General features: G+C 72.0%; 33 protein-coding genes, 1 tRNA gene, 1 rRNA gene and 1 pseudogene. 23 read left to right on the top strand and 13 right to left on the bottom strand.

Annotated features, from left to right (window positions below):
* From rrf to ABZ923_RS28375, 3 genes are all read left to right on the top strand, one after another.
* Positions 1 to 93 (top strand): 5S ribosomal RNA (gene rrf, locus ABZ923_RS28385); the annotation flags it as partial.
* Between the two features lie 114 nt (positions 94 to 207).
* Entirely contained in the window at positions 208 to 870 is a 663-nt protein-coding gene (locus ABZ923_RS28380; RefSeq protein WP_361476838.1) for a DegT/DnrJ/EryC1/StrS family aminotransferase, read from the top strand.
* An 84-nt stretch (positions 871 to 954) separates the two neighbouring features.
* Positions 955 to 1,027 (top strand) — tRNA-Thr (locus ABZ923_RS28375).
* A 47-nt stretch (positions 1,028 to 1,074) separates the two neighbouring features.
* Here ABZ923_RS28375 and ABZ923_RS28370 read toward each other — a convergent pair.
* Complete coding sequence (locus ABZ923_RS28370; protein ID WP_361476828.1) at positions 1,075 to 3,834, bottom strand: SpoIIE family protein phosphatase; 2,760 nt, start codon at positions 3,832 to 3,834, stop codon at positions 1,075 to 1,077.
* A 411-nt stretch (positions 3,835 to 4,245) separates the two neighbouring features.
* On the opposite strand from ABZ923_RS28370, the gene ABZ923_RS28365 reads away from it, so the two are divergent.
* From ABZ923_RS28365 to ABZ923_RS28320, 10 genes are all read left to right on the top strand, one after another.
* Entirely contained in the window at positions 4,246 to 9,708 is a 5,463-nt protein-coding gene (locus ABZ923_RS28365) for a HAMP domain-containing protein (RefSeq protein ID WP_361476826.1), read from the top strand.
* A 283-nt stretch (positions 9,709 to 9,991) separates the two neighbouring features.
* The gene (locus ABZ923_RS28360; RefSeq protein WP_361476824.1) at positions 9,992 to 10,672 is read left to right on the top strand and encodes a response regulator; all 681 of its coding nucleotides are present in this window, start codon (positions 9,992 to 9,994) and stop codon (positions 10,670 to 10,672) included.
* Positions 10,673 to 10,795: 123 nt separating this feature from the next.
* On the top strand, positions 10,796 to 13,534 hold the full coding sequence (locus tag ABZ923_RS28355) for a DNA translocase FtsK (protein ID WP_361476822.1): 2,739 nt from the start codon (positions 10,796 to 10,798) through the stop codon (positions 13,532 to 13,534).
* A 281-nt stretch (positions 13,535 to 13,815) separates the two neighbouring features.
* Positions 13,816 to 14,658 (top strand): helix-turn-helix domain-containing protein, encoded by an 843-nt coding sequence (locus ABZ923_RS28350; protein ID WP_361476820.1) that lies wholly within the window; start codon positions 13,816 to 13,818, stop codon positions 14,656 to 14,658.
* A 91-nt stretch (positions 14,659 to 14,749) separates the two neighbouring features.
* Positions 14,750 to 16,222, top strand: coding sequence for a 30S ribosomal protein S12 methylthiotransferase RimO (rimO, locus tag ABZ923_RS28345; protein WP_361476818.1), 1,473 nt, complete (start codon positions 14,750 to 14,752; stop codon positions 16,220 to 16,222).
* A complete protein-coding gene (pgsA, locus tag ABZ923_RS28340; RefSeq protein WP_361476816.1) occupies positions 16,219 to 16,989 on the top strand; it encodes a CDP-diacylglycerol--glycerol-3-phosphate 3-phosphatidyltransferase in 771 nt (256 codons plus the stop codon). The genes rimO and pgsA overlap by 4 nt, the downstream gene beginning before the upstream one ends.
* Positions 16,986 to 17,531, top strand: a complete 546-nt coding sequence (locus ABZ923_RS28335; RefSeq protein WP_361476814.1) for a CinA family protein — start codon at positions 16,986 to 16,988, stop codon at positions 17,529 to 17,531. Before pgsA ends, ABZ923_RS28335 begins: the two co-directional genes overlap by 4 nt.
* 109 nt (positions 17,532 to 17,640) lie before the next feature.
* Complete coding sequence (locus ABZ923_RS28330; protein ID WP_014675397.1) at positions 17,641 to 18,015, top strand: helix-turn-helix transcriptional regulator; 375 nt, start codon at positions 17,641 to 17,643, stop codon at positions 18,013 to 18,015.
* Between the two features lie 183 nt (positions 18,016 to 18,198).
* Complete coding sequence (locus ABZ923_RS28325) at positions 18,199 to 18,669, top strand: DNA starvation/stationary phase protection protein (RefSeq protein WP_361476836.1); 471 nt, start codon at positions 18,199 to 18,201, stop codon at positions 18,667 to 18,669.
* Between the two features lie 127 nt (positions 18,670 to 18,796).
* Complete coding sequence (locus tag ABZ923_RS28320) at positions 18,797 to 19,075, top strand: hypothetical protein (RefSeq protein WP_361476812.1); 279 nt, start codon at positions 18,797 to 18,799, stop codon at positions 19,073 to 19,075.
* On the opposite strand, the gene ABZ923_RS28315 is transcribed toward ABZ923_RS28320, so the two are convergent.
* From ABZ923_RS28315 to ABZ923_RS28305, 3 genes are all read right to left on the bottom strand, one after another.
* Complete coding sequence (locus tag ABZ923_RS28315; RefSeq protein ID WP_361476810.1) at positions 19,023 to 19,787, bottom strand: SDR family NAD(P)-dependent oxidoreductase; 765 nt, start codon at positions 19,785 to 19,787, stop codon at positions 19,023 to 19,025. The two genes, ABZ923_RS28320 and ABZ923_RS28315, sit on opposite strands and share 53 nt — an antisense overlap.
* Before the next feature lie 85 nt (positions 19,788 to 19,872).
* The gene (locus tag ABZ923_RS28310) at positions 19,873 to 20,718 is read right to left on the bottom strand and encodes a DNA-formamidopyrimidine glycosylase family protein (RefSeq protein WP_361476808.1); all 846 of its coding nucleotides are present in this window, start codon (positions 20,716 to 20,718) and stop codon (positions 19,873 to 19,875) included.
* Between the two features lie 303 nt (positions 20,719 to 21,021).
* Entirely contained in the window at positions 21,022 to 25,992 is a 4,971-nt protein-coding gene (locus ABZ923_RS28305; RefSeq protein WP_361476806.1) for an ATP-dependent helicase, read from the bottom strand.
* 143 nt (positions 25,993 to 26,135) lie between these two features.
* Between ABZ923_RS28305 and ABZ923_RS28300 the strand changes: the two are divergent.
* The 3 genes and pseudogenes from ABZ923_RS28300 to ABZ923_RS28290 form a co-directional block, all read left to right on the top strand.
* Positions 26,136 to 26,990: pseudogene (locus ABZ923_RS28300) on the top strand (AraC family transcriptional regulator); the annotation flags it as partial.
* A 47-nt stretch (positions 26,991 to 27,037) separates the two neighbouring features.
* Entirely contained in the window at positions 27,038 to 27,772 is a 735-nt protein-coding gene (locus ABZ923_RS28295) for an AzlC family ABC transporter permease (protein ID WP_361476834.1), read from the top strand.
* Entirely contained in the window at positions 27,769 to 28,077 is a 309-nt protein-coding gene (locus ABZ923_RS28290) for an AzlD domain-containing protein (RefSeq protein ID WP_030342831.1), read from the top strand. Before ABZ923_RS28295 ends, ABZ923_RS28290 begins: the two co-directional genes overlap by 4 nt.
* A 39-nt stretch (positions 28,078 to 28,116) precedes the next feature.
* On the opposite strand, the gene ABZ923_RS28285 is transcribed toward ABZ923_RS28290, so the two are convergent.
* A complete protein-coding gene (locus ABZ923_RS28285; protein ID WP_361476803.1) occupies positions 28,117 to 29,061 on the bottom strand; it encodes a hypothetical protein in 945 nt (314 codons plus the stop codon).
* Positions 29,062 to 29,140: 79 nt separating this feature from the next.
* Between ABZ923_RS28285 and ABZ923_RS28280 the strand changes: the two genes are divergently transcribed.
* From ABZ923_RS28280 to ABZ923_RS28260, 5 genes are all read left to right on the top strand, one after another.
* Positions 29,141 to 29,335, top strand: coding sequence for a DUF3046 domain-containing protein (locus tag ABZ923_RS28280; protein WP_358642578.1), 195 nt, complete (start codon positions 29,141 to 29,143; stop codon positions 29,333 to 29,335).
* A gap of 138 nt (positions 29,336 to 29,473) precedes the next feature.
* The gene (locus ABZ923_RS28275) at positions 29,474 to 30,724 is read left to right on the top strand and encodes an AI-2E family transporter (RefSeq protein ID WP_361476832.1); all 1,251 of its coding nucleotides are present in this window, start codon (positions 29,474 to 29,476) and stop codon (positions 30,722 to 30,724) included.
* 228 nt (positions 30,725 to 30,952) lie between these two features.
* Positions 30,953 to 32,077: a recombinase RecA gene (recA, locus tag ABZ923_RS28270; RefSeq protein ID WP_361476801.1), complete on the top strand. Its 1,125-nt coding sequence runs from the start codon at positions 30,953 to 30,955 to the stop codon at positions 32,075 to 32,077.
* A gap of 3 nt (positions 32,078 to 32,080) precedes the next feature.
* Complete coding sequence (gene recX, locus ABZ923_RS28265; protein ID WP_361476799.1) at positions 32,081 to 32,917, top strand: recombination regulator RecX; 837 nt, start codon at positions 32,081 to 32,083, stop codon at positions 32,915 to 32,917.
* Between the two features lie 218 nt (positions 32,918 to 33,135).
* Positions 33,136 to 35,664, top strand: coding sequence for an ABC transporter permease (locus tag ABZ923_RS28260; RefSeq protein ID WP_361476797.1), 2,529 nt, complete (start codon positions 33,136 to 33,138; stop codon positions 35,662 to 35,664).
* A gap of 85 nt (positions 35,665 to 35,749) precedes the next feature.
* On the opposite strand, the gene ABZ923_RS28255 is transcribed toward ABZ923_RS28260, so the two are convergent.
* From ABZ923_RS28255 to ABZ923_RS28220, 8 genes are all read right to left on the bottom strand, one after another.
* Entirely contained in the window at positions 35,750 to 36,184 is a 435-nt protein-coding gene (locus tag ABZ923_RS28255) for a rhodanese-like domain-containing protein (RefSeq protein WP_361476830.1), read from the bottom strand.
* Between the two features lie 32 nt (positions 36,185 to 36,216).
* Entirely contained in the window at positions 36,217 to 36,768 is a 552-nt protein-coding gene (locus tag ABZ923_RS28250) for a cysteine dioxygenase (RefSeq protein ID WP_361476795.1), read from the bottom strand.
* 64 nt (positions 36,769 to 36,832) lie between these two features.
* Positions 36,833 to 37,018, bottom strand: a complete 186-nt coding sequence (locus tag ABZ923_RS28245; RefSeq protein ID WP_361476793.1) for a putative leader peptide — start codon at positions 37,016 to 37,018, stop codon at positions 36,833 to 36,835.
* A gap of 217 nt (positions 37,019 to 37,235) precedes the next feature.
* Positions 37,236 to 38,882 (bottom strand): FAD-dependent monooxygenase, encoded by a 1,647-nt coding sequence (locus tag ABZ923_RS28240; protein WP_361476791.1) that lies wholly within the window; start codon positions 38,880 to 38,882, stop codon positions 37,236 to 37,238.
* Between the two features lie 176 nt (positions 38,883 to 39,058).
* On the bottom strand, positions 39,059 to 40,015 hold the full coding sequence (locus ABZ923_RS28235) for an amino acid ABC transporter permease (RefSeq protein ID WP_361476789.1): 957 nt from the start codon (positions 40,013 to 40,015) through the stop codon (positions 39,059 to 39,061).
* Positions 40,012 to 40,677, bottom strand: coding sequence for an amino acid ABC transporter permease (locus ABZ923_RS28230; protein WP_361476787.1), 666 nt, complete (start codon positions 40,675 to 40,677; stop codon positions 40,012 to 40,014). The genes ABZ923_RS28235 and ABZ923_RS28230 overlap by 4 nt, the downstream gene beginning before the upstream one ends.
* Before the next feature lie 74 nt (positions 40,678 to 40,751).
* On the bottom strand, positions 40,752 to 41,591 hold the full coding sequence (locus tag ABZ923_RS28225; RefSeq protein WP_361476785.1) for a glutamate ABC transporter substrate-binding protein: 840 nt from the start codon (positions 41,589 to 41,591) through the stop codon (positions 40,752 to 40,754).
* Between the two features lie 82 nt (positions 41,592 to 41,673).
* Positions 41,674 to 42,450 (bottom strand): amino acid ABC transporter ATP-binding protein, encoded by a 777-nt coding sequence (locus ABZ923_RS28220; protein ID WP_358642559.1) that lies wholly within the window; start codon positions 42,448 to 42,450, stop codon positions 41,674 to 41,676.
* A gap of 295 nt (positions 42,451 to 42,745) precedes the next feature.
* Here ABZ923_RS28220 and ABZ923_RS28215 point away from each other — a divergent pair, with 295 nt between their 5' ends.
* Both ABZ923_RS28215 and ABZ923_RS28210 read left to right on the top strand, forming a co-directional pair.
* Positions 42,746 to 43,432 (top strand): response regulator transcription factor, encoded by a 687-nt coding sequence (locus ABZ923_RS28215; RefSeq protein WP_361476782.1) that lies wholly within the window; start codon positions 42,746 to 42,748, stop codon positions 43,430 to 43,432.
* A gap of 9 nt (positions 43,433 to 43,441) precedes the next feature.
* Positions 43,442 to 44,872 (top strand): HAMP domain-containing sensor histidine kinase, encoded by a 1,431-nt coding sequence (locus ABZ923_RS28210; protein ID WP_361476780.1) that lies wholly within the window; start codon positions 43,442 to 43,444, stop codon positions 44,870 to 44,872.
* The last annotated feature ends 90 nt before the right edge of the window (positions 44,873 to 44,962 follow it).

The following is a 44,962-nucleotide window of genomic DNA, read 5'->3' as shown; positions in this document are numbered from 1 at the left end:
ACGCCCGGTTACATTCCGAACCCGGAAGCTAAGCCTCACAGCGCCGATGGTACTGCAGGGGGGACCCTGTGGGAGAGTAGGACGCCGCCGAACAAATTTTGAAAAGGTCGGATCCTGAACTTCGGTTCGGGGTCCGGCCTTTTTCTGTTGTGCGTAACGTGTCGTTCACGTTGCGAGCACAGCATCCCAGACATGGGAACTGCAGCAATGCTCAGGGCCGCCGGCGTCGGAGCCGGTGACGAGGTCGTGGTACCGGCCTTCGGGAACGTCGAGGTCGCCGAGGCCGTGACCCTGGCCGGTGCCCTCCCGGTGTTCGCCGACATAGACCCGGTGACCTACTGCCTGGACCCGGACGCGGTCGAAGCGGCGATAACTGGCCGTACCGCTGCGGTCGTTGCCGTACACCGCTTCGGACGGCGTGCCGACATCGGGCGGTTGCACGCGCTCGGGCAGCGGCACGGGATGCTGGTGCTGGAACAGGGCGAGTCCGAGGCGCCGTACGACGAGACAGCGCAGCGCAGGCAGCGGGCCGCCTATCTCGACGCCAAGTTGAAGGGCGTACGGACGCCGGACGGCGGCGCCGGGCACACCTATCAGCAGTACGTCGTGCGGGTGCCGGGGAACGGCCGGCCGGACCGCGACGCCTTCGCGCGGGCCCTGCGGGCCAGGGGAGTCGAGTGCCGGGTGCCGGTGAAGACGCCCGTGCACCGGCTGCCGGAGTTCCGCCGGTACGTGTCGTTGCCGGAGACCGAGACGGCCGCCGACGAGACGCTCGCGCTGCCCGTCGACGCCACGCTCACCAAGCGGGAGATGCACCGCGTCGTGTCCGCGTGCAACGCCCTGGGCGGCCTGCTCCAGCCCGCCTTCTGACCGGGCACCGAACGAATTTGGGAACTGGGGCCTGGTCGGGGTACAGTTTCTTCGTCGCTGCGAGGGAAACCTCGAAAACGACAGGCCCCTATAGCTCAGTCGGCAGAGCGTCTCCATGGTAAGGAGAAGGTCAACGGTTCGATTCCGTTTGGGGGCTCCGACAAAAAGGCCCCACCCTTTCGGGTGGGGCCTTTTCGTGCTTCCTCACGGCTCCTTGTGGATTCCCGGGACCCGCATCGCCAGAATCGCCATGTCGTCGGAGGGGGCGTCCGAGGCGAAGCGCTCGACCGCGCGCATGATGCGTGCCGCGACCGCGCCCGCCGTCAGACCCGTGCACGTCGTGAGGACGTCGGCGAGGCCGTCGTCGCCCAGCATGCGCGTGCCCTCCCGGCGTTCGGTGACGCCGTCCGTGACGCAGAGCAGGACGTCACCCGGGTCGAGGGTGACCGTCTCCTCGTACAGCTCCAGGTCCTCGATGACGCCCAGCAGCGGCTGCGGTTCGGCGGCCGCCGTCACCGTGCCGTCCTGGCGCAGGCGCAGCGGGAGCGGATGGCCGGCGCAGACGAATTTCAGTTCGGCGCTGCCGTCCTCCTGGGGGCGCAGCTCGCCGTAGAGCAGGGTCAGGAAGCGGCTGCGGTCGCCCTCGTCGAGGATCGCGGAGTTCAGGCGCTCCAGCACGGCCGGGCCGGACAGGCCCTCGCGGGCCAGTAGGCGCAAGGCGTGCCGGGCCAGGCCGGTGACCGCCGCCGCGTTGGGGCCCGTACCGCAGACGTCGCCGATGGCGAAGCCGTACGCGCCGTTGCCGATGGGGAAGAGGTCGTAGAAGTCGCCGCCGACCTCGTTGCCCTCGCCGGCCGCGCGGTAGATGACCTCGACCTCGACGCCGTCGATCTGCGGCAGGCCCGGCGGGAGCAGACTGCGCTGGAGGGACTGGCTGATGGCCGTGCGCTCCGAGTACAGCCGGGCGTTGTCCAGGGCGAGGGCGGCCCGGCGGCTCAGGTCCTCGGCGAGTTCCAGGATCTCCTGGCGGAAGTGCTCGTCGGTGGGCTTGCCGAGGGTCAGCATGCCGATGACGCGGTTGCGGGCGACGAGCGGCAGGACCACGGTCTCGCCGCCGACCGCGGAGGCCGTGGCGAGGGTCGGGCCGATGCCGGAGGAGACCCGGTGCGTGGGGCCGCCGGCCAGGCCCAGGCTGCGCATGGAGGTGCGCAGGGCCGCCTGGTGCGCGACCTCGCCGGGGGTGGTCCAGACGCGGGCGCCGGGCGTCGGTACCGGGTCCGGCGGGGGAACCTTCGACAGCAACGACTTGATGCCGTCGATGAGTTCCTCGTCCTCGTGCAGGACGTACGACAGGTACGGCTCGGAGGCCTGGTCGGCGATGGTGTACACCGCGCACCAGGTGGCCAGCGTGGGGACCGTCATCTGGGCCATCAGGGCCAGCGTCTGGTCCCGGTCCAGGGTGCCGGCCAGCAGGTCGGAGGCCTCGACCAGGAAGCTCAGGGAGCCGCGGCGCAGCCGTTCCAGTTCGCCGAGGCGGGCCGATTCGACGGCCAGGGCGATGCGGTCGGCGGCGAACTGCAGCCGCAGCGCCTCCTCGTTGGTGTAGCGGCCGGGCGCCTCGGCGGCGACGCCGAGGGAACCGGTGAGGCGGCCCTCGACCTTCAGCGGGACGGTGACGACCGAGCGCATGCCGGTGCCGGCGAGCAGGGGTACCGCCCCGGGGACGGCGGCGAGGTCGTCGTGAACGGCGGGCATGCGGGCGGAGCCGTAGCGGCCGGGGCCGGCCTCGACGGGCACGCGCGCGAAGCGCTGGCGGGCGGAGGGCAGGCCGGTGGAGGCGCGGACCTCCAGTTCCGTCTCGTCGTCGGTGGCGAGCAGCAGGAACGCGGAGTCGCCGTCGAGCATGTCGCGGGCGCGTTCCACCGTGCGCTGGAGCAGGCCGTCGAGGTCGTCCGGGGCGGGGGAGCCGATGAACACCTCGAAGGGGTCGGTGCTCTGCCCGTCGGCGGACTGGTTCTGGTCGGAGGCCGGGACCCGGGGCGGGGACTGCAGGACGGCGCGTTCGTGGTCGCGGACCAGCAGGCAGACGGTGGACGGCTCGCCGCCGGTGTCGCGGACCCTGAGGTGGGAGGCGTACACCTGGGCCACGCGGCCGTCGGCGCCGCGGATGCCGTAGGTGCCCTCCCAGCGGGAGAGCTGGAAGGCCTCGGCGATGCCGGTGCCGGTGCCCGGGGTGTGCGGCCAGGCGGCCAGCTCGGTGAGGGGTTTGCCGATGACGTCGGCCGCGGGGTAGCCGAACAGTTCCTCAGCGTCCTCGTTCCAGGCGCTGATGCTGCCCTTGCGGTCGACCTGGAGGACGGCGACGCGGACCCGGCCGTCGGCCAGCGGCAGGAGGTCGGCGGGCAGCGCGGGGCCGGCGGCGCGGGTGCCGACCGGGCGTTCGGGCAGGTTGAGCTGGAACCAGACGTTCTTGTGGGTGGGGGTGTAGTCCACGCCCCAGCGGGTGGCCAGGGCCGCGCAGAGCTGCAGGCCGCGGCCGCCCTCGCGGTCGGGGCTGCCCATGGTCGCGACGGAGCTCTGGAGCGGTACCTCGCGCTCCGGGTAGCGGTCGGAGACCTCGACGCGCACGCCGTCCTCGGTGCGCAGGCACAGCACCTCCGCGTGCGTGCCCGCGTGGACGACGGCGTTGGTCACCAGTTCGCTGGTGAGGACGACCGCGTCGTCGACGATGTCGGCGAAGCCCCAGCCCTGGAGGGTGTCGCGGACGAAGGACCGGGCGGTCGCGACCGATCGTCCGACGGGCTCGAAACTGGCAGCCGCGCGCGCGGTGATCACAGAACTCCTCGTCCGGTCGTCTACATGCAGGGCTGCGGGGCCGGCCGGCTCGCGCCGCTGCTGCGGCATCAGCTCGCCCGTCGGCTGTGGCTCCGGGGGCTGTCCCCCGGGGATCAGTCCGGTGGTCATGGTGTCCGGCCGCCCCTCCGCTGCCCGCTCGTACTCGTGCCACCGCCCAGGCCGGTCGGACCGGTGCGGCTGGACAGCCGCATGCAAGGTTACTTACCTTCGCCGTCCGAGCGGATGCCGGTCGCAGGTGTTTACGCCCCCCGGGTGTGCGGACGATGTGCGAAGCTGCCGAACTGTTATGGCCTGGTTCGGCCGGGGTGAAACACTGGGCAAGCTTCTGATGAAGGTCGGGTCGGGCTGCGTGTGTTCCGTGTACGGCGGGCAGCAGCCTCTGGTGTGGCCGGATCTTGTCTGGCAGATATACGCAGGAGTAACCGGTACGCGGAAGTAACCGGTATGCCGATGACCGGCACGCCGGGGCCGAAGCGGCCGAGCACAGCAGTAACGGTCTACCCCTCCGGGAGGGACACAGTGGAGTCTGGCGCGGCGACGCGGGGCACGAAGACGCGCGCGAAAGGCGGACCGTCCCTGGGCAGGAGCGGCGGTACCACCGCCGTGGACACGGCTGCCCTGAACCGGCTGCTGGCGGCTCTCGTGTCGATGCGGGACGGGAACTTCCGCAAGCGGCTCACGGTGTCCGGCGACGGTGTGATGTCGGAAATCGCGGCCGTCTTCAACGAGGTGGCCGACCGGAACCTGCATCTGACCGGTGAGCTGGCGCGGGTGCGGCGCATGGTGGGGCGTGAGGGAAAACTCACGGAACGGCTGGAGACGGGGGCCTGCGAGGGCTCCTGGGCGACGGCCATCGACCACTCCAACGCGCTGGTGGACGATCTGGTCTGGCCGGTCTCCGAGGTCAGCCGGGTGCTCACGGCGGTCGCCGAGGGTGATCTGTCGCCGCGGATGGAGCTGCGGACGCAGGCGGCGGACGACGGTACGGGCCATCCGCTGCGGGGTGAGTTCCTGAAGGTCGGCCGTACCGTCAACAACCTGGTCGACCAGTTGTCGACGTTCACGGACGAGGTCACGCGCGTGGCCAGCGAGGTCGGCACCGAGGGCAAGCTCGGCGGCCAGGCCCGGGTGCGCGGTATGTCCGGTTCGTGGAAGGACCTGACCGAGTCCGTCAACACGATGGCGGACCGGTTGACCGCCCAGGTGCGGGACATCGCGCTGGTGACGACGGCGGTCGCCAAGGGCGATCTGTCCCGCAAGGTGACCGTGCACGTCGCCGGCGAGATGCTGGAGCTGAAGAACACCGTCAACACGATGGTGGACCAGCTGTCGGCCTTCTCCTCCGAGGTCACGCGGGTGGCCCGGGAGGTGGGCACCGAGGGCATCCTGGGCGGCCGGGCGCAGGTGCCCGAGGTGGCCGGCGTGTGGAAGGAGCTGACCGACTCCGTCAACACGATGGCGGGCAACCTGACGGCGCAGGTGCGCGGGATCTCGCAGGTCACTACGGCGGTCGCCAACGGTGATCTGTCGCAGAAGGTGACCGTCCCCGCGCGCGGGGAGGTCGCGCAGCTCGCCGAGACCATCAACCAGATGACCGAGACGCTGCGGATCTTCGCGGACGAGGTCACGCGGGTGGCGAACGAGGTCGGCGCGGAGGGCAGGCTCGGCGGGCAGGCGAACGTGCCGGGCGCGGCGGGTACGTGGAAGGACCTGACGGACTCCGTCAACACGGTGTTCCGGAACCTGACCACGCAGGTGCGGGACATCGCGGCCGTGACGACCGCGGTGGCCAGCGGTGACCTGTCGCAGAAGGTCACGGTGGACGTGGCCGGCGAGATGCTGGAGCTGAAGAACACCGTCAACGGGATGGTGGACCAGCTGTCGGCGTTCGGTGCCGAGGTGACGCGGGTCGCGCGGGAGATCGGTGTCGAGGGTGAGCTGGGCGGCCAGGCGCAGGTGCCGGGGGCGGCCGGTACCTGGAAGGACTTGACGGACTCCGTCAACACCGCGTTCCGCAACCTGACCGGGCAGGTGCGCAACATCGCCCAGGTGACCACGGCGGTGGCCAACGGTGACCTGTCGCAGAAGGTCACCGTGGACGTGTCCGGTGAGATGCTCCAGCTGAAGAACACCGTGAACACGATGGTGGACCAGCTGTCGAGCTTCGCGGACCAGGTCACGCGGATGGCCCGGGACGTGGGTACGGAGGGCCGGCTGGGCGGTCAGGCCCGGGTGGACGGAGTCTCCGGCACGTGGAAGGAGTTGACGGACTCCGTCAACTTCATGGCCGGCAACCTGACCTCCCAGGTGCGGCAGATCGCCCAGGTGACGACGGCGGTGGCGCGCGGTGACCTGTCGCAGAAGATCGACGTCGACGCGCGCGGCGAGATCCTCGAGCTGAAGAACACGATCAACACCATGGTCGACCAGCTGTCCGCCTTCGCCGACCAGGTGACGCGGGTCGCGCGGGACGTGGGTACGGAGGGACGGCTCGGCGGGCAGGCGCAGGTGCCCGGGGTCGCCGGTGTGTGGCGGGACCTGACCGACTCCGTGAACGGCATGGCCGGCAACCTGACGGCCCAGGTGCGCAACATCGCGCAGGTCGCCACGGCCGTGGCGCGCGGTGACCTCTCCCAGAAGATCACCGTGGACGCGCGCGGGGAGATCCTGGAGCTGAAGAACACCCTGAACACGATGGTCGACCAGCTGTCGTCGTTCGCCCAGGAGGTCACGAGGGTGGCCCGTGAGGTGGGCACGGAGGGCATCCTCGGCGGTCAGGCCGAGGTGCAGGGTGTCTCCGGCACCTGGAAGGACCTCACGCAGTCCGTGAACTTCATGGCGAACAACCTGACCATCCAGGTGCGCAACATCGCCGAGGTGACGACGGCGGTCGCCAAGGGCGACCTGTCGAAGAAGATCACTGTGGACGCGAAGGGCGAGATCCTCGAGCTCGTCACGACGGTCAACACCATGGTCGATCAGCTGTCCAGCTTCGCCGAGCAGGTGCTGCGGGTGGCCCGTGAGGTGGGTACCGAGGGCATCCTGGGCGGTCAGGCGCACGTGTCGGGCGTCACCGGCATCTGGAAGGACCTGAGCAACAACGTCAACCTGATGGCCAACAACCTGACCATGCAGGTGCGGAACATCTCCCAGGTGGCCTCGGCGGTCGCCAACGGTGACCTGACGCGTCAGGTGACGATCGAGGCGCGCGGTGAGGTCGCGCAGCTCGCCGACACCATCAACATCATGGTGAAGACGCTCAGTTCGTTCGCCGACCAGGTGACCAAGGTGGCCCGCGAGGTGGGCACGGACGGCATCCTGGGCGGCCAGGCGCACGTGCCCGGTGTGGCCGGCACCTGGAAGGACCTCACCGAGTCCGTGAACCAGATGGCGTCCAACCTGACCGGTCAGGTGCGGAACATCGCCATGGTCACCACGGCCATCGCCAAGGGTGACCTGACCAAGAAGATCGACATTGACGCCCGCGGTGAGATCCTGGAGCTGAAGACGACGATCAACACGATGGTCGATCAGCTGTCGAGCTTCGCCGAAGAGGTCACGCGCGTGGCCCGCGAGGTGGGTACGGAAGGCCAGCTGGGCGGTCAGGCACGCGTGCGGGACGTCGACGGCACCTGGCGCGACCTGACCGAGTCGGTGAACGAGATGGCCGGGAACCTGACCCGGCAGGTGCGGGCCATCGCGCGCGTGGCGACCGCGGTGACGCGCGGCGACCTGAACCTGAAGATCGACGTGGACGCGTCCGGCGAGATCCAGGAGCTGCAGGACTACATCAACAAGATGATCGCCAACCTGCGCGACACCACGATCGCCAACAAGGAGCAGGACTGGCTGAAGGGCAACCTGGCCCGGATCTCGGCCCTGATGCAGGGCCGCCGGGACCTGGAGGACGTGGCCTCGCTGATCATGAGCGAGCTGACGCCGGTGGTGTCCGCGCAGCACGGCGCGTTCTTCCTGGCGATGCCGCTGATGGAGGGCAAGGGCGTCGGCAACGGCGAGGACGACTACGAGCTGCGGATGCTGGGCTCGTACGGCTACTCGATGGGCTCCATGCCGACGTCGTTCCGGCCCGGGGAGGCACTGATCGGCACGGCCGCCCAGGAGAAGCGCACGATCCTGGTGGACCGGGCGCCCAGCGGCTACCTGAAGATCTCCTCCGGGCTCGGCGAGGCGCCGCCCGCGCAGGTGATCGTGCTGCCGGTGCTGTTCGAGGGCAAGGTGCTCGGCGTGATCGAGCTGGCGTCCTTCACGCCGTTCACGCATATCCAGAAGGACTTCCTCAACCAGATCGCCGAGATGATCGCGACCAGCGTCAACACCATCTCGGTCAACACCAAGACCGAACAGCTGCTCAAGCAGTCGCAGGAGCTGACCGAGCAGCTCCGGGAGCGGTCGGCCGAGCTGGAGAACCGGCAGAAGGCGCTGCAGGCCTCCAACGCGGAACTGGAGGAGAAGGCGGAGCTGCTGGCCCGGCAGAACCGGGACATCGAGGTGAAGAACACCGAGATCGAGGAGGCCCGGCAGGTCCTGGAGGAGCGCGCCGAGCAGCTCGCGGTCTCCATGCGCTACAAGAGCGAGTTCCTCGCCAACATGTCGCACGAGCTGCGCACCCCGCTCAACTCGCTGCTCATCCTGGCGAAGCTGCTCGCGGACAACGCCGAGGGCAACCTCTCGCCGAAGCAGGTGGAGTTCGCCGAGACCATCCACGGCGCCGGTTCCGACCTGCTCCAGCTGATCAACGACATCCTGGACCTGTCGAAGGTCGAGGCGGGCAAGATGGACGTCTCGCCGACGCGTATCGCGCTCGTCCAGCTCGTGGACTACGTCGAGGCCACCTTCCGGCCGCTGACCGCGGAGAAGGGCCTGGACCTGTCCGTACGGGTCTCCCCGGAGCTGCCGGCCACCCTGCACACCGACGAGCAGCGGCTGTTGCAGGTGCTGCGCAACCTGCTGTCCAACGCGGTGAAGTTCACCGATTCCGGGTCGGTGGAGCTGGTGATCCGGCCGGCCGGCGCGGACGTGCCGGCGGGTATCCGCGAGCAGCTGCTGGAGGCCGGTTCGCTGACGGAGCCGGGCGGGCCGCTGATCGCGTTCTCGGTGACGGACACCGGCATCGGCATCGCGGCCAGCAAGATGCGGGTGATCTTCGAGGCGTTCAAGCAGGCGGACGGCACCACGAGCCGCAAGTACGGCGGTACCGGTCTCGGCCTGTCGATCTCGCGGGAGATCGCGCAGCTGCTCGGCGGCGAGATCCACGCGCAGAGCGAACCGGGCCGCGGCTCGACGTTCACGCTGTACCTGCCGCTGCACCCGAGCGAGCTGCCGCCGCAGGGCTACCAGCAGTCCGTGCCCGCGCTGGAGGCGGGCGACCTGGTCGCGGCCTCCGAGGCGCGCCAGTCCTCGGAGCTGTCGGCGGCGGAGATCGAGACGCCGGCCGAGGTGAAGTCGTACCGGGAGACGCAGAACGGTCCCGCCGCGCTCTTCCGGCGCCGGCGCCGGAGCCTGCCGCAGGAGGTGCAGCGGTCCGAGCAGTGGACGGCCGTACCGGAGCAGGAGCGTGCGCCGCAGCAGGGCGGCGCGGTGCGGTTCGGCGGCGAGAAGGTGCTGATCGTCGACGACGACATCCGCAACGTGTTCGCGCTGACCAGCGTCCTGGAGCAGCACGGCCTGTCGGTGCTGTACGCGGAGAACGGCCGCGAGGGCATCGAGGTGCTGGAGCAGCACGACGACGTGGCGGTCGTCCTGATGGACATCATGATGCCCGAGATGGACGGGTACGCGACGACCACCGCGATCCGCAGGATGCCGCAGTTCGCGGGGCTGCCGATCATCGCGCTCACGGCGAAGGCGATGAAGGGCGACCGGGAGAAGGCGATCGAGTCGGGGGCCTCCGACTACGTCACCAAGCCGGTCGATCCCGACCACCTGCTGTCGGTGATGCGCCAGTGGATGAGGGCGGAGTGAGCGCGGCCGGCGGCGGGGCCGGGCGGGCGGCACATGCCGGGGGAACCTCCGGCGGGTGCCGGGAGTTGCTGCATGATGAAGGCCGGGAACGCACGGAATCCCGAATTCCGGGAACTATCCGGGGTCGGACCGCGTTTCCGGGTACGTGCACAGTGACATCGCGGTGACAGGGTGTGGCGACAGGCGGGGTGCGGCTACGATGACCGGCACAAGGACGGGCGGCGAAAGGGAGTCGTCCCCTGGGGCGGCGCCCGGTGTACCGCCGGGGCGAGGAGGGCGGGCCATGGTGCAGAAGGCCAAGATCCTCCTGGTCGATGACCGGCCGGAGAATCTGCTGGCGCTGGAGGCCATCCTCTCTGCGCTCGATCAGACGCTGGTGCGGGCATCGAGCGGGGAGGAAGCGCTCAAAGCACTGCTCACGGACGATTTCGCGGTCATTCTGCTGGATGTCCAGATGCCGGGCATGGACGGGTTCGAGACCGCCGCGCACATCAAGCGGCGCGAGCGGACCCGGGACATCCCGATCATCTTCCTCACGGCGATCAACCACGGCCCGCACCACACCTTCCGGGGCTACGCGGCGGGCGCGGTGGACTACATCTCCAAGCCGTTCGACCCGTGGGTGCTGCGCGCGAAGGTCTCGGTCTTCGTCGAGCTGTACATGAAGAACTGCCAGCTCCGTGAGCAGGCGGCGCTGCTGCGGCTGCAGTTGGAGGGCGGCGGCAAGGGCGGTGTCGCCGGCAAGGAGTCGGCCGGGCTGCTCGCCGAGCTGTCCGCGCGGCTCGCGGCCGTCGAGGAGCAGGCCGAGGCGCTGTCCAAGCAGCTGGACGACGACTCCGCGGACGCGGCGGCGGTGGCCACGGCGGCCCATCTGGAGCGCAAGCTCACCGGTTTGCGCCGGGCCCTCGACGCGCTGGAGCCGGGCGCGGGCGGCGCGGGTGCCTCGGTGCCCTCGCAGAACTGACCCACGCCTCGGCCGCAGTTGCGGATGAGCGTGCGTCAGTTCCGCGCCCCGGCAAGCACGACACGAACGGGTGAAGCTGTGGGCACACGTGTCCGCCGTCGTCTCCCCCGGTAACCTCACACCATGGCCTCACGTCCCTCCGCAGCCAAGAAGCCCGCCAGGAAGGCGGCCGCTCCCGCGAAGGCTCCGGCGAGGAAGGCCGCCGCGAAGAAGGTCCCGGCCAAGAAGGCGCCCGCCAAGAAGGCCGCGGTGAGGAAGGCCGCGCCCGCGAAGCCGGTGGCCAGCCCCACCGGGGGCGTGTACCGGCTGGTGCGCGCCCTCTGGCTCGGTCTCGCGCACGCCGTCGGCGCCGTCTTCCGCGGCATAGGGCAGGGCGCGAAGAACCTCGACCCGGCCCATCGCAAGGACGGCATCGCGCTGCTGCTGTTCGGCATGGCGCTGGTCGTCGCCGCCGGCACCTGGGCGGACCTGCGCGGACCCGTCGGCGACCTGGTCGAGATCCTGGTCACCGGCGCCTTCGGCCGGCTCGACCTGCTGGTGCCGATACTGCTCGCGGTGATCGCCGTACGGTTCGTGCGGCACCCGGAGAAGCCGGAGGCCAACGGGCGGATCGTGATCGGCCTGTCCGCGCTCGTCGTCGGTGTGCTCGGCCAGGTCCACATCGCCTGCGGCTCGCCCGCGCGCAGCGCCGGCATGCAGGGCATAAGGGACGCCGGCGGTCTCATCGGCTGGGCGGCGGCCACCCCGCTGACGTACACCATGAGCGAGGTGCTCGCCGTACCCCTGCTGGTGCTGCTGACGGTCTTCGGGCTGCTCGTGGTGACCGCCACCCCGGTCAACGCCATCCCGCAGCGGCTGCGGACGCTCGGTGTCCACCTCGGTGTGCTGCACGATCCCGAGGCGGACCGGTACGCCGTGGACGACGAGGGCTACGACGAGCAGTGGCGCGAGGCGACGCCCGCCCGCCCCCGCAGGCGCGCGAGCGCCCCGCAGGCGTACGACCCGGAGAGCGCCGAGGAGGAGGCCCTCACCCGGCGCCGCGGGCGTCCCAGGCGCTCCGCGGTGCCCCAGCCGGATCCGCAGCGGCAGCTGGACGCCGTGGACGTCGCTGCCGCCGCGGCCGCCGCGCTCGACGGGGCCGTGCAGCACGGCATGCCGCCGTCCCCGCTCGTCGCCGACCTCACCCAGGGGGTGAGCGCGGGCGAGCGCGAGGACACCACCCCGGTGCCCACGCCGGCGCCCGCGCCCGCAGCGGCGCCGGTCCCGGCCGCCCGCCCCAAGCAGGAGAACCTCAGGACCGGGGGGACCGTTCCCGACCTGACCAAGAAGGCTCCCGAGGCGCCCCGCGACCTGCCCGCGCGCGCGGAGCAGCTCCAGCTGTCCGGCGACATCACCTACGCGCTGCCCTCGCTGGACCTGCTGACCCGCGGCGGCCCCGGCAAGGCGCGCAGCGCCGCCAACGACGCGGTCGTCGCCTCGCTCACCCAGGTCTTCACCGAGTTCAAGGTCGACGCGGCCGTCACCGGCTTCACCCGCGGCCCGACGGTCACCCGCTACGAGGTCGAGCTCGGCCCCGCCGTGAAGGTCGAGCGGATCACCGCGCTCACCAAGAACATCGCCTACGCCGTCGCCAGCCCGGACGTGCGGATCATCAGCCCCATCCCCGGCAAGTCCGCGGTGGGCATCGAGATCCCGAACACCGACCGGGAGATGGTCAACCTCGGCGACGTGCTGCGCCTCGCGGAGTCCGCCGAGGACGACGACCCGATGCTGGTCGCCTTCGGCAAGGACGTCGAGGGCGGGTACGTCATGCACTCGCTGGCGAAGATGCCGCACATGCTGGTCGCCGGCGCCACCGGCTCCGGCAAGTCGTCCTGCATCAACTGCCTGATCACCTCGGTCATGATGCGGGCGACCCCGGAGGACGTCCGGATGATCCTGGTCGACCCCAAGCGGGTCGAGCTGACCGCCTACGAGGGCATCCCGCACCTGATCACGCCGATCATCACCAATCCCAAGCGGGCCGCCGAGGCGCTGCAGTGGGTGGTCCGCGAGATGGACCTCAGGTACGACGACCTGGCCGCCTACGGCTACCGGCACATCGACGACTTCAACCGCGCGGTGCGCGAGGGCAAGGTCAAGCCGCCCGAGGGCAGCGAGCGGGAGCTGCAGCCGTACCCGTACCTGCTGGTGATCGTCGACGAGCTGGCGGACCTGATGATGGTGGCCCCGCGTGACGTCGAGGACGCGATCGTGCGTATCACGCAGCTCGCGCGCGCGGCCGGCATCCACCTGGTCCTCGCCACCCAGCGTCCCTCGGTCGACGTGGTCACCGGCCTGATCAAGGCCAACGTGCCGTCCCGGCTGGCCTTCGCCACCTCCTCGCTCGCCGACTCCCGGGTCATCCTCGACCAGCCCGGCGCCGAGAAGCTGATCGGCAAGGGCGACGGCCTGTTCCTGCCGATGGGCGCGAACAAGCCGACGCGTATGCAGGGCGCCTTCGTGACCGAGGAGGAGGTCGCGGCCGTCGTCCGGCACTGCAAGGAGCAGATGGCGCCCGTCTTCCGGGACGACGTCACCGTGGGCACCAAGCAGAAGAAGGAGATCGACGAGGACATCGGCGACGACCTGGACCTGCTGTGCCAGGCGGCCGAGCTGGTCGTCTCCACCCAGTTCGGGTCGACCTCGATGCTCCAGCGCAAGCTGCGTGTCGGCTTCGCCAAGGCCGGGCGGCTCATGGACCTCATGGAGTCCCGCAACATCGTGGGTCCGAGCGAGGGCTCCAAGGCACGTGACGTTCTCGTGAAACCCGACGAGCTGGACGGTGTGCTCGCCGTGATCCGCGGGGAGTCCGAGGGGTGAGGGGCGAAGGGCCGTTCGGCGGACGAGGGTTACGCCGGCTGGCGGGATGGCCGTGATCCACCTGTTAGATGTCGGTGAGCAACCGTTTCCCTTTGTCGTACGTCCAGTTGAGCGAGAAGACAGGTAGGGCCCGCATCCTGGGGTACCTGCCTGTCACGCCCCCGGGATGTCGGGCCATTCCGATGGCGTACAAAGTCCCACCGCCCGGTTGCCCCACCCTTTCGTACCCCCCCTAGACTGAGCTTCCAGCACAGGTGGCTACACGCTCGAAAGGCGCCCCCGTGTCCATCGGCAACTCCCCTGAAGACGAGCGTCCGTTCCGAGACGAGTCCCAGGAAGCCCGACCCTCCGTGGGCCGCGTACTGCAGCAGGCGCGGATCGCGGCCGGGCTCACCGTGGACGACGTCAGCAGTGCCACTCGTGTCCGTATCGCCATCGTGCACGCCATCGAGGCGGACGACTTCGCCCCCTGCGGCGGCGCCGTGTACGCCCGTGGGCACATCCGCACGCTGGCCAGGGCCGTCCACCTCGACCCCGAGCCGCTGATCGCCCAGTACGACGCCGAGCACGGAGGCCGGCCCGCGCCCACCCCCGCCGCACCCCTGTTCGAGGCGGAGCGGATCAGGCCGGAGCGGCGCGGCCCGAACTGGACCGCGGCCATGGTCGCCGCGATCGTCGTCGTGATCGGGTTCGTCGGGTTCACCGCGTTCAAGGGCGGCGACAGCTCCGGCGACTCCAAGGCGCAGGTCGCCGAGGGCGCCACACCCGCCACGGTGAAGTCCGCCCCGCCGAAGACGAAGAAGCCCAAGCCCGCCGAGCCGACCGGCGAGCCCTCCGACAGCGCCATCGCCGCAGCGCCCCAGGACAAGGTGACCGTCCAGGTCAGCGCCCCCAACGGACGCAGCTGGATCTCCGCCAAGGACCACAACGGCCGGATGCTCTTCGACGGGCTGCTGAAGAAGGGCCAGTCCAAGACCTTCCAGGACAGCTCCAAGATCAACCTGATCCTCGGGGACGCCGGCGCGATCGAGCTGTACGTCAACGGCAAGAAGATCGAGGACACCTTCCGGCCCGGCGCGGTGGAGCGGCTCACCTACACCAAGGGCGACCCGGTGGCGGGCTGACGGGCCCGACGCGGCGGATGTGACGGAGTCGGCCACAATCGGCCAACCCCGTCGACGTGGGCTGTCAGTGAGACAAAGTAGTCTTGAGCCCATGCCTGAACGCCGTACCGTCGCACTCGTCACTCTCGGCTGCGCTCGTAACGAGGTGGATTCCGAGGAGCTCGCAGGCCGTTTGGAGGCGGACGGCTGGCAGCTCGTCGAGGACGCCGCGGACGCCGACGTCGCCGTGGTCAACACCTGTGGCTTCGTGGAGGCCGCGAAGAAGGACTCCGTCGACGCCCTCCTGGAGGCCAACGACCTCAAGAACCATGGGAGAACCCAGGCCGTCGTGGCGGTGGGCTGCATGGCCGAGCGGTACGGCAAGGAGCTGGCCGAGGCGCTGCCCGAGGCCGACGGCGTGCTCGGCTTCGACGACTACACGGACATCTCCGACCGCCTGCAGACCATCCTGTCCGGCGGCATCCACGCCTCCCACACCCCGCGCGACCGGCGCAAGCTGCTGCCGATCAGCCCGGCCGAGCGCCAGGAGTCGGCCGCCGCGGTGGCCCTGCCCGGGCACGGCCCCACCGACCTCCCGGAGGGCGTCGCGCCCGCCTCCGGTCCCCGCGCGCCCCTGCGCCGCCGCCTGGACGGCTCCCCGGTCGCCTCCGTCAAGCTGGCCTCCGGCTGCGACCGGCGCTGCTCCTTCTGCGCCATCCCGTCCTTCCGCGGCTCCTTCATCTCCCGCCGCCCCAGCGACGTGCTGAACGAGACCCGCTGGCTGGCCGAGCAGGGCGTCAAGGAGATCATGCTGGTCTCCGAGAACAACACCTCCTACGGCAAGGACCTCGGCGACATCCGGCTGCTGGAGTCCCTGCTGCCGGAGCTGGCCGAGGTCGACGGCATCGAGCGGGTGCGGGTGAGCTACCTCCAGCCGGCCGAGATGCGCCCGGGCCTCATCGACGTCCTGGCCTCCACCCCCAAGGTCGCCCCGTACTTCGACCTGTCCTTCCAGCACTCCGCGCCCGGCGTGCTGCGCGCCATGCGCCGCTTCGGCGACACCGACCGCTTCCTGGAGCTGCTCGACACCATCCGGAGCAAGGCCCCCGAGGCCGGCGTGCGCTCCAACTTCATCGTCGGCTTCCCCGGCGAGACCGAGTCCGACCTGGCCGAACTGGAGCGCTTCCTGAACGGCGCCCGGCTCGACGCCATCGGCGTCTTCGGCTACTCCGACGAGGAGGGCACGGAAGCGGCGACCTACGACGACAAGCTGGACGAAGACGTCGTCGCCGAGCGCCTGGCCCACATCTCCCGGCTCGCCGAGGAACTCGTCTCGCAGCGCGCCGAGGAGCGCGTCGGGGAGACCCTGCGGGTCCTGGTGGAGTCCGTGGACGAGGAGGAGGGCGTCCACGGCCGTGCCGCGCACCAGGCGCCGGAGACCGACGGCCAGGTCCTGCTCACGAGCGGCGCGGGTCTGAGCGTCGGACGTATGGTCGAGGCAAAGGTGGTCGGTACGGAAGGTGTCGACCTCGTGGCCGAGCCGCTGACCGGCTCGCTCGCGTGTAGTGAGGAGGCGGGCAGATGACCGGAGTCCCGGCATCCGCCGCGGGCGGCTCCTCCGGCGCGCAGGGTGCCCGGGGGTCCGCCGCCGCTGCCGACGACGCCCGGTCCGAGGTCTCCGGTTCTGCTTCGGGTCCGGCCACGGGCCCCGAGGGCGGCGGCAAGCCCGCGCGCGGCGGGAAGATCGCGGCCGCGGCCGTCAACCAGGCGAGCGTCTGGAACGTAGCCAATCTGCTGACCATGCTCCGCCTGCTGCTGGTGCCCGGCTTCGTGGCGCTGATGCTGACCGGCGGCGGCTACGACCCGGCCTGGCGCTCCGTGGCCTGGGCCGCCTTCGCCATCGCCATGATCACGGACCTGTTCGACGGTCACCTGGCGCGCACCTACAACCTCGTCACCGACTTCGGGAAGATCGCCGACCCCATCGCCGACAAGGCGATCATGGGTGCGGCGCTCATCTGTCTGTCCGCCCTCGGTGATCTGCCGTGGTGGGTGACGGCCGTGATCCTCGGCCGGGAACTCGGCATCACGCTGCTGCGTTTTCTGGTCATTCGCTACGGCGTGATCCCCGCCAGCCGGGGCGGCAAGCTGAAGACGCTCACCCAGGGCGTGGCCGTCGGGATGTACGTCCTGGCGCTGACGGGGTGGCTGGCCACCCTGAGGTTCTGGGTGATGGCCGCGGCGGTCGTCCTCACGGTCGTGACGGGCCTCGACTACGTAAGACAAGCCATTGTGCTGCGGCGGCGGGGAATGGCCGAGCGCGCCGCGGCGTTGGAGGAGAAGGAAGCGTGAGTTCCGCGGCCACCGAACTGGTGCGACTACTGACCGTGAGGGGCGAGACCCTTGCCGTCGCCGAGTCGCTGACCGGTGGCCTGGTGGCGGCGGAGATCACCGCGGTACCCGGGGCCTCCCGGGTGTTCCGGGGCTCGATCACCGCCTACGCCACCGAGCTGAAGCACGAGCTGCTGGGTGTCGACGCCACTCTGCTGGCCCAGCGCGGAGCGGTGGATCCGCAGGTCGCGGGCCAGATGGCGGCCGGTGTCCGCAAGGCCCTGCGGGCCGACTGGGGCCTCGCGACCACCGGGGTCGCCGGCCCCGATCCGCAGGACGGACAGCCCGTCGGGACGGTCTTCGTGGCCGTCGACGGACCCCTCACCGACCGAGCCGGTTCTGCCGGTGGCGGAAAAGTCGAGGCTCTGCGGTTGAACGGCGGCCGTGCGGAAATTCGTATGGAGAGTGTACGGAGCGTACTCGCAGTGCTCCTGGAGCAGCTTGCGGGCGAACAGACTGGGAATGAGCGGGCACAGGATACGGAACGGAACGGGGGGTTTTGATGTTTGCAGCCCTGAGTGAACACGACATCGCTCCCCGCACGGCCGCGGCGCAAGGCGGTACGGTGGGGCGAGAAGGATGCGGCTACGCGGTCCGAGGAGGGAGCCACCGATGATTCTGCTCCGTCGCCTGCTGGGTGACGTGCTGCGTCGGCAGCGCCAACGCCAGGGCCGTACTCTGCGCGAAGTCTCCTCGTCCGCCCGAGTCTCACTCGGCTATCTCTCCGAGGTGGAGCGGGGGCAGAAGGAGGCTTCCTCCGAGCTGCTCGCCGCCATCTGCGACGCGCTGGACGTACGGATGTCGGAACTCATGCGGGAAGTGAGCGACGAGCTGGCGCTCGCCGAACTGGCCCAGTCCGCCCGGGCCACCGAGCCCGTGCCCACGCCGGTCCGCCCGATGCTGGGTTCGGTGTCGGTGACCGGTGTGCCACCGGAACGGGTGACCATCAAGGCGCCCGCGGAGGCGGTGGACGTGGTCGCCGCGTGAGCTTCGTGCGCGCGGCCTAGCGTTCCGAGACGTGTGAAGCCCCGGCCGGCTGCCCCAGGGAGACCTGGGGAGCCGGCCGGGGCTTTTCGTCGCTCGTCACCCGTTGGGCGTCCATTTGCCGGGGGTGTGCGGTGCGGTCATCGTGGAGGGGACGTGACGGCGCCCGAGCCCCGGAGGAAGCGGATGTACGTCGTGAAGAGCCCCTTGGCCGAACCGGATATGAAGACCGTGTCGGAGGCGCTGCAGGGCGCCCTGGTCGACCTGGTGGACCTCGCCCTGGTCGCCAAGCAGATCCACTGGAACATCGTCGGGCCCCGCTTCCGCTCCGTCCACCTCCAGCTGGACGAGGTGGTCGACTCCGCCCGCACCCACATGGACACGGTGGCCGAGCGGGCCTCGGCGCTGGGTGTCCCGCCCGACGGGCGCGCCGCGACGGTGGCCTCCGCAAGCGGCATCAAGGCCACTCCCGCGGGGTGGATCAAGGACACGGACGCGGTCGGGACGATGGTGGACGCGCTGGGCACGGTGATCACCCGGATGCGGGAGCGGGTGGAGGCGACCGGGGCGCCGGACCCGGTGACCCAGGACATCTTCATCCAGATCACCGCCGACCTGGAGAAGCACCACTGGATGTTCCAGGCGGAGAACGCGTAGGCGGCCGGCCTCGCCCTTCCACGCCGGACGGGCTGTTCTCCTCCCGGCGCTGCATCAGTGAGCCCTCGGTGCGCCTCCCGGGCGGCCGGGGTGGCGGTCTAGCGTCCGGCTGGAGGTGGTGGCGGGCATGGCGGGGCGGACAGTGCGCTGGGTGGTGGCGCCCGGGCTCGGGGCGGTGTGGTGGTGGGCCGTGCTGCGGCTCGCCGCGGGCGGTGGCTCGGGCGTGCTGGAAGGGGCCGTCGTGGCCGGCGGGTGGGGGCTGAGCCTGCTGCCCGTGCACTGTGTGCCCAAGGGGCGCGCGACCGGAGCCGTGCCGACGGGGCGATGGGCGACCGCGTGGCGGGCCGGGGACGTCACCAGGGCATCGCCACACCCCCGTTCGGGCGAAGTATCTGACCCGTCGTGAAGGCCGACGCGTCCGACGCCAGGTACAGCACCGCGTGCGCGACGTCGTCCGGCTCGCCGACCCGGCCGAGCGGGGTCAGCCGGGTCATCGCGGCCTCGGTGTGCGCCTGTGCCGTCCGGTCGTGGCGGTCGGTCATGGGGGTGCGGATCCAGCCCGGCGCGACCGCGTTCACCCGGATGCCGTGCGGGCCGACCTCGGTGGCCAGCGTCCTGGTCAGCTGCACCACGGCCGCCTTGGCCGCGCCGTAGCAGAGCAGCCCGGCGCCGCCGGTGTCGACCGCGCCCGAGGCCATGGTGACGATGCTGCCGCGGGTCCCGTGGGCGAGCATCAGGCGGGCCGCCTCCTGGCAGGCGTACAGCACGCCCTTGAAGTTGACGTCCAGCACCCGGTCGAGGTCCTCGTCCCGGGTCTCCAGCACCGGGCTGCTGTGCATGATCCCGGCGATCGCCGCCAGTACGTCCAGCCGCCCGCAGGACCGGACCGCCTCGCCGAGCCGGGCCCGGTCGGTGACGTCGAGGACATGGACGCGGGCCGTACCGCCGCGCTCCTCGACCAGCGCGGCCGTGCCGTCCAGGCCGTCCGGGTCCCGGTCGGCACAGTGCACCGTCGCGCCCGCCTGGGCGAGCAGTACGGCGGAGGCCCGCCCGATCCCGCCGGCGGCTCCGGTGACGAAGGCGGTGCGTCCGCTGAGGTCGTACGCGCTGAGGGCCATGCAGGCGACGGTACGAGCGTTTCTGACGGTCCGTCAATTAGTGGGCGACCGCCTGAGCGCCGGGCGGTCGGCGGGCGTGGAGCGGTCAGCCGGTGCGGCGCGGGTACTTGTCCCGCCAGCGCTGTGGTGAGCCCGGCGCCGGAGCGGGGCCCGTCTGGCAGGTGGGGCACCAGTAGGTCGGGCGTTCCTGGGAGCCGTCGCCCTGGTCGGCCACCCGGACGGAGGTGTGGCAGCGCAGGCACGGGCGGGGTGCCCGGCCGTAGACGAACAGGTCGTACCGGTGCAGCCCGGTGGTCTGCCGGACCGGGCGGTCGCGGTTCGCCTCCAGGAGCCGCTTGGCCAGACCGGGCAGCTTCTCGGCGCGGTCCGCGGGGAGCGCGCCGGCCGGCAGCCACGGGGTCACGCCGAGCAGGAAGCACAGTTCGCTCTTGTAGATGTTGCCGATGCCCGCCAGATTGCGCTGGTCCAGCAGGGCCTCGCCGAGCTGGCGACCGGGGTCGGCGAGGACGTTGGCCAGGGCGCGCTCGGGGTCCCAGTCCGGGCCGAGCAGGTCGGGGCCCAGGTGGCCGACGACCCGTTCCTCGTCGGTCGTGCGCAGCAGCTCCAGGACCTGCAGGCGGTAGCCGACGGCCGTGCGGTCGGCGGTGCCGAGGACCGCCCGGATCTGGTGCGCCGGTCCGCCCCGCCAGCGTTCGCCCGCGTCGAACACCTTCCACGTGCCCTCCATGCGCAGATGCGTGTGGAGGGTCAGGTCGCCCTCGAACCGGGTGAGCAGGTGCTTGCCCCGCGGGATCGTGTTCAGCACCCTGCGGCCGGAGAGGTCCACCGTCGCGTACTTCGGTACGCGGAAGTCGCTGCGGGTCAGCGCCTTGCCCGCGAGAGCCTCGTGCAGCCGCCGCGCGGCCTGCCAGACCGTGTCACCTTCGGGCATGCGTCAAGGGTGCCACGAAGGGGTGAGGGGGAGCGGGGGCGGTTGGGGCGCCGGTGGGGTGGGGCATGGCCGGGTCTCGGTGGCCGGGCCGGGGAGTGGGTGGGGGCGAGTAGGGGCTGTGATCGGGGCGGGCGGCCGCGCCGGGCGGGGCGGGGCGGTGGTCGCGATGCCGGTTGTGGTGGTGGGTGGGGTGGGCGCGGGGCTGGGTGGGCAGGGCCGGTGGTGCAGAGCCGGTGGGGCAGGGGGCGGTCGCCGTGCCGGGCGGGGGAGGGGCGGTGGGCCGCCCGGCGGTTGCCGGGTCGGTCAGGCTCTCAGTCGGAGGCCGCGTGGTGTGGCCACGAATCCCGCTGCCTCCAGGAGGGTGCCTATGGGGGAGGTCAGGGCCTGGGTGCCGTTGATGCGCTCGACCGTGACCGTGCCGAGTGAGCCCGCGCGGGCCGCCGCGGCCAGCGCCTCGGCCGCCGTACGCAGGCGGGGGTCGTCCGGTGCGGCGGGCCAGGCCAGCAGGGTCTTGCCGCCGCGCTCCATGTACAGCGTCAGCTCACCCTCCACCAGGACGACCAGCGAACCCGCCTTGCGGCCCGGCTTGTGCCCGGCTCCGGTCGGCGGCTCCGGCCAGGGCAGCGCGGAGCCGTAGGCGTTCGCGGGGTCGGCCGCGGCGAGGACCACGGCGCGGGGGTCGGGCTCCGGGGCGCCCGTGCGGCCGTTGCCGTAGCCGCGGCGCGGGGCCGTGCCGTAGGCGGCCGGACCGTAGGGGGCGGTGCCGCCGCCGCGGGGGCCGCCGTAGCCGGGGGAGGCGAACGGGTCGGCGAGGTCGCGGGAGGAGGCGTGATCACCGTCGGCCACCGGCTGCTCCTCCGGCGGCCAGGTGAAGTCGCCGTCCAGGCCGGGGTGGGCGAAACCGGCGTCGGCCGCGTCGAAGGCGCCGGCGGAGGCGCGGCCGTGCGGAGTGCCGTCGGCGGCGTCGAACGGGTTCGGGAAGGCCGGCTCGGCGAAGCCGTTCCGGCCGGCCGGGGCGGGCAGGCCCTCGGTCCGCTCGCGGGCGTTCGCCACCGCGCGGAGGCGGTCCACCGCGCCGTCCATCGCGAACTGGGCCGCGCCCAGCCCCTCGACCACGTAACCCCGCCGGGCCTGACCGCTCTCCTCGAAGACCGACAGCACCCGGTACACCGCCGAGAAGCCGCCCTCGACGCCCTCCGCCGCGACCGCGCCCCGGGTGACCACGCCGTGCCGGTCCAGGAGCGTGCGGGCCAGGGCGTGCGCGCGCACGGTGGCGTCCGGCTCGGCCGTGGGCAGCAGCGACCAGCGGCCGGCCACGGTCGGCGGGCCGGTGCGGGAGGCGGTGCGTGCGGCGGCCGTCAGGGAGCCGTAGCGCCCGCGCGGGACGGCACGCTTGGCCCGGTGCGCGGTCGAGCCCGCCGTACGACCCGAGCCCAGAAGGGCGCGCATCGGCGCCAGGGTGTCGTTGGTGAGCCGGCCCGACCAGGCCAGATCCCACAGCGCGTCGGCCAGTTGGGGATCGGTGACCTCGGGGTGCGTGGTCGCCCGGACCTGGTCGGCGATCTGACGGAAGAACAGGCCGTAGCCGCCGTAGAGGGTGTCGAGCACGGACTGGTGGAGCGCGGTCAGCTCCAGCGGGTGCGGTGCCGGCAGCAGCAGCGGGGCCGCGTCCGCCAGGTAGAGGGAGACCCAGCCGTCCTTGCCGGGCAGGGCGCCCGCGCCGGCCCACACCACCTCGCCGGCGGCGGTCAGTTCGTCCAGCATTGAGGGCGTGTAGCCGGCCACGCGGGAGGGCAGCACCAGCTTCTCCAGCGCGGAGGCCGGCACCGACGCCCCCTGCAACTGCTCGACCGCGCGCACCAGCCCGTCGACGCCCCGCAGCCCGTGCCCCCGGCCGATGTGCTGCCACTGCGGCAGGAACTGGGCGAGCGCCGCGGGCGGCACCGGCTCCAGCTCGTGCCGCAGGGCGGCCAGGGAACGGCGGCGCAGCCGGCGCAAAACGGCCGCGTCGCACCACTCCTGACCGATGCCCGCCGGGTGGAATTCGCCCTGAACGACCCGCCCGGCCGCGGCCAGCCGCTGCAGGGCTCCCTCGGTGACCGCCACGCCCAGCCCGAACCGGGCCGCGGCGGTAGCCGAGGTGAACGGGCCGTGGGTACGGGCGTACCGCGCGAGGAGATCGCCCAGCGGATCCTTGACCGGCTCGGTGAACGCCTCGGGGACACCGACGGGCAGTGCCGTGCCGAGCGCGTCGCGCAGCCGGCCCGCGTCCTCGACGGCTGCCCAGTGATCGGTCCCCGCGATCCGCACCCTGATCGCCCGGCGGGCCCCGGCCAGCTCCCGCGCCCACTGCGGGTCCGCGCCCCGCGCCACCAGCTCCGTGTCGGTCAGCGGGCCGAGCAGCCGGAGCACGTCGGCGACTCCCTCCACGTCCTTGACCCGGCGGTCCTCGGTGAGCCACTGCAGCTCGCGCTCCAGCTCGGTCAGCACCTCCGCGTCGAGCAGCTCGCGCAGCTCCGCCTGGCCCAGCAGCTCGGCCAGCAGCCGTGAGTCCAGGGACAGCGCGGCGGCGCGCCGCTCGGCCAGCGGGGAGTCGCCCTCGTACAGGAACTGGGCGACGTACCCGAACAGCAGGGAGCGGGCGAAGGGGGACGGCTCCGGGGTGGTGACCTCGACCAGGCGCACCTTACGGGACTCGACGTCACCCATCAGCTCCACGAGCCCGGGGACGTCGAAGACGTCCTGGAGGCATTCGCGGACCGCCTCCAGGACGATCGGGAACGAGCCGAACTCGCTCGCCACCTGGAGCAGCTGGGCCGCCCGCTGGCGCTGCTGCCACAGCGGGGTGCGCTTGCCTGGATTGCGGCGCGGCAGCAGCAGCGCGCGGGCGGCGCACTCGCGGAACCGGGAAGCGAACAGCGCCGAGCCGCCGACCTGGTCGGTGACGATCTGGTCGACCTCGCCCTTGTCGAAGGCGACGTCGGCCGCGCCGACCGGGGCCTGGTCGCTGTCGTACTCGGTGCCGGCCTTCACCGGCTCACGGTCGAGCAGGTCCAGGCCCATCAGGTCGGCGTCGGGCAGGCGCAGCACGATGCCGTCGTCGGCGTGCATGACCTGCGCGTCCATGCCGTACCGCTCGGACAGGCGGGCGCCGAGGGCGAGGGCCCAGGGGGCGTGGACCTGTGCGCCGAAGGGGGAGTGGATGACGACCCGCCAGTCGCCCAGCTCGTCACGGAACCGCTCCACGACGATCGTGCGGTCGTCCGGCACATGGCCGCAGGCCTCGCGCTGCTCGTCCAGGTACGACAGCACGTTGTCCGCCGCCCACGCGTCCAGGCCCGCCGCCAGCAGCCGCAGCCGCGCGTCGTCCCGGGAGAGCGAGCCGACCTCACGCAGGAACGCGCCCACCGCACGGCCCAGCTCCAGCGGGCGGCCCAGCTGGTCGCCCTTCCAGAAGGGCAGCCGGCCCGGCACGCCCGGCGCGGGCGAGACCAGGACCCGGTCGCGCGTGATGTCCTCGATCCGCCACGAACTCGTGCCCAGCGTGAAGACATCGCCGACACGGGACTCGTAGACCATCTCCTCGTCCAGCTCGCCGACCCGGCCTCCGCCCTTCTTGGGGTCGGAACCGGCGAGGAAGACGCCGAACAGACCGCGGTCCGGGATCGTGCCGCCGGAGGTGACGGCGAGGCGCTGGGCACCCGGGCGGCCGGTGATCTCGCCGGTCACGCGGTCCCACACCACGCGGGGGCGCAGCTCCGCGAACGCGTCGGACGGGTAGCGGCCCGCGAGCATGTCCAGGACCGCCGTGAACGCCGACTCGGGCAGCGAGGCGAACGGGGCCGCGCGGCGGACCACGGCGAGCAGGTCGTCGAACTGCCAGGTGTCCAGCGCCGTCATGGCGACCAGCTGCTGCGCGAGGACGTCCAGCGGGTTCGCGGGCACCTTCAGGGACTCGATCGAGCCCGAGCGCATCCGCTCGGTGACCACGGCCGCCTGGACGAGATCACCGCGGTACTTGGGGAAGACGACACCGGTGGAGACGGCGCCGACCTGGTGCCCTGCGCGGCCCACCCGCTGCAGACCCGAGGCCACCGACGGCGGGGACTCGACCTGGACGACGAGGTCCACGGCGCCCATGTCGATGCCGAGTTCCAGGCTGGAGGTGGCGACCACCGCGGGCAGCCGGCCCGCCTTCAGGTCCTCCTCCACCAGGGCGCGCTGCTCCTTGGAGACCGAGCCGTGGTGCGCGCGGGCGATCACCGGCGGCGCGCCCTGGGCGGCGCCCGAGCCGCCCATCAGCTCGGCGGGGGAGTGGTGCTCCTCCAGGGTCTCGCCGGTCGCCCGCTCGTACGCGATCTCGTTGAGCCGGTTGCACAGCCGCTCCGCGAGGCGGCGGGAGTTCGCGAAGACGATCGTGGACCGGTGGGACTGGACCAGGTCGGCGATCCGCTCCTCCACGTGCGGCCAGATCGACGGCCGCTCCCCGCCCTCGGCGGCGTCGGCGGCCGGGGCACCGCCCAGCTCGCCCATGTCCTCGACCGGGACGACGACGGAGAGGTCGAACTCCTTGCCGGACTCCGGCTGGACGATCTCCGCCTTGCGGCGCGGGGACAGGTACCGGGCCACCTCGTCCACCGGGCGCACGGTCGCGGACAGGCCGATCCGGCGGGCGGGCTTCGGCAGCAGCTTGTCCAGCCGCTCCAAGGAGAGCGCGAGATGCGCGCCGCGCTTGGTGCCCGCGACCGCGTGGACCTCGTCCAGGATCACCGTCTCCACGCCCGTGAGCGCGTCGCGCGTGGCCGACGTCAGCATCAGGAACAGCGACTCGGGGGTGGTGATCAGGATGTCCGGCGGGCGGGTGGACAGGGCGCGGCGCTCGGCCGCCGGGGTGTCGCCGGAGCGGATGCCGACCCTGACCTCCGGCTCGGGCAGGCCCAGGCGCACCGACTCCTGGCGGATACCGGTCAGCGGACTGCGCAGGTTGCGCTCGACGTCGACCGCGAGGGCCTTCAGCGGCGACACGTACAGCACCCGGCAGCGCTTCCTCGGGTCGGCCGGGGGCGGGGCCGAGGCCAGCTGGTCCAGTGCGGCGAGGAACGCGGCCAGCGTCTTGCCGGAGCCGGTCGGGGCGACCACCAGCACGTCCGAGCCGGCCCGGATGGCATCCCATGCGCCCGCCTGGGCCGCGGTGGGCGCGGAGAACGCCCCCGTGAACCAGCCGCGGGTCGCGGGGGAGAAGCCGTCGAGGGCTCGGTGTGCGGAGCTGACCATGCGTCCATCCTGCACCCGACCACTGACAATCGCTGTGACCTGCGCAGATGCGGAGCCGAGGAGGCGGTGCCGGGCCGGTGGGCCCCGGGCCGGGCGCGGAAACGCGGTGCCGGCGTGGTCCGGGCAGGGCGGACAATGGGCGTATGGCGGGTTCAGGGGAGCGGGCGCGGCACTGGCGGTACGCGGACTTGCCCGGTGTCGACCTGCTGCGGGCTCGGTACATCCGCAAGACGTTCATCCGGCACACCCATGAGAACTTCGTGATCGCGGCCATCGCCGACGGCGTCGAGGTCTTCCACCACCGCGGCTCGGACGTCTCCGCCGGCGCGGGAGCGCTCGCCCTGGTCAACCCGGACACCCCGCACACGGGCCGGGCCGGTGTGCCCGAGGGCTGGCGGTACGGCGCGCTCTACCCGTCGCCCGAGGTGGTCGCCGAGATCGCAGCCGAGACCACCACCCTCCGCGGCACGCCGGGTTTCGTCAGCCCGGTCCTGGACGACCCCTACACCGTCCGCCTGGTGCACCAGGTGCTGCGCGCCGCCGACGAGGGCAACGCGCTGGCCGCCGACACGCTCCTGCGGGTCGCCGTGACCAGGCTGCTGCGGCTGAACGGCGGCCCGCTGCCCCAGCGGCGGACCCGGACGGCCGGTGCGGGCATCGCGGCACGCGCGCGTGCGGTGCTGGAGGAACGGATGGCCGAGCCGCCGACCCTGCAACGGCTGGCCTCGGACCTCGGGACCAGCCCGTTCGCCCTGCTGCGGGCGTTCCGCGACGCCTACGGCATGCCGCCGCACACCTGGCTGACGGACGCCCGCGTGCGCCGCGCCCGGCTGCTGCTGGACGCGGGCACGGCCCCGGCCGAGGCGGCCGTCGCCGTCGGCTTCACCGACCAGCCCCACCTCAACCGGCACTTCGCCCGGATCGTCGGCGTGCCCCCGGGCGCATACCAGCGCGAGCGCACCGGCCCGGACGAGCGCAAGAACGTACAAGACGCGGGCTGAGAGCCGCCCGTACCGTCCTGGGCGTGGCACAGCACATAGCTCTCATGGACCAGACCGCCGAAGGAGCGGACAAGCCCGACTCGGCCGTCGTACGGGACGCCCTGGGCGTCGGCGTCGCCGTGGGCCTGTCCGGATTCGCCTTCGGGGTGACCTCGGCCGGCAGCGGACTCGGATTGCTCCAGACCTGCGCGCTCAGCCTCCTGGTGTTCACCGGCGCCTCCCAGTTCGCGCTGGTCGGGGCGCTCGCCGCCGGGGGCAACCCGTTCACGGCCGCCGCCGGCGCCTTCTTCCTGGGCGTGCGCAACGCCTTCTACGGGCTGCGGCTGTCGCAGCTGCTCGCCCTCCCGCGCGCGCTACGGCCGTTCGCCGCCCAGTGGGTGATCGACGAGACCACCGCGGTGACCCTGGCGCAGCCGACCCGGCGGGCCGCACGGCTCGGCTTCACCGTCACCGGCCTCAGCCTGTACCTGCTGTGGAACCTCACCACGCTGCTCGGCGCGCTGGGCGCCCGGGCGATCGGCGACACGCGCGCGTGGGGCCTGGACGCGGCGGGGCCCGCCGTGTTCCTGGCGCTGCTCGCGCCGATGCTGAAGACGGCCACCGAGCGCGCGGTGGCAGCCCTCGCCGTCCTGCTGGGCCTCGGTCTGCTGCCCGTCCTACCGGCCGGTGTGCCGGTCCTGGTGGCGGCGCTGGCGGCCCCGCTCGCCCTCTTCGTGGAGGGCCGGCGCAGGGGCCGTACCCGGCAGGAGGAGCAGACGGGCTCGGAGGAGGACCGGTGAACACCTGGATCGCGATCGGCGTGACCGCCCTCGGCTGCTACGCCGTCAAGCTCGCCGGACTGCTGGTGCCGGCGCACACCGTCGAGCGGCCGTACGTGCGCCGGCTGGCCGCCCTGCTGCCGGTGGCCCTCCTGGCCGCGCTCACCGCGCAGCAGACGTTCGCCGACGGGCACGCGCTGGTGCTGGACGCGCGGGCCGCGGGGCTCGGCGCGGCGGCCGTGGCACTGGTGCTGCGCGCGCCGTTCCTGCTGGTCGTGGCGGCGGCCGTGGTGGTGACGGCGGGGGTGCGGGCCGTCGGCGGGTGAGGCCCGCCGACGGGAGAGGCCGCTCGCGCGCCCGGGCCGCTAGCCCACGAAGCGGCCGTAGGCCCTGAGGGTGCGCAGGGCCTCGATCGTCACCAGCGGGCGGGCCTCCAGCGCCGGGGCGGGGGCCCACCGGCGCCAGCGGACCGGCCAGCCGCCGTCGTCCTGCTGCCCGGCGGCCAGGTGGTCCAGCGAGCGCGTCATCTCGTCGTCCGTGAACCACGCGCGCGCGAGCGAGTCGGGGCTGCGGGCGAAGTCGTGCGGGAAGTGGTGCTCGCCCGGGGCGTAGCCGGGGGCGACCGGGAACGCGTCGAGACGGTCCGGGTCCAGCGCGGCGAGCCGCTGCTCGCGCACCAGGCGGCCCAGCCGGTCGGCGGCGGCCTGCGCGCGCGGGCGGTCGGGAGCGGAGTCCAGGAAGGTGACGGCGGCCTGCACCTCGTAGGGGTGGGACTTCTCCAGGGACTCCACCGCCTGCCAGCAGAAGTCGGTGGCCCGGAACAGCCAGGCGTGCCACACCTCGTTGCGGTGCAGCAGCCCGACCACCGGACCGGTGGCCAGCAGCTCGCTGGGAGGGTCGTCGAGGACCTCGACGAACGGTGCCGTCGGATAGCCGCGCTGGCTGGGGTGGATCGCCGGCAGGGCGCCGTCCGGGGCCGAGACGGAGGTCAGATAGCGGCACACCCGCTCCACGCGCTGCCCGCCGCAGCGCCCGACGGCGTCCAGCACACGCAGGGCGTGCGCGGTGTGCAGGGGCTGGCTGACCGGTCCGCGCAGATCGGGCTCCAGGGCGTGCCCGTACCCGCCGTCGTCGTTGCGGTAGGCGTCCAGTGCCGCCTCCACCGCCTCCGGGCTGCCGTGCAGGAAGTGGTACGCGAAGAGATGCTGCTCCAGCACGCGCGCGGTGAGCCACACGAACTGTTCGGCGCGGAAGAGGGGGGAACGCGCCGGGGGCGTGGAGGGGAGTGGGGGAACTCCGGTGTCGGCCATGCGTCGACCGTAGGGCGGAAAGCGGTCTCGGCAGGTGCTCCCGGGCAGGGCCCACCCCCAGGGGCGGGATACTGGAGGCATGCGGTTGACGGTCTTCTGGCAGCGGATGGCGGAACACTTCGGTCCGGGGTACGCCGACACCTTCGCGCGCGATCACGTCATGTCGGAGCTGGGCGGGCGCACGGTGAACGAGGCGCTGGACGCCGGCTGGGCGGCCAAGGACGTGTGGCGCGTGGTCTGCGCGGTCATGAACGTGCCGGGCGAGAAGCGCTGACCAGATGGCCGGAATGCCGGGTTTGCCCGAGAAGAACTCGACAATACGGTACTGATCTGTCACGAAGATCGCCGGCGGGGGCCGGATGTCGGCGGCGTGGGCGAGACTGGGCGCGTGGCACCGACTGACGAGGACCCCCTGGCACCCACCGCCGAGGACGGCGAGCCGTCCGCCCGGCGGGAAGCACCGGCCGCAGCGCCCCCGCCCGGCCTGCCCCCGGCCTCCGGCACCGTCGCCCCGGACGGCCGGATGCCGCGCTGGCTGCCACGCGCCATGGTGCTCGCGCTCGCGCTGATCGCCGCGTTCCAGCTGGGCAGCTGGGCCTTCCACCAGCTGACCAGCCTCCTGATCAACATTTTGATCGCGTTCTTCCTGGCCCTGGCGGTCGAGCCCGCCGTGAGCCGGATGTCGGCCCGTGGCATGCGCCGGGGCCTCGCCACCTTCCTGGTCTTCCTCGGCCTGACCGTCGCCGCCGCCGGGTTCGTCACGCTGCTCGGGTCGATGCTGGCCGGCCAGATCATCAAGATGGTCGAGGGCTTCCCGGACTACCTCGACTCGCTCATCAACTGGATCAACCACACCTTCCACACGGAACTCAGACGCGTCGACATCCAGGAGGGCCTGCTCCACTCCGACTGGCTGCGCAAGTACGTGCAGAACAGTGCGACCGGCGTCCTCGACGTGTCCGCCCAGGTGCTCGGCGGGCTCTTCCAGCTGCTCACGGTCGCGCTGTTCTCGTTCTACTTCGCCGCCGACGGCCCCCGGCTGCGCCGCGCCCTGTGCTCCGTGCTGCCGCCCGCGCGCCAGGCCGAGGTGCTGCGCGCCTGGGAGATAGCCGTCGACAAGACGGGCGGCTACCTGTACTCGCGCGGTCTCATGGCGCTCATCTCCGGGATCGCGCACTACATCCTGCTCCAAGCCCTCGGTGTGCCGTACGCGCCGGTGCTCGGCGTCTGGGTGGGCCTGGTCTCGCAGTTCATCCCCACCATCGGCACGTACCTCGCGGGCGCGCTGCCGATGCTGATCGCGTTCACCGTGAACCCCTGGTACGCGGTCTGGGTGCTGGGCTTCGTCGTGATCTACCAGCAGTTCGAGAACTACATGCTCCAGCCCAAGCTGACCGCCAAGACGGTCGACATCCACCCGGCGGTCGCCTTCGGCTCGGTCGTCGCGGGCACCGCGCTGCTGGGTGCGGTCGGCGCGCTGATCGCCATCCCGGCGGTGGCGACGCTGCAGGCGTTCCTCGGGGCGTACGTGAAGCGGTACGCCGTCACGGACGATCCCCGGGTGCACGGGCACCGCGGCCGGGGCCCGGGCGGGCCCGGGATGTTCACGCGCGCCCGACGCCTCTGGGCCGGCCGCCGGCCCGGCGGGCAGCGGCGGCCGTAGGCCCTGTGGAAGCCCGACCGTGTGCCGCGTGGTGCGCTTGACACGAAAATCGAACATCCATTCTTATGGAGGCCCAGGCGAGGCTTCCGGGTGGGGATTTCGTCCCGATTCGCGGGGAGATGCCCCTCGGTTATCCACAGGCTGGGCCTGCGTCGGGGCGCATTGTCAGTGGCAGGCGTTAGCGTCTTTGACGTGAAGCGATCGACTCAAGCAAACCGGGTGGAACCCATGGCAGGAACCGACCGCGAGAAGGCGCTCGACGCCGCGCTCGCGCAGATTGAACGGCAATTCGGCAAGGGCGCGGTCATGCGCATGGGCGAGCGGTCGAAGGAGCCCATCGAGGTCATCCCGACCGGATCGACCGCGCTGGACGTCGCCCTCGGCGTCGGTGGCCTGCCGCGCGGCCGTGTCGTGGAGATCTACGGACCGGAGTCCTCCGGTAAGACCACGCTGACCTTGCACGCCGTGGCCAACGCCCAGAAGGCCGGCGGCCAGGTCGCCTTCGTGGACGCCGAGCACGCCCTCGACCCCGAGTACGCGCGCAAGCTCGGTGTCGACATCGACAACCTGATCCTCTCCCAGCCCGACAACGGCGAGCAGGCCCTGGAGATCGTGGACATGCTGGTCCGCTCCGGTGCCCTCGACCTGATCGTCATCGACTCCGTCGCCGCGCTCGTCCCGCGCGCGGAGATCGAGGGCGAGATGGGCGACAGCCACGTCGGTCTGCAGGCCCGCCTGATGAGCCAGGCACTGCGGAAGATCACCAGCGCGCTCAACCAGTCCAAGACCACCGCGATCTTCATCAACCAGCTCCGCGAGAAGATCGGCGTGATGTTCGGTTCCCCGGAGACCACGACCGGTGGCCGCGCGCTGAAGTTCTACGCGTCGGTGCGCATCGACATCCGGCGCATCGAGACCCTGAAGGACGGCACGGAGGCGGTCGGTAACCGCACCCGCTGCAAGGTCGTCAAGAACAAGGTCGCGCCGCCCTTCAAGCAGGCCGAGTTCGACATCCTCTACGGCCAGGGCATCAGCCGCGAGGGCGGCCTGATCGACATGGGCGTGGAGCACGGCTTCGTCCGCAAGGCCGGCGCCTGGTACACGTACGAGGGCGACCAGCTCGGCCAGGGCAAGGAGAACGCGCGCAACTTCCTCAAGGACAACCCCGACCTGGCCAACGAGATCGAGAAGAAGATCAAGGAGAAGCTGGGCGTGGGAGTCCGGCCGGAGGAGCCCGCCGCCGAGCCGGGCACCGACGCCGCGGCCACCACCGCGGCCGACGACGCCAAGACGGTGCCCGCCCCGGCGGCCGCCAAGGCGACCAAGCCCAAGGCCGCCGCTGCCAAGAGCTGACCCGTGACACGACGAACCGACTGGGCCGAGTACGAGTACGCCACCCCCGGTGTCCCACGGGGGAGGGGCACCGGGGGCTACCCGGACTCCGCCCCGGACGGGGACGACGAACACCGGACCGGCCGACCCGGCGCATCCCGCGGAACCGACGGGTGCGGGGGTGACGGAGACACGGGCGATGAGCCGCACGGGGGCGGTTCGCCCGGCCGTGGCTCCGCGGGACCCGGCGGCGCACGGGGTGGCCGGGGGCGTGGCCGGCGGCGGCGCGGGTTCGGGGACGCGCCCGGTGAGGACGAAGGCGCCCCTTCCTCGGCGAGGGACGAGCAGGGGGAGTCTTCAGGGGACCCGGCTGAGCGGGCCCGGGCGATCTGCCTGCGCCTGCTCACCGGGACCCCGCGCACCCGCAAACAGCTCGCGGACGCCCTGCGCAAGCGGGAGATCCCCGAGGACGTCGCCGACGAGGTGCTGGACCGGTTCGAAGAGGTCGGACTCATCGACGACGGCGCCTTCGCGGACGCCTGGGTGGAGTCCCGGCACCACGGCCGGGGGCTCGCCCGCCGCGCCCTCGCCCGGGAACTGCGCACCAAGGGGGTCGACTCGGCGCTGATCGACGACGCCGTCGCCCAGCTCGACCCCGAGCAGGAGGAGGCGACCGCCCGGGAGCTCGTCGCCCGCAAGCTGCGCGCCACCCGCGGCCTCGACCGCGACAAGCGGCTCCGCCGGCTCGCCGGCATGCTCGCCCGCAAGGGCTACTCCGAGGGCATGGCCCTCCGCATCGTCCGCCAGGCCCTGGAGGAGGAGGGCGAGGACACGGAGTTCCTGGGGGACGGGGACTTCTGAGGGGTTCTCCCGCGCGTCCCTCCGGCACGGTCTGCTCGGGGCGGCCGGTGCGAACCGGCGCCCGGGTGGGGTTAACCCCCGCAGCGGGCAGGCGGGTTGACCCCCTCCGCAAGACACCGGGTCACCGCAATGCTCTCCCACCCCCGCACCGGCGAGTCTGTACACGCGCCCAGCGCCCGACACAGCCGACGCGTACAACAGAAGAGAGCCCCGTCCCCATGATGCTGCGTTACGCCCTGCACACAGTCCGCGCCCGCAAGGCGGGATTTCTCGGCGCCTTCCTCGCCCTGATGTGCGCGGCGGCTCTGATCACCGCGTGCGGCACCCTCCTCGACACCGGCCTGCGCGGCACCATCCGCACCGAGCGCTACGCCGCCGCCCCCGTCGTGGTCTCCGCCGACCAGTACGTGCACCGGACCACCGTCAAGCACAAGAAGGGCAAGACCAAGGTCAAGCACAAGGCGAAACCCGTCGCCGAACGCGCCTGGCTCGCCGGGAACCTGCGCGGCACGCTCGACCGCACCCCCGGCGTGGCCCGGGTGATCCCCGAACTCACCTTCCTCGCCCAGCCGTCGACCCCGGCCGGCACCGGCGGCCGTACCGCCTACGGGCATGCCTGGGACTCCGCCGCCCTCACCCCGTACCGGCTGACCGCCGGCCGGGCCCCCACCGCCGCGGACGAGCTCGTGATCGACGGTGACCTCGCCGCGCGGACCCGGCTGCGGCCCGGCGACCGGCTCACCGTGCAGTCCACGCAGGCCCCGCGCGGCTACCGGATCACCGGTATCGCCGCCCCGGCCACCGCCGTACGCCACCAGACGTCCCTGTTCTTCTCCGCCGCCGAGGCCCGTCGGCTGGCCGGGCACCCCGGCAAGGTCACCGCGTTCGGTGTGCTGCCGGCCAAGGGGGCGGACCCCGAGCGGGTGCGCCGGGCGGTGGAGCGGGCGCTGCACGGTACGACGGCGCAGGTCAGCAGCGGCGACGCCCGCGGGCCCGTCGAGTTCCTGGACGCGGCCGCCGCCCGCACCCGGCTGGTCAGCATGGGCGGCGCCATGGGCGGTACCTCGCTGCTGGTGGCGGTGCTCGTGGTCGTCGGCACCTTCGCGCTCACCGTCCAGCAGCGCCACCGCGAGCTCGCCCTGCTCCGGGCCGTCGCCGCCACCTCCGGGCAGATCCGCAGGCTGCTCGGCCGGGAGGCACTGATCGTCGGTGCGGCAGCGGGCACCGTCGGCGCACTGCTCGGGCTGCCGCTGGGCGGCTGGCTGCACTCCCGGTTCGTCGCCCTGGGCGCCGTACCCGACACGCTCGAACACACCGTCAGCGTCTTCCCGCCGCTGGCCGCTCTGGCCGTCACCCTGCTCGGTGCCTGGGCGGCGGCCCGGATCGCCTCGCGCAGGGTCGCCCGGATCCGCCCGGCCGAGGCGCTGACCGAGGCGAGGAGCGAGCGCACCAAGCCCGCCTGGGGCCGGATCGCCGCCGGGCTGCTGCTGCTCGCCGGCGGAGTCGTCCTCGTCCTCGTGCTCACCGTTCTGCGCACCGAGCCCGCCTCGACTCCCGTGACCTTCCTCGCCGTCATCGTCCTGTCCACCTCCGTCGCCCTGCTCGGTCCCCTCCTGGTCAGGGCCGCCGCGCTGCTGCTCGCCGGCCCGCTCCGGCTCACCGGCCACGGCGGCCGGCTCGCCACCGCCAACCTGCGCGGCAACGCCGCCCGCATGGCCTCCGTCGTCACCCCCCTCACTCTGCTCGTCGGCATGACCTGCACCGTCCTGTTCGTCCAGGACACCCTCGGGAACGCCGCCCGCGCCCAGGCCCGCGAAGGTGTCAGGGCCGACTGGGTCGTCGCCGCCCAGGGACCGGGCGTCCCCGGCGAGGCCGCCGAACGGCTGCGCGCACGGCACGACACCGTCACCGAGGTGGTCCGCACGACCGTGCGCGTCGGCCTCGACAAGTACCCCGCACAGGGCGTCACCCCCGCCGGCCTCACCCGCACCTGGGACCCGGAGGTCACGGCCGGCTCCCTCGACCGGCTCGGCCCCGGCACCGTCGCCGTCAGCGAAGTGGCCGCCGCCCAGCAGCACCTGAAGCCGGGAAGCACCCTGAAACTCACGCTCGGCGACGGCACGCCCGCCACGCTCACCGTCGCCGCCGTCTACGCCCGGGGTCTCGGCTTCGGCGACCTGACCTTCGCGCACGACCTCGTGGCCCGCCACGTCGACAACCCGCTCGCCTCCTCCGTCCTCGTCAGCACGACCCGTACACAGACACAACTCGCGACTACGCTCCGTGAGTTCCCGGGGCTGCGCATTCTTTCGCCGGCCGCCGCGGACACGCTCCAGGCCGACCGGCAGCAGAACAACGCCGAGGTCAACTACCTCGCCATGGGACTCGTCCTGGCCTTCACCGCCATCGCGGTCGTCAACACGCTGGCCATGTCGGTCGCCGAGCGTGTCCGGGAGTTCGCGCTGCTCCGGCTGGCCGGCGCGACCCGCCGTCAGGTGCTGCGCATGCTGCGCACCGAGGCGCTGTCCGTCCTGTTCCTCGCCACCTCGGTCGGTACCGGTATCGCGCTCGCCGTGCTCACCGCGTTCAGCGTCGGCATGACGGGCCGGGCCGCACCGGCGGTCACCCCGCTGCTCTACGTCGGCGTGGTCGCGGTCGCCGGCCTGCTGGCGCTGGTGGCCAGTGCCGTGCCCGGGCGTGCGGCGCTCCGGGTGCGGGCGGTGACGGTCGCCACGGCGAAGGAGTAGCGCCGGCGCCGTCCGCAGGAGGGCCGCCGACGCCACGAACCCCCGGGCAGACCCCGGGGGTTCACGGTTTTTTGCGGCCCACGGCTCAGGCCGTCGCCGGCTCCACCGGCAGCCCCTGGGCGCGCCACGCCTGGAAGCCGCCCACCAGGTCCGTGGCCCGGTGCAGGCCCAGCTGGTGGAGGGAGGCGGCGGCGAGGCTGGAGGCGTAGCCCTCGTTGCAGATCACCACGACCCGCAGGTCGTGTCCGGTGGCCTCGGGGAGGCGGTGGCTGCCCCGGGGGTCGAGGCGCCACTCCAGCTCGTTGCGCTCGACCACGACGGCGCCGGGGACGAGCCCGTCCCGCTCGCGCAGGGCGGCGTACCGGATGTCGACCAGCAACGCCTCACCGGAGCGCGCCGCCTCGTACGCCTGTCGTGCCTCGATGCGCTGGTAGCCGGCGCGTACCCGCTCCAGCAACTCGTCGATGCCGGGCGGCTGCTCGCCGGGCACGCTCGCCGGCACACCGGTCCCCCGGGTCACCTCGGCCACCGCCGACCGTTCGCTCGTGCCGCTCACTGCCAGTCCTCCGGGCGTTCGACCTGCTCCAGGCGCAGCACCTGACCCGTGCGACTGTAACGGCGGATCTGCGGCAGCGGCGGGTAGTACGCGTGCACCGAGATCGCGTGTCGCTCGCGGGACGCGTTGAGCACCTCGTGCACATGGTGGTGGCCGAAGGCGCGGCCCTGCCCGGCGGACAGCCGGCGCACCCGGTCCACGCCGTCGGTGAGTTCCAGGGTCTTCCAGCCGTCGGTGGGCAGCCGGGCGGCGAGGGAGTGCTCCGTCAGGTCGCCGGAGGCGGTGAGGAAGGCACCGACCGAGTCGGCGTGGTCGTGCCAGCCGGTACCGGTACCGGGCGGCCAGCCGATCAGCCAGGCCTCGCTGCCGCCGGGGCCCTTCAGCCGTACCCAGGTGCGGCCTTCCGGATCGAGCGGCAGGGAGGCGATCAGCTCGGCGTCGGCCGCCGTGCGCCGGACGAAGTCCAGGAGGTCCACCTGGGTGGGCGCCGAACCGGCGGCCGGGGACGCGGACGAGGACAGGGAAGGAGAGGGGACAGACACGTGCACCGTCCTGAGATGCGTTCGCGGAAACGGGCGCACGACGGCGCCCGGAAAGGGAGAGGATGCGAATTCAGCAGGACGGGCGACACACGCAGCCCGCGTAGCGGACGAGGTCCATATGGACCCTCCGCCACAGGCGCACACAGGTGTCGGTCACGATCCGGAGTACAGCATGCTGCCGCAATCGGGTCAACCGGGTGTCACCCTGTGGACGGAGGGCGAGGGAGCGCACAGCCGGGGCGCGCCGGAGCCGCATCCCGGCAGTGGGCCGGCGCGCCCCGAACGCGTCCCCGGCGTGCGGTCGGCAGGTGCCGGAATCATGTCCCCGGGATGCGTTCGGCGGGCGCTGGAACCGCGTCCCCGGGATGCGTTCGGAGGGCGCCGGAACCACCTCCCCGGGATGCGGTCGGCAGGTGCCGGAATCAGGCCCTCGGGATGCGGTCAATGCGCGCCGGAACCTGCCCGGGATACGGTCAGCGCGCGCCGGAGCCGGCCCGGGCCTCCGCCGTCTGCTCCTCCTCCTTGCTCTCTTCGTCCTCCTGCTGCTCCCCGTGCACCGCCCCGCCCAGCGTGGCCTCGGCCGCCGCGTACAGGTCGGCCGGGCGGACCCCGCTCAGCGCGGTGACCAGGTGTCCGTCGGGGCGCACGAGCAGCACACTGTGCGCCGGTGCGCCCGGGTAGCTCTCGGCGACCAGCAGTTCGGCGGGGTGCGGCAGCGCGGTCACGGCCGCCGCGAGCCGGGGCATGACCCCGGCGGACATCCAGTGCTTGCGGTCCCAGACACCCGTACCGGGCGCGATCAGCACGACGAGCAGCGCGCCGCGGTCGAGCCGGTCGCGCAGCTGGACGAAGGAACCGTCCTCCGCCGTGACCCGGACGTCGGTGACCGGGGCGCCGGGCGGAGTGTCGACCGGCACCCGACCCTCCAGCCGCTGGGGCGCGAGCGGCGACTCGGCGTACGTGCCGGGCGCGCCCAGCGGACCGCGCCCCAGGTGGCCGTCGGTGAACAGGGTGTCCTGGTTGCGGGTCGCGCCCGGGACGATGTGGCGCAGCGCGCCCCCGCCGCGCAGCACCGGCAGCACCTGGTCGGCGGCGCGCAGCCGGGCGGCGACCACCGCGCGCCGCTCGGTCTGGTAGCTGTCCAGCAGGGCTTCGTGCGGGCCGTGGTGCCAGGCCGCGGCCAGCTTCCAGGCGAGGTTCCCGGCGTCCCTGAGCCCCTCGTCGAGCCCCTGGGTGCCGAGCGCGCCGAGCAGATGGGCCGCGTCCCCGGCGAGGAAGACCCGGCCGGCGCGCCACCGGCGGGCGAGGCGGTGGTGCACCGTGTGGACACCCGTGTCGAGCAGGTCGTACGCCGGTGTGGGGCCGTCCGACCAGCCCGCGAGGGTCTCACGGATCCGGGTCAGCAGGACCTCGGGCGTGACCAGGTCCTTGCCCGGCGGCAGCAGCCAGTCCAGGCGCCACGCGCCGTCCGGGAGGGGGCGGGCGGTCACCTCCCCGGCCGAGGGCCCGGACGACCGCCACGGCGGCATCCGATGGAGCAACGCCCGACCCTCCCACGGAAGCTCCACGCGCAGCGCCGCGACCGCGTGCCGCTCCACCGCCGTACGGCCCGGGAAGCGGATGTCCTGGAGTTTGCGCACGGTCGAGCGGGGGCCGTCGCAGCCGACCAGGTAACTTCCGCGCCACCAGGTGGCCTTCGGGCCACGGGTGTGCGCACTGATGCCGGAACGCTCCTGCTCGATCGCGTCCAGGCGGCTGTCCACCGCCATCTCCACGAGGGGCTCCCGGGCGACGGCCCCGCGCAGGAAACCCGTGAGGACGTGCTGCGCGATGTGCAGCGGGGCGGGATCGGACGCGTCGAAGACGATCTCGCTCACCACCTGCCGGCGCCGCACGGACCGCCATCCGGCCCAGCGCACCCCGTGCTCACCGAGTGCGACGCCGGTCAGCCGCTCCAGCAGGGCGGCCGTGTCCTCGCGCAGGACGACGGTGCGCGCCGGGCGGGGTTCGTCCTTGCCGGGCCCTTCGTCCAGGACGACGGTCGGCACCTCCTGACGCGCCAGCGCCAGGGCGAGCGTGAGCCCGACGGGCCCCGCTCCGACGATGATCACCGGGTCCACGGTGTGGCGCCCCCTGCCCGCGGCGAGGCCTTGACGGAGACAAGTGAACGGGAAGGTGAAGCGGGGTGCACGATCACAGAACGTATGCAACCCATTGGCAGACTATGCGTCAAGTGACCAGGGGCAGTGGCGATCATGCCACTGCCCCTGGGTGCCTCATGTCACTTGAATGACCGTCAGCTGTCGTGTTTGCCGCCGTGCCCGCCGCCGACGAACGGACCGCTGAGGTCCGGGCCGCCGGCGGCGCCTCCGGCCCCGGTCGCCGCCGTGCCGGCGATGTCCGCCACGTCCTGGGCGCCGAGCACCGCGCCCGTCGACTTCTTGCCCCGTCGCAGCCGGCCCTCCAGCCAGCTCGCGAACGAAGTCAGCGAGAAGTTGATGATCACGAAGATGACGGCCACGACGGTCAGGGAGGCGATGATGTTGCCGTAGTAGCCGCTCATCGTGTTGGCCGAGGCCAGCAGTTCGGGGAAGGTGAGGACCGCCCCGCCGAGCGCGGTGTCCTTCACGATGACCACCAGCTGGCTGACGATCGCCGGGAGCATCGTGGTGACCGCCTGCGGCAGCAGGATGACCCGCATCACCTGACCCTTGCGCAGACCGATGGCCATGGCCGCCTCGGACTGCCCCTTCGGCAGGGCGAGGATGCCCGCGCGGACGATCTCGGCGAGCACCGACGCGTTGTACAGCACCAGGCCGGTGACGACCGCGTAGAACGGACGGTCGTCCGAACTGACGTCGGTGTACTGGGCGAAGAGGGCCAGCCCGAAGATCATCAGGACCAGGACCGGGATCGCGCGGAAGAACTCGACCACGACCGCGGCCGGGACGCGCACCCACACGTGGTCCGAGAGCCGGGCTATGCCGAGGGTGGCACCCAGCGGAAGCGCGATGACCATCGCCAGCGCTGCCGCCTTCAAGGTGTTCTGCAGACCGGGCCAGATGTACGTCGAGTACGCCTCGGTGCCGCTGAAGAAGGGCTCCCACAGGCTCCAGGCCAGCTGGCCCTTGTCGTCGAGAGCCTTGTACACCCACCACACGAGGGCCGCGAGGACCACCAGGAAGAGGGCCGTGTAGAGGACGTTGCGCCGCTTGGCGCGGGGCCCCTGAGCGTCGTACAGAACGGAAGTCATCGCTTCACCGCCATCTTCTTGCCCACCCAGCCGAGGATCAGCCCGGTCGGCAAGGTCAGGCACACGAACCCGAAGGCGATGACTGCCGAGATCAGCAGCAGTTGCGCCTCGTTCTCGATCATTTCCTTCATGAGGAACGCCGCCTCCGCCACACCGATCGCGGCGGCCACCGTCGTGTTCTTCGTCAGCGCGATCAGCACGTTGGTCAGCGGACCGATGGCCGCACGGAACGCCTGCGGCAGCACGATCAGTCGCAGCACCTGCGTGAAGCTGAGGCCGATGGCACGCGCGGCCTCGGCCTGGCCGACCGGCACGGTGTTGATGCCGGAGCGGATCGCCTCACAGACGAAGGCAGAGGTGTAGAGGATCAGACCGAGCACGGCCAGCCGAAAGCCCTGGACCTTGAAGTCGTGCGCACCGAGGGTGATGCCCAGCGTCTGGCTGAGGCCGAGTGAGGAGAACAGGATGATCACCGTCAGCGGGATGTTCCGCACGATGTTCACGTAGGCGGTGCCGAAACCGCGCATCAGCGGCACCGGGCCCACCCGCATACCGGCCAGCAGGGTGCCCCAGACCAGGGAGCCGACGGCCGACAGCAGGGTGAGCTGCACGGTCGTCCAGAAGGCGCCCAGTACGTCGTAACGTCCAAGAAAGTCGAACACGATCTCCCGCGCTTCCGCGTGTAGGGATGCCCCGGTGCGCCGCCGTCAGGGGCGGCGCACCGGCGGGCATTGCCTCAGCTCTTGATGTCGCCGATCTTCGGGGCGGGCTCGTTCTTGTAGTTGGCCGGACCGAAGTTCTTCTTCACGGCAGCGTCCCAGGAGCCGTCGGAGACCATCTCCTCGAGCGCCTTGTTGATCTTGGCCTTGAGGTCGCTGCCCTTCTTGACGCCGATGCCGTAGTTCTCGTTGGTCATCTTGAAGCCGCCCAGCTTGAACTTGCCCTTGAACTGGGACTGGGAGGCGTAACCGGCGAGGATCGAGTCGTCCGTGGTGAGGGCGTCGATGGCGCCGCTCTGCAGGCCGGACAGGCACGCGGAGTAGGTCGGGTACGTCTGCAGGTTCGCCTTGGGGGCCAGCGTCTTCTTGACGTTCTGCGCCGAGGTCGAGCCGGCCACCGAGCACAGGTTCTTGTTGTTCAGGTCCGCCGGCGCCTTGATCTTGGTCTCGTCCGCGCGCAGCAGCACGTCCTGGTGGGCCAGCAGGTACGGGCCGGCGAAGTCGACCTTCTGCTGACGCTCCGGGGTGATCGAGTAGGAGGCGGCGATGAACTGGACGTCACCACGCTGCAGCATGGTCTCGCGGTCCGCGCTCTTCGACTCCTTCCACTCGATCTGGTCGGCGTTGTAGCCGAGCTTCTTGGCGACGTAGGTGGCCACGTCGACGTCGAAGCCCGCGTAGCCCTGCGGGGTCTTCTGGCCGATGCCCGGCTGGTCGAACTTGATGCCGACGGTGATCTTCTTGCCGCCACCGGAGGAGCCGTTGTCGTCCTTTTTGTCGTCGCCGCCGCACGCGGTGGCGGCCACGGAGAGGGAGAGGAGGACGGCCGCGGCGGCGGTGACCTTGCGGAGCTTCATCGTGAACATCCTTTGAGTGGTGAGGAACGAGGTCCGTCTGAGGGAGGCGACCCGGAGGGTGCGGACGCCGGGCCCGGCACGGTCAGTGGTGCAGGATCTTGGACAGGAAGTCCTTGGCCCGGTCGCTGCGCGGGTTGCTGAAGAACTGCTCGGGCGTGGCTTGTTCGACGATCCGGCCGTCCGCCATGAAGACGACCCGGTTCGCCGCCGAACGCGCGAAGCCCATTTCGTGGGTGACCACGATCATCGTCATGCCCTCGCGCGCGAGCTGCTGCATGACCTCCAGGACCTCGTTGATCATCTCGGGGTCGAGGGCGGAGGTCGGCTCGTCGAACAGCATGACCTTCGGGCCCATCGCGAGCGCCCGCGCGATCGCGACGCGCTGCTGCTGGCCGCCGGACAGCTGGGCGGGGTACTTGTCCGCCTGGGTGCCGACGCCGACCCGGTCCAGCAGGGCCCGGGCCTTCTCCTCGGCCTGCTTCTTGTCCGCCTTGCGGACCTTCACCTGGCCCAGCATCACGTTCTCGAGCACGGTCTTGTGCGCGAAGAGGTTGAACGACTGGAACACCATCCCGACGTCCGCCCGCAGCCGGGCCAGTTCGCGGCCCTCGTGCGGCAGCGGCTTGCCGTCGATCGTGATCGTGCCGGAGTCGATCGTCTCCAGGCGGTTGATGGTGCGGCACAGCGTCGACTTTCCGGACCCGGAGGGCCCGATGACCACGACGACCTCGCCGCGGGCGATCGTCAGGTCGATGTCCTGGAGCACGTGCAACGCGCCGAAGTGCTTGTTGACGCTCTTCAGGACGACCAGTTCGTCGGACGTGGCCGCGTCCTCCTTGGCCACCGTTACTTTGGTCATCGCTCTCAGGCTCCGTCCTCCTCGGGTTTCCGAGGACAGTAATGAGGGGCTGTGACCTGCGTCATCACATCTGAGGGAGATCTGAGCATCACGATCCGATAGCAATCGGACACGTGTCGTAGTACATGCGGCCGCCGCGCATATCGGCCGGGTAACGGAAGCGGCAGGCAACCCGAACCCTCTTGACGCCGTCCTTAACCATCGGCGTCACTGCCATGGTGCACGCGCGCGTGGACGCGTTCTGCAAGCCTGACGGAAACCGAGACCGCACGACCGCTGAACCGGAGGGGGCCGGATGAGACTGCTGCTCGTCGAGGACGACAACCATGTCGCCGCGGCCCTGTCCGCCGTCCTCGCGCGGCACGGATTCCAGGTCACTCACGCGCGCAGCGGCGAGGAGGCCCTCCAGGCGCTCGTGCCCGAGGGCAACGGCTTCGGTGTCGTCCTGCTCGACCTCGGCCTGCCCGACCAGGACGGCTACGAGGTCTGCGGCAAGATCCGCAAACGCACCAGCACCCCGGTGATCATGGTGACCGCGCGCTCCGACGTCCGCTCCCGCATCCACGGGCTCAACATGGGGGCGGACGACTACGTCGTCAAGCCGTACGACACCGGGGAACTGCTTGCCCGGATCCACGCCGTCAGCCGGCGCACCGCCCACGAGGACCCCACGACCGGCGGCGAGGACGCGCTGCTCCTGGGTGCGGTCCGGATCGAACTGCCCACGCGCCAGGTCAGCGTGGACGGCGCGGTCGTCCAGCTGACCCGCAAGGAGTTCGATCTGCTCGCGCTGCTCGCCCAGCGGCCCGGGGTGGTGTTCCGGCGCGAACAGATCATCAGCGAGGTCTGGCGCACCAGCTGGGAGGGGACCGGCCGCACCCTGGAGGTGCACGTCGCCTCCCTGCGCGCCAAACTGCGCATGCCCGCGCTGATCGAGACCGTACGCGGCGTCGGCTACCGGCTCGTCGCCCCGGCCGCCTAGCGGGGACGGGTGCGCACACGCCTCCTGCCGCTGCTCATCGTCCTGCTGGCGGCCGTCCTGCTCGCGCTCGGCGTCCCGCTGGCCGGCAGCGTGGCCGCCGCGCAGCAGCAGCGGGTCGTCGTGGACCGGATCGACGACACGGCCCGCTTCGCCGCGCTCGCCCAGTTCGTCACCGACGCGCCCGGCGGCTCCCGCCGCACCACCACGGACGAGCGCCGGGCGAGCCTGCGCAGCGAGCTGGAGAGCTACCACGGCGTCTACGGCATCCGCGCGGGTGTCTTCTACCGCAACGGCTCCGCCATGGCCAACGCGCCCGACAGCTGGTTCGTACCGCAGACGGGGGAGGTCCGCCGGGCGTTCGACGAGGCGTTGCTCAGCCGGCGCAGCCATGACCCGCGGCAGGTGTGGCCCTGGCAGCGCGGCCGGCTGGTCGTGGCCTCGCCGGTGATCCGGGACGGGGACGTCGTCGCGGTCGTGGTCACCGACTCGCCCACCGGGCAGCTGCGGTCCCGGATCCTGCGCGGCTGGCTGTTCATCGGGGCCGGCGAGATCGCGGCCATGCTGCTCGCCGTCGGCGCCGCGCTCAGGCTGACGGGCTGGGTGCTCAGGCCGGTCCGGGTCCTGGACGCCACCACCCACGACATCGCCACCGGGCGGCTGAAGTCCCGGGTCGCGGCCGCCGGCGGGCCGCCGGAACTCAGACGGCTGGCCCGTTCGTTCAACGAGATGGCGGACAACGTCGAGGCCGTGCTGGAGCAGCAGCGCGCCTTCGTCGCGGACGCCTCGCACCAGCTGCGCAACCCGCTCGCGGCGCTGCTGCTGCGCATCGAACTGCTCGCCCTCGAACTCCCCGAGGGCAACGAGGAGATCGCCTCGGTCCGCACCGAGGGCAAGCGCCTGGCGCAGGTGCTGGACGACCTGCTCGACCTGGCGCTGGCCGAGCACGCCGAGGCCGACCTCGGGCTGACCGACATCGGCGCGCTGGCCGAGGAGCGGGTGGCCGCGTGGGCACCGGCCGCCCGGGCCAGGGGCGTCCGGCTGACCGGCGACTGTCCGCCCACCACCGCCTGGGCCGACCCGATCGCCCTGTCCAGCGCACTGGACGCGGTGATCGACAACGCCGTGAAGTTCACCCCCGAGGGGGGCACGGTCGAGGTCGCCGTCCGCGTCGACGGCGACACCACCACGGTCGTCGTCACCGACACCGGGCCCGGCCTCACCGACGAGGAGCTCGCGCGCGTGGGCGACCGTTTCTGGCGCAGCGGCCGGCACCAGAACGTGAACGGGTCGGGCCTGGGCCTGTCCATCAGCCGCGCCCTGCTCGCGGCGGGCGGCGGCGCGATCGAGTACGCCCACCACGAGCCGCAGGGGCTCCGGGTGACGGTGCGGGTGCCGCGGCACGCGGAGGCCGCGGGGGACACCAGGGGCGCCGCCTCCTAGGTCGTGTCCGCAAAGTCCCTCCGTCCGCCCGGAGGGCGGGCCCTGCGGCGTCTGGTGCGTGCTCTCGGCGTGCCGGGTGCAGTCCCTCGT

It is taken from the genome of Streptomyces sp. NPDC046881, from assembly GCF_040645015.1.
In the GTDB taxonomy this organism is placed as follows: domain Bacteria; phylum Actinomycetota; class Actinomycetes; order Streptomycetales; family Streptomycetaceae; genus Streptomyces.
Note: the sequence above shows the minus strand (reverse complement) of the source record. Positions and strands in the feature narration are given on the sequence as shown.

What these genes read in the sequence shown, in the direction of transcription:
- ABZ923_RS28380 (WP_361476838.1), top strand. Translation starts at nt 208, where the DNA reads ATGCTCAGGGCCGCCGGCGTCGGAGCCGGTGACGAGGTCGTGGTACCG.
- ABZ923_RS28370 (WP_361476828.1), bottom strand. Translation starts at nt 3,834, where the DNA reads ATGACCACCGGACTGATCCCCGGGGGACAGCCCCCGGAGCCACAGCCG.
- ABZ923_RS28360 (WP_361476824.1), top strand. Translation starts at nt 9,992, where the DNA reads ATGGTGCAGAAGGCCAAGATCCTCCTGGTCGATGACCGGCCGGAGAAT.
- ABZ923_RS28355 (WP_361476822.1), top strand. Translation starts at nt 10,796, where the DNA reads ATGGCCTCACGTCCCTCCGCAGCCAAGAAGCCCGCCAGGAAGGCGGCC.
- rimO (WP_361476818.1), top strand. Translation starts at nt 14,750, where the DNA reads ATGCCTGAACGCCGTACCGTCGCACTCGTCACTCTCGGCTGCGCTCGT.
- pgsA (WP_361476816.1), top strand. Translation starts at nt 16,219, where the DNA reads ATGACCGGAGTCCCGGCATCCGCCGCGGGCGGCTCCTCCGGCGCGCAG.
- ABZ923_RS28330 (WP_014675397.1), top strand. Translation starts at nt 17,641, where the DNA reads ATGATTCTGCTCCGTCGCCTGCTGGGTGACGTGCTGCGTCGGCAGCGC.
- ABZ923_RS28325 (WP_361476836.1), top strand. Translation starts at nt 18,199, where the DNA reads ATGTACGTCGTGAAGAGCCCCTTGGCCGAACCGGATATGAAGACCGTG.
- ABZ923_RS28320 (WP_361476812.1), top strand. Translation starts at nt 18,797, where the DNA reads ATGGCGGGGCGGACAGTGCGCTGGGTGGTGGCGCCCGGGCTCGGGGCG.
- ABZ923_RS28315 (WP_361476810.1), bottom strand. Translation starts at nt 19,787, where the DNA reads ATGGCCCTCAGCGCGTACGACCTCAGCGGACGCACCGCCTTCGTCACC.
- ABZ923_RS28310 (WP_361476808.1), bottom strand. Translation starts at nt 20,718, where the DNA reads ATGCCCGAAGGTGACACGGTCTGGCAGGCCGCGCGGCGGCTGCACGAG.
- ABZ923_RS28305 (WP_361476806.1), bottom strand. Translation starts at nt 25,992, where the DNA reads ATGGTCAGCTCCGCACACCGAGCCCTCGACGGCTTCTCCCCCGCGACC.
- ABZ923_RS28295 (WP_361476834.1), top strand. Translation starts at nt 27,038, where the DNA reads ATGGACCAGACCGCCGAAGGAGCGGACAAGCCCGACTCGGCCGTCGTA.
- ABZ923_RS28285 (WP_361476803.1), bottom strand. Translation starts at nt 29,061, where the DNA reads ATGGCCGACACCGGAGTTCCCCCACTCCCCTCCACGCCCCCGGCGCGT.
- ABZ923_RS28280 (WP_358642578.1), top strand. Translation starts at nt 29,141, where the DNA reads ATGCGGTTGACGGTCTTCTGGCAGCGGATGGCGGAACACTTCGGTCCG.
- recA (WP_361476801.1), top strand. Translation starts at nt 30,953, where the DNA reads ATGGCAGGAACCGACCGCGAGAAGGCGCTCGACGCCGCGCTCGCGCAG.
- ABZ923_RS28260 (WP_361476797.1), top strand. Translation starts at nt 33,136, where the DNA reads ATGATGCTGCGTTACGCCCTGCACACAGTCCGCGCCCGCAAGGCGGGA.
- ABZ923_RS28245 (WP_361476793.1), bottom strand. Translation starts at nt 37,018, where the DNA reads ATGCGGCTCCGGCGCGCCCCGGCTGTGCGCTCCCTCGCCCTCCGTCCA.
- ABZ923_RS28235 (WP_361476789.1), bottom strand. Translation starts at nt 40,015, where the DNA reads ATGACTTCCGTTCTGTACGACGCTCAGGGGCCCCGCGCCAAGCGGCGC.
- ABZ923_RS28225 (WP_361476785.1), bottom strand. Translation starts at nt 41,591, where the DNA reads ATGAAGCTCCGCAAGGTCACCGCCGCCGCGGCCGTCCTCCTCTCCCTC.
- ABZ923_RS28220 (WP_358642559.1), bottom strand. Translation starts at nt 42,450, where the DNA reads ATGACCAAAGTAACGGTGGCCAAGGAGGACGCGGCCACGTCCGACGAA.
- ABZ923_RS28215 (WP_361476782.1), top strand. Translation starts at nt 42,746, where the DNA reads ATGAGACTGCTGCTCGTCGAGGACGACAACCATGTCGCCGCGGCCCTG.